A 57,671-nucleotide genomic window follows, 5' to 3' on the forward strand; every position below is an offset into this window, starting at 1 on the left:
TTGGCGTATTTTAAACTGGCAGAAATTGCACCATCAAAGCAGGCTGGTGGTGGCTCAGCGGCTAATACGATGTATACCTTTGCCAGTTTAGGCGGCAAGCCATTTTATGCCTGCCGCGTCGGTGACGATCAACAAGGCGAGTTTTACCTAAAAGACTTACATGAAGCAGGCGTTGCAACTTCAGAAAAGTCTATCCATGCAGGCGGAGTAACGGGTTCATGTGTGGTCGCAGTCACCGAAGATGGCGAGCGCACCATGCAAACTTATCTCGGCACTTCAAGCGAAATCACCGCAGAAAATGTCGATTTTGATGCGCTGACACAAGCTGACTGGTTATATATAGAAGGCTACTTGGCCATGACTGAGAGTATTCAGCCTGCCATGACTCAGTTGCGTCACCAAGCAGGGATTCATTCTGCAAAAATTGCCGTAAGTTTTGCTGATCCTGCCGTGGTGAAATTTGCTAAAGACGGTTTACTCAATATGCTGGGCAATAAAGTGGCAGTGATATTCTGTAATAGTGAGGAAGCCAAACTCTTTACGGACAAAAAACAAGTCAAGGCAGCCGCACGCGCACTGCTTGAGTATTGCCAGACGGCAGTCGTCACTGATGGTGCCAATGGTGCAACGATCGCCCATAAAGCTGATGATAAATCAGAGATTGAGATTTATGAAGTTGCTACACCAATCGTTACTAATGTCATTGATACCAACGGTGCCGGTGATAATTATGCAGGAGCATTTTTATACGCGTTGTCGCAGCACTATAGCTTGCCTGAATGTGGTCGTCTTGCCAGCGAAGTGGCGGCGCAGGTGATTCAACAGTTTGGACCACGGTTAGCCTCACAAGATTATAGAGATATTGCAAAGCGTGTACTATCTGCTTAGCTTATAAAAATCTGTCATTGCCGATAATAAAAAAGCCCATATCAATCGATATGGGCTTTTTTTATTGTTAATCATGAGACAAATTATTCAGTTCACATTGCTCAGTTCAATAGAAAGCGTTTAATACTAAGCCGAGGCTAATGCTTGCGCAAGATCCGCTTTGATATCTTCGATGTGCTCGATACCAATTGATAGACGTACCATATCAGTACTGACGCCTGCATTTTCGAGCTCTTGCTCATTGAGCTGGCGATGCGTGGTCGTCGCTGGATGACAGGCTAGTGATTTGGCATCACCGATATTGACCAAACGAGTAATCAATTGCAGCGCATCGATAAAGCGAGCGCCAGCTTCCAAGCCACCTTTTACCCCAAAGGTCAAAATAGCAGATGGCGTACCTTTCATGTACTTCTTAGCAAGCTCATGCTCAGGATGATCTGGCAAACCCGCATACTTTACCCAAGCAACCTTGTCATGGTCACGCAGATATTCCGCAACGGCTTGCGCGTTCTGTACATGGCGCTCCATACGTAGACTCAATGTCTCCATACCCTGCAAAATACCAAAAGCATTGAGCGGGCTAAGTGCCGCGCCAGTATTACGCAGCGGTGCCACACGAGCACGAGCGATAAAGGCTGCTGCACCGACATCTTTGACAAAGTTCACACCGTGATAACTATGATCTGGCGTGTTCAATAAGGGAAAACGCTCAGGATAGTCGCCCCATGCGAATTTACCACTATCGACAATCGCCCCACCAATCGACGTACCCGTACCACTCATATATTTGGTCAATGAATGAATCACGATATCCGCACCAAACTCAAACGGACGACATAACGCCGGCGTGGCAACCGTACTATCAATCACCACTGGCACACCATATTCATGTGCGATATCACTCAGCGCTTGAATATCAACGATGTTACCCAATGGATTACCGATACTTTCGGCAAAGACCATTTTGGTTTTGTCATCAATCAAATCACGAATCGCCTCAGGGTTTTTGTGGTCAAAGAAGCGGACTTCGATACCTTGACGCGGCAATGCATGGGCAAACAAATTATAAGTACCGCCATACAAGGTCGACACAGCAACGATATTATCGCCCGCTTCACAGATGGTTTGAATCGCATAAGTGATGGCAGCCATGCCAGATGCTACGGCAAGGGCACCGATACCACCTTCGAGCGCCGCGACGCGCTCCTCCAATACGGCATTGGTCGGGTTCATGATACGGGTATAAATATTGCCTGCAACTTTTAGATCAAACAAATCAGCACCATGCTGAGTGTTATCAAAAGCATACGAGCTGGTGTGATAAATCGGCACTGCGACCGCTTTAGTCGTTGGCTCAACGCTATAACCAGCGTGAATCGCCAAGGTCTCAAGACGTTGAGGAGTCGCTGATTTTTGGGCTGTTTGCTGGGCTGCTTGTTCGTCACTCATCATATATTCCTTTATTTCGATAAAAGTTATTAATCAATACATGACTAATCAACAAATTATTAATCAACAATATGTCACTGAAAATTCAGCTAAAAAACAATCTACCAAATCATAGCAATAAAAAAAGCCAAGTTCATCAAAACTTGGCTTTTTAATTAAAATAACTCTTCAGACATTACTTAACGCTTTGGCTTTTACTGAGATTTCTATTTATAGTAAGCGTTTTCGGTACGGGTATGATCGGTTTCATCAATGACTTGGGTCAGCTCTGGAATTTGTTGTTTCAGCTGCACTTCAACGCCTTGACGTAAGGTCATGTCAACGGCTGAACAGCCTTGGCAACCACCACCAAACTTCAATACCGCAGTCAGCCCAACGCCTTCTTCATCAATCAGTTCAAGCAACTGTACGTCGCCACCATGCGCCGCCAAGCCGGGATTAATCTCTGACTGCAATACGTAGTTGATACGCTCTTCGACACTGGCATCCGCACCCACTTTAGGCACTTTAGAATTTGGTGCACGGAAGGTCAGCTGACCACCAAAACGGTCTTTATTATAGTCAATCACCGCATCCTCTAAATAAGGAACAGACGCCGCTTCGATAAAGGCAGAAAAACTGTCATACGTAAAACGCAGGTCAGCGCTATCCTCTTCGCCCGGTTGGTTATAAGCCATACAGCACTCTGCACGCGGCGTACCTGGATGCTCAACGAAAATACGCACGCCGATACCATCGGTATCCTGCTTGGATAACAAGTCTGCTAAGTAGCTTTGGGCTGACTCAGTAATAGTAATATTGCTCTTTGCTACAGTTTGCTCAGTATCTAGCGCTGATTCATAGTCTGCTGACTGGTCTAGTTGGCTCTCAGCTTGGTTGTGCTCACTCATAATATGTCCTATGCGTTATGACACAAACGCTATATCTGTCATGGCTACTGTGTCGTGAATTTAAAATTAGGTAGCGGGTATAAGTTATGCGGGTTATCAATCATTACGGTCTGTTGTCTTAAAATACGGACTGCCGTTGTTATAACATTTTGCTCAATTTATAGCAGCTATTATAACGTACTCAGACGACAATTCCGACTGCGCTACTGTGAATTAAACCAAAATGCTCACAAATGACTGCTATCGGTTTTATCAATGCGTTATTAACAATGACGAAATAGACACGACAAATAGCGCTTATCTAATGATTGCTATATCCCCTACTATATAAAGACAGCTACTGTGATTATCAAGCACCTAGAACACTAACTAACCACCTACTTTTTTCCGAATGCTACGGCATGTCTAACACTGTGTGAGACCATACAACCAAAGCACTTATCATGCTTGCTATTTTCTAGCGCTAGTTTTAGATCTATTTACAAGGTAAAGTGTATTGTCCTAAATATCTTCTTATAGGTTTACTTATTGATTATTATATTAGGCATTCTTGTTGCCCTTATTATAGTCGTCGTGCTTTTAGTACCGGAGGGTGTTGACTATACCAAAGCTGTAAAAGAAATTATGTCTCGCTATATCAAAATTCATGTAGCGTTGGTATTTTTCGTAATCCATTACTCCAGTTGATATTCTTTTATATTGACTATAGAGATCGTTTAGATATCGAAGAAAAGAGGATGTTCAAACGTTATTTTATAACGCAATTTTTTAGCATCTTCATATTTATTACTATAATTTTCATTGTTAAACGTTACATTTAAGCTAGCAGAAATTTCATATTTTAGTTGAATCAATCTTATGATGACACAAACACTGAATCTAGTAACGACCAAAGACGACGAACAAGTAGCCGTTTGGAAGATTGTGGATAATACAAAAAATAAAACAAAGAGCGATACTCCTACCACCAATACCTTTGTCATAAAATCGCAAAACATATTTTTGACGCACGGCACGTTTTCGGACAAACAAACCTGTTTGAAAATCGCTGAGTATCTAGCCCGCCTCGGTCATCATTGCTACATCATGGAATGGCGCGGTCATGGCGCAAGCTCAATACCCAAAGAAAAATTCAACTTCGAAACGGTTGCAACCTATGACTATGAAGCGACTTTTCGCTATCTTTTTGAGGAATTAAAACTCGACAATCTACATTGCGTCACCCATAGCGGCGGCGGAGTTGGTTTAACGATGTTTTTGATCCAGCATCCCTGCTATATCGATAAGATTAATAGTGCCAGCATGTTTGCTTGCCAAGCTTATGGCGCTGCAATAAATCCGATAAATCATACTAAAATTCTTGTAGCAAAATTATTCACGCGGCTGGTTGGCTATATCCCTGCTAAAAAAATCAAGCTAGGGCCTTTTAATGAAAGCTATCATATGATGAACCAGTGGTACGACTGGAATCTACAAAAGAACTTTAACAGCAGTTTTCTTAAGCAACGTACATTTAATACAGCCAGCATGGATACATTCGCCGCTGATGATGCACCTTTAGACTACCGGCAACAGATGCCAAAAATCACGATACCTATCTATGCTATCAGCGCAAAAGGCGACAATTTCATCTCCCCTACTCGTGGTTGTCAGCTATTTTTTGAACCCTTTAAAAACCCTGCCAATATTTTTCGAGAATACTCGCTCAGCCATGGGGATTTGGACGATTATACGCACAGCCGCATTATGATCAGTCGTAACGCTGCCCACGAAATTTGGCCAACAGTTACCGCGTGGATTGAGCAGCATGCCCGTTAAAATAGCGGTGCGGTTGTAGCCTAACTACAGCATGGTACGGACTATAATCAGAAACCGCACACCTCTAAACATCTTTATACTTGTCAGCGAGTGATAGGCTGTGTCAGTATTGGCGTCATTACTTTTTACTCAATAAATTTTAACCAATGAAATATCCGTAGTAGGAAAGTGGCGTATATGAGCGAATCATCAGAGCAAAGTTCAGCTAAAGATAATAAACACTATCGTTATTTGGTTTTTATCGGGCGTTTCCAGCCCTTCCATCGTGGACATAAAGCGGTCATTGACGAAGCATTGAAGCGTGCTGATAATGTCATTATGTTGATCGGCTCTGCTAACTTACCGCGTAGTTTACGCAATCCATTCAGCGTCGCTGAGCGTGCTGCCATGATTAAAGGCGCATATTCAGCAGCAGAAGCAGCACGTATTCACTGCGTTGCTCTAGATGATGCACTCTACAACGACACACGCTGGCTACAGTACGTGCAAGCAGGCGTGAAGTCTATCACTGGTGATTTGCAAACTGATATCGGCTTGATTGGTCATTCCAAAGACAGCTCCTCATATTATTTATCACTATTCCCCAACTGGGCGTCCGTCTCAGTACCGAGCTATCACAATCTATCCGCCACCCCAATTCGTGATAGCTATCTAATGGGTGCGACCCCGACTCCTGAACGCACGCCTGAATCGACGCGCAAGGTTTTGAATGACTTCAAAAAAACAGACGAATATCAAAATCTGCACGAAGAAGCGGACTTTATTGATAAATATAAAAGACAGTGGGAATCAGCGCCTTATCCACCAACCTTTATGACAGCAGATGCCCTGATTGTCCAGTCAGGACATATTCTATTGGTTGAGCGCCGCAGCATGCCAGGGCGCGGACTGTGGGCATTACCAGGCGGCTTTTTAAATCCAAAAGAGACCTTATTCGATGCCTGTATCCGTGAGCTACGTGAGGAGACTCGCCTAAAAGTCCCTGAGCCAGTATTGCGCGGCTCTTGTCATAGTCAGCATACCTTTGATGACCCATATCGCTCAGCACGTGGTCGTACAATTACTCAAGCCTTTTATTTTCAACTTAAAAATGACCCAAAAGGCTTGCCAAAAGTAAAAGGCGGCGATGATGCAGCCACAGCTTTTTGGCTACCACTCGCTGAGCTTGACGCCACCATGATGTTTGAAGACCATTATGCAATTATCACTAAAATGGTTGGTTTATAGAATTTTATCAGGCGATTATCCGATTTTTCATTAACAATTTTCCACGCCCAAGCTGATAGACAGCAAGGGCTAACCGCCGTAACTGTTCTTTCATTAACGCAGCTACGGCACCTCAAAGCAGAGGAGTTCTGTGATGTATACCAGCAATTTAAACAATTTAATTCTAAATAGCGACAGCTACAAAACCTCACATTGGGTGCAATATCCAAAAGGTAGTGAGTATCTGTCCAGCTACATTGAGGCGCGTAAAGGTGACTACGATGTGGTGTTCTTTGGCTTGCAAGCCTTTATTAAAGAATATCTAAGCACGCCAATCACTCATCAAGACATTGATGAAGCCGAAATGGTCATTCAAGCACATGGTTTGACCTTTAACCGTGCTGGCTGGGAGCGTTTGGTTGATAAACATGGTGGTTATTTACCACTACGTATCGAAGCCATCCCTGAAGGTAGCATCGTGCCAGTATCCAATGTGGTCTGCCAAATTATCAACACTGATCCTGAGTTTTATTGGCTGCCAAGCTATATCGAAACGGCGCTACTCCGTGCCATTTGGTATCCATCAACCGTCGCTAGTGTCTCGCATTATTGCAAAGGCATTATTCGTCAGGCGTTAGAAAAATCTGCGGACAATACCGAATCGCTCACTTTTCGTTTGCACGATTTCGGCTCGCGCGGGGCATCTAGTCAAGAGTCTGTCGCGCTCGGCAGCTTAGCGCATTTAGTGAACTTTGCTGGAACCGATTCGATGACAGCGTTGGTGGCTGCCAGCCGCTGGTATCACATGGATAAGGACATGCCCGCGTTTTCTATTCCTGCCGCTGAGCATAGCACCATGACCGCGTGGGGTCGTGATGGCGAAACCGCTGCTTTTACCAATATGATTGAGCAGTTTGGCGGCGCTGGTAAAAGCTTCTCAGTGGTCTCTGACAGCTATGACTTATGGAACGCCATTGATAATATTTGGGGCGGCAGCCTAAAAGACGACGTCAAAAATATGGGCGGGACTTTGGTTATCCGACCCGATAGTGGTGAGCCTGCCAAAGTGGTTCGCGAAGCCTTAGAGCGCTTGGCAGTAAAATTTGGAACGACAATTAATAGTAAAGGCTATAAAGTGCTGCCTGATTATGTACGTGTCATCCAAGGGGATGGCATCAGCCCACAAAGCTTAACTAAGATCATTGATGTGGTCATGAAAGCAGGCTTTAGCGCAGATAATGTGACCTTTGGTATGGGCGGTGGTCTATTACAACAAGTCAACCGCGATACCATGAGCTGGGCGATGAAAGCCAGTGCTATCTCTATCGATGGCACATGGACAGACATCTATAAAGACCCGATTACCAGCCGCTCAAAACGCTCAAAGAAGGGACGTTTGGCGCTGGTCAAAAACAGCAATGGACAGCTAAAAACCATCAAGGCTGAAGACCTATCTGCAGACGCAGATAACCTACTGCGTGATATTTATGTCGATGGTAAATTATTAATTGAAGACAATCTCACCACTATTCGGGAGCGTGCAGGATGGTAGCAATATGATAAATAGCAATAAAATCGCCTCGGTGGCAAGAGATGTACTGCTTGCACCTATTTATCTTTATCAAGGGCGCAAAATTAAGCGTGATACGGTACGGCTACCTGAGCCAAATGGTGAAAGGCACGGGCAAGTTCAATTAAATGACGCGATTGAGTCGCCAAAAGATGCGCACAAGCGAACATTAAACCTAATGGTCGTTGGCGATTCGGCGGCGGCTGGCGTCGGTAGTGAGACGCAGCAAGAGGCGCTTGTCGGTAACTTAATTCCTGTTTTGACGCAGCAGTCTGCTATCCAAAACCAGTTTGATATACTGAACTGGTCATTGCAAGCGACGACGGGGCATACCAGCTTTGATATCTTGCGTAGGCTTTATGTTCTACCCGCGCCTAGCCAGCCTGTTGATGTGATGGTGCTGAGTGTCGGCGTCAACGACACCACCTCTAAAGTCTCTGTGGATAAATGGCAACAGCAAATTGAAAGTATTATCGCTATCGCTCAGCGTAAATTTGGCGTGCGAGAGTTGATTTTTTTAAGCCTACCGCCGATGGCACAAATGCCTGCGATACCTGCCCCGCTAAGTAACTTTGTGGGTGCTAAAGCCTCTATCCTTGATAACACGTTGCAGCAAGTTTGCGCCGCTTATGATAGTGTCACCTACATGGCCACTGACTTTCCACGAATGATAGCAGAGCATTCGAACGGTACTCCAATCGATATCAAAGTGATGTTTGCCAGTGACGGTTTTCATCCTAGCAGCCTCATGTATGGCTATTGGGCGCAGCAATTGTCAGAGTTGATTATACAGTTACTGAACCCTTCCCCTTCCGATGCTGAGTTGACTGATTAAGAACCATTGAGCCGTTACTTCTAAAAATTTAAACAAAAAAAACCGCTGAATAGTCAGCGGTTTTTTTTGTTCTTAATACTATAGCTGTGCATGTTTGAAAAAACACATGCTCAAAATAATATCACGCAATAGGTGTGAATTATTCTGCAGCGTCAGTATCAGCAGCTTTCTTACGGCCACCAAATGCACCAAAGCGTTTGTTGAAGCTAGCAACACGACCTTCAGTAGAAGTTTTGCGTTGTTCGCCAGTATAGAATGGATGCGACGCACTTGAGATATCAAGTGGGTAGTATGGATATTCTGACCCTTCGTATTCACGAGTGGTTTTGGTTTTAACGGTTGAACGAGTTAAGAAAAACACGTCAGCGTTAGTGTCATGGAATAAAACTTCTTGGTAATTAGGATGGATATCTTTACGCATAATAAACTCTCTATGTCCGATGTATGTATAGCACTCTTGAACACCATCTTAGACGATGTGTCAAACAAGTCATGACATACGTAACTGAGGCACTAAGGGACATTGATAAGTATGGCAGCTGCGTCACTGGCTTATTCCAGCACCCAACACCATTCCTCTGCTCACTTAGCCTTTCCCCAGCGGGAAAATCAAAACGCGATTTTAACGGTTTTTACCGCTAGACGCAAGCAGCAGTTGTGAGTGATATATGTGATAAGTTATCACCAAAATCTCTATTTTGTTGAGAGGTACACGCTATATTAGTATAATATTAAATTAATTAAAATAACCAATAGACATTTTATATTTAGATTTAGTTAATAATTTGTTTTTGATATTCATCATTTGTTAATGATGATGGATACCGTCTTATTTCGCCTCATTAATCAAGCACCCACTATTTATAAACACTCAATAAGGACAATATAATGATAAATACTGTTATGAAAAATAGCGCAAAAGCCCTGCTTATCAGTTCAGCACTGGCACTCACTACTGTTGCAGGTGCGGCATTGCCTAGTCAATGGCAATTAGACGACTCGCACACCCGTGTGGGGTTTTCTGTCAATCACTTAGGATTTTCGACCACCATGGGTCATTTTAACGACGTCAAAGGGGTCGTTAATTACGATGTTAAAGCACCCAATAAAACCAATATGAGCTTCACCATTGCAACCGATAGCATTGACACCAATTGGGATGCACGTGATGAGCATTTAAAAAAGGCTGAATTTTTTAACGTCGCCAAATATCCAACCATGACCTTTAAATCAACCAGCGTAAAATTTATAAATCCGCAACAAGCCAAGGTCACAAGTGACTTTACTATGTTAGGTCAAACCAAACCATTAACTCTGGATGTGACTTTGAATAAAATCGCCAACAGCCCTCTTACCAAAGAACCAGTTATTGGCTTCCGTGCAACGGGTAATATTGATCGCGCAGCCTATGGTATGACAGCTTTCGCAGATGGCATTACCACCAATGTCCCGATCCAAATCGATGGTGAGTTGATAGAGAAAAAAGCGCAAACCAACAAAAAATCTAAATAAGTCTAATTTTTAGCCAAGCACAAATCGCTACCTCCTCTACATACCCTAAAAAAAGCAGCCATCATAGTGGCTGCTTTTTTGACAATAATGAATCAACTCACTCGACATTTATATATATTCAATAAATCGCATAAATACTTTCCATTTACTTGTTAACCACAGTTTTTATTGTTATATTCATATATACGGATTTACGAATATAAAACATAACGCTGAGGGAGCAGAAAGATGGATACAGTACAGGTAGACTTTACCGAGATAAATAAAGACTGGGATAAAAACATCGCTGATTATCACTTTGATATTTATCACTTATCTGGTTGGATTGCTGCGTCAGCTATTGTCGATAAAGGCACTCCTCAAGGAGTGATTGCCACTTATAACAATAAAAAGATCTTTTTGCCTCTCATTATAAGAGAACTCGACTCAGAGCATTGGGATGCGACTTCTACTTATGGTTACGGCGGTCCTGTCATGGATAAGTCTCTCACTGATGCCGAATTAGACATAATATTGGCAGAAGTAAGGGGTTTTCTCTTAGCAAAAGGCTGTGTGTCTTTATTCATGCGACTGCATCCAATCATCAATAAAGAATGGCTACCAACGGTCGGCAAAGCACTCACTCATGGATTGACATTGATGTCTGACTTGAGTAAATCTGAAGAGGAGCACTGGAGCGAGACTCAAAATCGTCATCGTAGAGGCATTAAAAAAGCCTTAAAAATGGATGTCGTGACAAAAATTGAGCGTTTAACCAGAGAGAATGCAGTGATGTTTTCCAATATTTACAAAGAAACGATGGCGCAGGTGAAGGCAGATCAGTACTACTTCTTTGATGATGATTACTTTTTTAATTTGCTCGAAAATCTGCAAGACAGAATACTACTGATAACTGCCTATCAGGATAATAAAGCCATTGGTTCCTCTATCTACACAATCTGCAAAGAATCGGGCATTATGCAGTTTCATCTCGGAGGCACGCTCAACGCCTATACCCATCTACAACCTTCCAAACTCATTACCCATGTGGCTCGTGATTGGGGCAGAACCAATCATTATAAATTACTGCATCTTGGCGGCGGCGTAGGCTCTAATCTAGATTCTTTATACGAGTATAAAAAAGGGTTTAGCTCACAAGAGTTGTTATTCAAAACCTATAGACTCGTCGTTAATCCAGCAAAATACGAAGCATTAGTCGCTGATAGCTGGTTCACCGAAAATGATTTACGCTCCGACTTTTTCCCTTTATATAGAAAAGAGCCTACTAAAGAAAGTATCTTGGAGACTGAACAAGCGGAAGCTTTGGCAGATATTTGATCGCGTTATTTTACGATTCTAATCATTCAAACCAATAAAAAAGCAGCCATTACAATGGCTGCTTTTTTAATGCTAATTGTCTTTCATTTCGGTAGACAATGGGCTTACTTTACTTGGTTTTGACGATATGCCAAACGCCCAGTTTATTGTCGCCATCTTTATCGCCCACCTTTGTATCATTGGCATAGAAATATAACGGTTTACCATTTACCGCCCATTGATACTTGCCATCTTCGCGCTGAAACGCTGCAAACTGCCCTGACGCTTTGGCATTACTCGGTGCCATAAATGCGGGCCAAGCAATTAGACAGGCACTACCACACTCTGATTTGTTCATCCCATCTTTGTCAAAGGTATATAAGGTCATGTGATTGCTTGCATCGACTAACATGCCGTTTTTACTCGCGACTGGCGCGGTATTTTTATTGGTGGCTTGTACATCATGCATGCCAGAATCATCATTGCCGAATACATTGTTTAACGTAGTACAACCAGTAAGCGTTAAAACACCGGTGAGAGCCGATAATATAAGCATACGTTTCATAATAACTTCCTTGTCATTTTGATTGTGATTGTCATCATAAGTTTTTATTTGGATTTTTCTCATCGCCAGACGATTTAAACGGCAAAAAAACCCTACTGCTGACTTTGAGCAGTTTTAATATAGCATATGCAACAGCACAGTCGTTTCTATCCATATATAAATTTACAAAAGCTTATATATTTGCAAATTGGTTAAACTGGCATAGCCATTCATTGACAAAACTCACGTATCTACTTACGTATTTGCCGTCATATTGGTTGTCATTTTTCGTAGAATACTCTATACACATTAAGAATTACTACACAATGACAAATATGACCCTTGCGGCTTCATATGCATATTGAACTTGACGTCCTTTGCACGCATATCGATAGTTATAAACGGCTTAGAACAACATCCATTAGGACAAAAATTTTAAAATAAGATTTTAGAATAAAACATTTAACAAATACACCGAGCATGACCTGCTGTAACTGCTATTAAGGATATAACAACGACAATGACTCACTCTTTCATTAAAAACCCAGTGAAAAACCAAGCGCACTCTGCCAAACGTGTCGGTATTCTTGGTGGCGGTACGGCAGGAGCAACCATTGCTATCCGCCTTGCGGCATTGGGGCTTGAAACTTATGTATTTGAAAAAAACAAATCGCTGATTGATGGTCCACCGATGTGTCACTTGCATGCTGGCGGCAATCTATACCGCGAGATTCCTGATGAAGATTGTGTGGCTCTCCTCAAACAATGTATCGATATATTGCGCCTTTATCCTTATACCATCGATGTTCGCCCAACAGTATTTGCCGTACCAACTCGCGATGAGGGCTTGCCAGAAGACTTGCTACCACGTCTTGATATCTTGACTGATGCGTATCGTAAGCTTATCGCCGAAGATGCTAATAACAAAGTGTTGGGCGAACCTGAAAACTACTATCAGCTTTATAGTCATGAGCAACTCATTGCGCTGTCAGAACGTGAACAAGTCACTGTGCCTCGCTCGGTTGATGAATGGATGATACCAGTCGCTAAGTATTTGGACTTAAATAAAGTCAAGTTTCCACTGATTGTCGTGCAAGAGTACGGCTGGAATATTTTCCGTTTAGCAGCCTCTGCGCAATTGGCATTAGCAGATTATGAGCATGCTCACGTCTTTACCGATACACAGGTTAAGCAAGTCATGCCTGTTGATTGTGAAAACTGCTCAAACGCAGACCATCATGTCACTAAATGGCGTATTGATTATCAGCGAGCTGCCAGCTCTGAAACTAAGCTTACAACCGAATCTGAGACCAAAAATACAATTGAATCTATCGAAGTGGATTATTTAATCAACGCGTGCGGTTTTCGTACGGGCGTCATCGACGACATGGTCGGGGTCAAAGTCACGCGTATGGTCGAGTTTAAATCTTCTTATATCACCCAATGGGATGATACTGGCGGACAGATACCAGAGATTATCGTTTATGGCAGTCGCGGCACACCTGAAGGCATGGCACAACTCACGCCTTACCCCGGTGGTTATTTTCAAATACATGGCATGAGCAAATTTATCACGCTATTCGATGATGGCTTAGTGGCCTCTAGCAAAGACAGCGCCCAACCTAATCTGCCGCCGCAGTATGTGCACTATATCGAAGATGGCTGGGATAAAGCACCGTTACAAGCGCGTAGTCAGCAAGCGATTGATTATGTGGCAGAATTTGTACCGACCTTCCATAGCGCACGTACGGTCGGTAACGCGCTATATGGTGGGCAGCAAATACCCGGTCAAGACGATACGCTGCGAGTGGCTGATGTAAGCTTGTATTCTAATATTCGCTATGCTCGAGCGGAAAACGTCAAAGCATCATCAACTTTGATTGCTGCCGACCAAATCGTTGATGAATTGACTGAACTTGGTTTAATCGATCATGACACGCCAGCCAACCGCAATCGTTATGCTCATAATTGGGCGTATTTGACAAAACACGATAGCATGGCGATTGATAAAGTCGCGCGTACATTGGCTGAGCAACGAGGCTTTCCATTAGCAATGGCTGATGTGAATCACGGTATTGGCGAGACAACTTTAAAGGGTTTCAACACGGCTAATGATGCAAGTGCTACTGAGATATAAAAAGCGTTCTATTAAAAATTGAACAAAAAAAGGAGAGAAGGGCTAATGATCAGCCCTTCTCTCCTTTTTTATAGATGAAAACATTTATATATAAAAGTATTCATCTATAGAAATACGTACTCTTAATTACCAGCCATTTTTTCAGTATCGACTGCATCGTCTATTTTTACGACTGTTTTTAATAGCTCAATAGCTTCATTAATCGTGTTACATACCACCAAACGCTCCAGATCTTCTTGCTTCATAAAACCTTGGTCAGCCGTATATTTTAAGTGCTCGATCATACGATCATAGAAACCATTGATATTCAAAATAATCATCGGTTTTTCATGTTGATAGAGCTGACGCCACGTGGCGATTTCCATAATTTCCTCTAAAGTACCAAGCCCGCCCGGCAAGGTAATAAAAGCATCTGCATACTCCGCCATCACGGTTTTGCGAGTGTGCATGGTATCTGTCAGATGCAGGCGAGTCAGCTGCTCATGAGCAATCTCATGTTTGAGCATAAAGGTTGGAATCACACCGACCGCTTGTGCGCCGCCTTGAATCACTTCATCTGCAACGGCACCCATCAGCCCGATGCTCGCGCCGCCGTAGACCAAACCCATGCCATTGTCAGCAAGCGCACTACCCAACTCGCGGGCTGCCTGCTCGTAGACTTCATTATTGCCCAAACGCGAACCACAATAAACCGCTACCAACGGCATCGTTAACGTTGATTTATCCACTGCTTTTTCAATATTGGTAATATCTTGACTGGTAATGACTTCATAAGTGTCATTGTTAATTTTCATTTGCATATAGCTTCCTTAATTTTTATATCGATTGTTTTTGTTAAATACTCGTTAAAACCCTAATGGATAATACCACCCCAGATAAATAGCATAGAACTTGAAAGTCACAATTGAACGCCTTGCTTGCCAGCATTTATCTTAACATAAGCGATGCTATCAGGTGGCTATCAGCTAATTTAAGCGGTTTATCACTACGTCATGACTACATTTTAAGAGCAGATTATTGATAAATAATTGCAAATAAATAACCACTCCACACCGCATAGAACCCTAACAATATGAAGGTTACAGCATGGAAAATAAACAGTATCAGACGGATATTTATTCACTGAGTATCATGACTGAGCGCAATCAGGCATTGGCAGCGACTGTCTATCACCCTAAAAATGAGGTAAAAAAAGCGGTTATGATCGCGCCAGCAACGGGTATCAAGCGCCAGTTTTATCACAATTTTGCCACTCACTTAGCAGAAAATGGCTTTGGTGTACTAACCTTTGACAATGAAGGCATTGGTGAATCGCTGTCGTCTGCATTGGCTAAATGCGATGCATCGCTGATTAGCTGGGGTCGCCATGATATGCCAGCCGTCCTTGATGCGTTGCAAGATGAATTTGCCGACGCCACTTATCATTTAATTGGTCATAGTGCAGGCGGTCAGCTGATAGGTTTGATGCCAAATTATAGTGCGCTCGCTTCAGTGTTCAATGTCGCCTGCTCATCAGGTCGTATTAAAAATATGAGCATGCCCTATAAATTCAAAGCGATGGGTTTTATGGATGCCTTTATTCCACTCGCCAACTTGGCGTTAGGGTACACGCCGTCAGATAAAATTGGTATGGGCGAACCGCTACCACGGGGCGTGTCTCGGCAGTGGCGCGAATGGTGTAATGGCGCAGGCTATATCAAAACAGCCTTTGGCAAAAGTATACAAAAGCACTTTTACAATGACATTACTATGCCCTCATTATGGCTGGGGTTTAGTGATGATGACATTGCCAATAGCAAAAATATGGATGATATGATTCGTGTTTTTACTAAAATGCCAGTCGAAAAGCACTTTTTAGATCCCAAAGACTTTGGTCTAAAAAGCATCGGTCATATGCGCTATTTTAGTAGCAGAACCAACGCTAAAGCACCGCAGCTTTGGCAAATGGCGGTTGATTGGATAAATAATCAGCCATAAATCCAATCTTTTTTAAGCCATCTAAGCATCAATAAAGGTATTTATTCTGGTGTATTTTTTGCTACCTGCTCTGCTTTGACACGCTTGGTCAATGCAGAATAAAGCGACGGCTGCATATTATGGATATTACCCAGCATCCATTTTACGTAGCTGATGGGCACGTCTTTAATCAGCGTGCCTTTATGTTTGCCAAAGGGCATTTTGCTCACTGGATTGGCTTTATTAGCGATAGCATGGACAGCAGCAAAATCCATCGGTGCAATGGCTAGGCGCTCACAACACGCCTGATAAAGCAGATAACACATACGTGCATCACCCAGCGCATCATGAGCGGCAATCGTCATCCTACTTGCTTCCTCTTTGCCTAATAATTGCTCGATACATTTGGACTGACCATAAGCACTCCACTCTGGAAAAGCCACACGCGCCAACCGAACCGTACATATCAACTTAGTAGACGGACTGCCAATAACCCGCCAATCAAAGCGGACATTATGACCAATCAAATACTGCGGTAACTCAAACGCCTCTAAATCAAAGCGCTCAAGACCAGCGACATCATCATCAGTAATGCCATGAATTCTAATGACAACTGGTGATATAGAACGACCACTATTAAAGTACTTCATCCACTCAAAACCCGTCATCGCATTAATAGTCGCCACTTGAATCGGACGCGGATCACGACCTTGGTCGGTTTCGGTATCGATAATCAGCGCAGTGTCAGTCATAAAGATTCAGCCATAGATAACAACAATAGATAGCAACATTGGTATTTTATGTAACGTTTTAAAAATACGTAAACTTTAAAAGAAACGTTATATTTATGGGGATAAAAACCTGAGATAACAATGGCATACAAAGAATAGATAACTTCACTTATATAATATCAATTGAAGTCCATTTAAAAAACTGAAGAGAGATAGATGCCAGCAGATGACAGTAATCCACAATTAAAACAAAAGAAAAGGCCAACCTTTTTAAGCCGTGTACTCAGTGTACTCATGAAAGCGGTCGTATTGTTGATGCTATTATTTGTATTTGATAGGCTCTTACCCAGTATCAGCCAACAAACTCAGTCATTTGTGATGGCAAAATGGCAACAGCTCAGTTTGTTACAGCAAGAACTACCGACGGAAAACAGCTTACCCAGTCCACTTCCAGAACAACATCTAACAGATACATGGGGCGCTGCACGCAGTCAAGGTCGCAGTCATGAAGGTATCGATATCTTTGCCGCACGAGGCACACCAATACGAGCCACGACACAAGGCATCGTCAGCAAAGTTGGTGAAAATACGTTAGGCGGTCGTGTGGTGGTCGTGGTTGGACCAGGCGGCGCAGGGCATTATTATGCGCATTTAGAAGATTATGCAGATATTAGTCCAAACGACTGGGTTAATGCCGGCGATATCATCGGCTGCGTCGGCGACAGTGGCAATGCAAAAGGTACGCCGCCACATGTGCATTGCGGTATTTATATCAGCGGCAGTGCAGTGAACCCCTATCCACTTTTACAAAAAAATTAGGGTATCGCAGCTGATCTAATGTGGGCAGCTGGAAATACCATGCTGAACGTCGAGCCCAGCCCTTCTACTGATTCAATTTGTAAATTGGCTTCATGCTGATATAAAACGTGTTTAACGATTGCCAAACCTAGCCCTGTGCCGCCAGTCGCCCGACTACGACCTTTATCAATACGATAAAAGCGCTCCGTCAACCGTGCGATATGCTCAGGTGCAATACCAATACCGTTGTCTTCGACGGCAAATCGGCAACCTTCTGACGTTTTTGTCCAACTAATGGCGATATTACCGCCCTTGGGCGTGTATTTGATGGCATTAATCACCAGATTAGAAAGCGCGCTATTTAGATACATCTCTGAGCCATACAGTCCGTCATAAGTATCTATCTGCAAGTGAATGGTATGCCCATACTCTTGATTGTACGCTTGCGCATCATCATAAACATGGGTCAGCAGCTTGGTCATATCAATATAACTGAGCTCATGGGTTTCTTCGATTTCGATGCGAGATAACAGCAATAAGTCATTTACAATTCTATTCATACGCGCAGTCTGTTGGCTCATCAGCTCAAACCCGCGCTTCCAATGCGGCGGCATATCTGGCTGATCCGAAAAATTTTCTAGATAGCCCATCATGACGGTCAACGGTGTGCGTAACTCATGCGAGACATTCGCCACAAAATCGCGGCGCATCTCCTCCAAATGATGCAAGCGCGTCACATCATAAATAATGAGCAGCTTCTCATCGCCAAAAGGCGTGAGCTCACACTTTAGATAACGCTTGGGCGCGCGCCACGAGACAATGTGCACACCATCCTGAGCACCATCGTTAGGGTTGGTCGTCGCCTGATAATACTGACGAAATTCAGGCGCACTAATAAAGTCAAAAATGCACTTACCTTTATCTGACAACTGTAACAACATTAAATCTTCGGCGGCCTGATTCCACCATTCGAGCCCATCATCGTCATTGAGCAAAACCACCGCATCACGCAATGCGCGTAGTGCGCTTCTAATTTTTTTGAGTTGATCCGTTGTATTCTGCTGAGTCGCTAGCAGTGACTTATTTTGTTGGTCGCCTTGAGCCGATATTAGGGTGTTCATCCATCATCCTTATCACTATTCGCCGTTTCTCACTGTGCTACGATTGACATACTGCTTTTATAGCGAATAAAAAACCGTCCGTTAAATTGGTTCAATAAAGCTAGAAAATCGATAGCCTGTCCCGCGTACTGTCTGTATCAACGTATCACATTGATGCGGTCGTAATAATGTCCGCAAACGTTTGATATGCACATCAATGGTTCTATCTTCGATATATACATTACCGCCCCATACTTGGTCTAGCAGCTGCGTCCGCGTATAGGCACGCTCTGGGTGACTCATAAAAAATGCCAATAATCGATATTCCGTAGGACCAACATCAACCACTTTACCAGCCGCTGTCACTCGCTGACTTTTGGGATCAAGGCTCAAATTGCCGATTTCGATAGGTTTATCACTACTGAGCGCGTTACTACGACGCAATACTGCTTTGATTCTGGATATTAACTCACGTGTCGAAAAAGGCTTGGTCATATAATCATCAGCCCCAGCGTCAAGGCCATGCACCTTGCTGTCCTCTTCACTTTTAGCCGTCAACATAATGACTGGTATCTCAGCGAGTAGCTCATCGTTTTTGAGCAATCGGCAAAAATCAATGCCACTTTTATCACCAGGCAGCATCCAATCTAGCAAAATCAGCGCAGGGCGGTGATCGACCACTTGTTGGTGCGCCTCAGATACATCCGCTGCCTGCAGACTATCAAATCCCGCCATCTCTAGCGTCATGACGATCATTTCACGAATCGCAGGTTCATCTTCAACAATCAAAATTTGCTCATTATACATACGGCATTCTCAGTGTTAGAGGACAACATTTAGCTGACAAAAAAGGCGATAAATGCTCGCCTGCTACTCCCTATTAAACGGGGTAATTATGACAGTTTAATGACATTCAACTTTTAAGCACTTCATAAGTCTCGTGACGGCTAATGCTTAGTTTACTCAATTCACTTCTAACAAGAAATTCAATGGCCCATCATTGACGCTCGACACTTGCATATTAGCGCCAAACTGACCAGTTGCCACGTTTGAATGTTGCGTGTTGGCATAAGCGACCAATTGCGCAAACAACGCTTGCGCCGCATCAGGTGCCATCGCACCACCAAAGTCAGGGCGACGACCCTTGTCTGTTTTTGCCATTAGCGTAAACTGTGATACCAATAACAGTCCGCCACCAACTTGCTGGACATTTTTATCCAGTTTGCCGTACTTGGCAGGATCATCATCATTGTCAAAAATACGATAGGTGAGGATTTTATCCACCATTCGCTGGGCGCTTGTTAGGTCGTCATCAGGCCCTAAACCAATATAAGCCAATATGCCTTGCTCAATCGTACCAACACACTGCGCATCGACGGTAACACTAGCACGGCGTACGCGCTGTATAAGTGCTTTCATTTACGGACTCCTTACCAATTATGCCCATACAATAATACGCCGTCCATGATAAAATACGGCCATTCTCTTGCTTATTAATTATTACATCACACCCTATTTTGGTAGCCTCATTATGAATGTATTCACTACTTTACAACAGCTTGTCCCGCAGCAGCAACTGAGTAAAGTTGCTGGGCGTCTAGCCGCTAGCCGCCATCCTTATGTTAAACGCACGTTTATCCGTAGCTTTGCTAAAGCCTACAATGTCAGCTTGGACGAGTATGAGCGCCAAAGTCTCAACGCCTATGAGAGCTTTAATGACTTTTTTACCCGTGAGCTAAAAGAAGACGCGCGCCCTATCGACATGACGCCTCATGGTATCGTCAGTCCTGCCGATGGTATTATCTCGCAGTTGGGTCAAATTGACGACCATAAATTGCTCCAAGCAAAAGGGCGCTATTATGATGTTGGTCAACTGCTTGCTGACAGTGAAGATGGGCGCTATTTTGCGGATGGCAGTTTTGCGACGGTTTATCTTGCGCCCAGTAACTATCACCGTGTACATATGCCCTTCGCCGGCACTCTGACCAAAACCCGTTATGTACCGGGCACGCTATTTTCGGTCAACAATACTACGGCGGCAAATGTGCCAGACTTATTTGCGCGTAATGAACGCTTGGTTTGTCTGTTTGATACAGCATATGGTAAAGCAGCGGTGGTGATGGTTGGGGCAATGATTGTCGCTGGTATCGAAACGGTGGCGACTGGTAAAATTGCCCGCACTGATGATATTCAAGAAGCTGAGCACAATATGAGCTTTGAAAAAGGCGATGAGCTGGGTCGTTTTTATTTAGGCTCAACCGCAATTGTCATTCTACCAAGAGGCGCAAAAGCAGATTGGCAAGACAGTATGCAAGCCGATAGTGTGGTAAAAATGGGACAACTACTGGGTGTCGCTAACACTCAATAGACAAGCGATTTAACGACTCAAAAAAGCTCAGTTCAGCATCCTAATTTATGCTGAACTGAGCTTTTTATTGTGGGTAATTATCTTATCGCAACATACTAGCTTAATAATGAAAGTAGTTAATAAAAAAAGTAGTTAATAACGAAAGTGCTTGAGAATAGGATAAGCAAATAAGATGTTTTCTTCTTGCGTACCGCGTCCGATATTGTGAATAATCAGCGGTGTACCATCCGCAGCGACTTTATCAGAGACGATACCTGTATGCGGCAAATTACCATTCGGTAGCCGCCACGTCACCACATCGCCTGCTTGAAAACTGGCTTTATCAGTCGTCGATAATGTCTTTGCGTGACGCGCAAAAAACACTTCAAGATTGGGCACTCGGCGATGGTCGATATTCTTATCGGTTGATTTCAGCCCCCAAGTCTTTGGATAAGCCGACCAATTTGACTTCATATCATGGTTGACTAATTGCTGTAGATCTATATTTTGCAAGCGATAAGCACGGACGATAACATCGGTACAGACGCCAGTTTCTATCGGTACATCGCCACGCGGAAAATCCAACTTGCGGTAAGCAGGATCATAGCTGGTGGTAATGCCGATCTGTTTTTTGGCATCGTGCGCCAACTTGTCACCATTACTAATAGGTGCGGCAGCCTGAGTTAGTTGCGCCAAAGTTAATAGGCTAACAAAGACGAGCGATTTAGCAAAAACCTTATAAGTGCCAGTGATTCTCATTTAATACTCTCTCTCTCTATAATGTACTTAATCGCTCATTTAGCTAATTCTAAATGCTTTACTAGTTGAAAAAGATGAATATTTGCAAACATGTAAACGGCAAAATAATGGCTCTATTTAAGCATCAATCAACCACCCTTGCTGGGTCGCATAGTCGATATTTTTTGATAGCCAATCATGAATGGGAGGAAAGCTGTCTTTGATAAAAGCAAGTGCTGTAGTCACTTGCGAGCACGTGACGTTAGCATCAATCCATGTTTCCCCATTGGTATTTAAATTCAATAAAAACGGCAATAAGCGATCAACCACTCTAAGCAGCTGACTTTCATTGCTGCTACCCGTCTCCTGCTCTTCCCAAATCTCATTTAAATCCATGATGCCATTGCCACGCTCAGCTTGCAATCGAGCAATGCCTGCACGTTCTTCAATGTGCGCCTCGCTACGACTATTTGCGAATAAAAACGTATCGCCTGCGTCAATCTCACCCAAGTCATGTACCAATGCCATCTTGAGTAGTTTTTCATGATTGACATCTAGCTCAAACTGTTCAGCAATAGACCAGCACGCCATCGCTAAATGCCATGAATGTTCGGCAGAGTTTTCTTTGCGTGTGGTATGCGTCACATAGCTACGACGATTGATACGTTTAAGCGCATCAAGCTCTAATAAGAAATGAGTGACATGATCTATATCAATGTTTGAGGCAAGCGTTGGGTTGGTTAATAAAAGGGGTTTGGTTGATGGCATAAATTTTCTCTTAATTTTTCTACGAAGATATAGCGCTTCATTTTACCTTTACGCATAAGCAAGTATTATACATTTTATGAGCGCTATAAAAGAGCATGCCAACCTATAGCTAATGAACACCACTATAAAAAATAGCGCTTATGTGAGTAAGCGCTATTTTTTATATCTTGAATAAAAGAACTATTTAATCAAGTTACTAATGGTTTTAAACGCAGGGTCTTGACTACTACGGCAAAGCTCAAACAGAATGGTTTCAACCGTGGTAATCACGCCCCCAGCACGGCGAATACGGCGAATTGCTTGCTTTTTATCATATGGAAAACGCGAACCGACTGCATCACCAATGATGACGGGCTGCATACCATTATCTAGCAAATCAAGCGCTGTTTGTAGTACGCAGACATGTGTCTCTACGCCAAATAGCAAAACAATGCTTCGATTTTGCTGCGCTAAATAATGCCACGAATCATCATTATCACAAGCGCTAAAAGTGACCTTTTCAAAGCTTTTGGCGTTATCGCCTTCTAATACCTCGCGTATTTCAGGTAGCGTATCGCCGAGCCCTTTTTTATACTGTTCATTGAGCATAATAGGGATATTCAGTGCTTGTAGACCTTTAATAAGCGTCACTGTTTTTTTGACGATGTTTTCATGGTCATAAATATGCGGTGTTAAGCGTTCTTGAACATCGATTATCATCGCTTGGGTATTTTCGCGAGCGATTCGATAGGTACGATCGGTAATCATAGTAGACATGGCACACTCCTTGTACGGCTGACTTTATTGTTAAAGGCTATGTTAATTTTATCATTGATATTGTCTTTATTAGCCTTACTCTTATTTAGTCATAGTTTGCTGAGGGCGTCAATGGAGATAGTCTCTAATAATGATTAATAACAATTCATCACGTTTGATTCATACTGCTTAGCGTAGGTTTTTGATTATGAATAGCCAATAACTATATATTATGACGCCTAGCATTACGTAATAAAGACTGTTTTTGAGTCATGACCATGCCCACACCGAAAGCAACGCCAAAACATAAGGTTAAAAGATAATACACCATATAAATGAGCGTGTTTATAAATGCAAAGAACATGCTGGTTAAAGTAATGATTAATATCGCAGCGATAGTACCGCCGAATAGCTCTCGATATTTTTTATTAAAAACCTTAAAGGCCACCAACGGTATCGCGATACCAAACAAGCCAAATGTAGCACCCCAAACACCTGCCATATCCATATCAAAATATAGTACCCCTAAAACATTAGCGAAAATACCACATATAAAAAACGCAATCGCAAAACGTATAGGACCCAATACTTTTTCCAAAATATAACCTGTCGCAAAAAGCATGCCCAGACTCATTACTAAATGCATAATTCCTGCATGTACAAAAAGTGCTGTGACCACCCGCCAATATTGACCAGCTTGCAGCGCGTCCATCGTCAACCCACCTACACCATTTACCTGTCTAGATAAAGGGTCAATGATATCCATACCCATGAATACGGTTAGTATAAATGTACCTATACAGGTCAGTATTAACACCAACGTTGCAGGTCGTTCTTTATTATTTTTAAACCAAACTACTAGGCTCTTTGATACATCACTTACTGGTGCTCGTTTTTTTACGGGCTTTTGTTTTTGTATATGTTTTCGCTTTTGTATATGTTTTTGCGTACTTTTCTTTTCTTGACTATCAAACTCTGCTGCGAGAACGAGCAACAAGCACAGCACCATACCAATAAAAAACGAACCAAATCCCCAAACAAAATCACGATCTAAGCTATCAGCAAGTAATCCTGTTTCTGGCTTCAATATCAAGGGTGGCAAATTAGATTGCCTATTAGCCGTAGAAATCGTGTGTAAGTAAGCATTTCTGCTATTTGATGATTTAAGTTTCTTAAAGTAGCTGATAGTAGAGAGGTCGTTGGCTTCGTACTTATGGTGCGAGTCGTTAATAAACGCTGAGTATTGACTGTCTTTAATACTTTGGTCTGCGCGATTATCGTATTTCGTGTGGTAGCTAGAACCTAGCCAAATATTATCAGCGGCTATAAATGGCGTCGCAATGTAATAATCAATATGCAATGTTGAGTCAAAATATCGTCCACTGACTACTTGTGTTTCTATATAAGAAACGCTCTCTAATTTGAGGGGCTCAAAATCATTTACTCTGAAATACTTTTGCTTTGGATAATGACGAATATCATTCAAGCTATTTACTTCAATGACCTCGTAAGCCGCTTTGGATAAATAGTTTTGGCTGAGAACGAGCGGTATCACTAATGCTAGAACCATCGTTATAAAAAAGTAGCCTGAACTACTGCGCTTAACCCACTTTAAGGTTAAAAGCTCATACCTCGGCCACATCCAAATACTAACGACTAAAACAGATAACAGAAAAGGAATACCAAAATCCCAATAGCCTTCCTTTAAAGGTAGAATATCTAGATAAATATCAAGCAACCAGCGTAAAGCCCCAAAAAGCAGAATGGTCAGGACACTAAGACCTAAATATGGCAAGAATACTTGCTTTAGTTTTATTATGATCGATTCTTTAGCGCTTAGGTTTTGTGTTCGCTTCTTTTTATCCCTTTTGCTTACTCTTTTTTGTTTCTGCTTCTATTTTTATCTTTATACCTATACTGGCTTTGCTTATTATTATCCATGCCCTATCACCACAAATCTAGCGTAACTTAAACTGTTGAAATGCTTTTTTATCAATCGTTGCTTTTAAGACTAATAGTAAGCAAATAAACATGCCAATGATAAAAAATCTAAAGAATTTTGCTAACTCTTTATCTGCTTTTTCGTTAAGTGTGCTCAACTGAGATACAAGTATTATTGGGTCATTAATATGTTGCTGACCTGACAATCTAATCGCTTCTAAATAACCATACTTAGTATCTGAGTTTTGCAATTTTTCAAAATAATCAGCAGTAGATATCTCTTCATTTGCATATTGTTGTCTAGAAATCCTTTTAAAATTTTCTATTTGTTGAACTTTCTCTTTTTCTTCAAGATCATTATCAATAACCTTAGTAAAAGCCTGTCCCCACCAGATATCTTTATCTCCATAAAAAGGAGTAGCAAAATATAAGTATATTTTTAACTCTTGTCTAGATTTCCCCATCTCCCTAGTATTGAAGTAAGAAACAACCCCTTGTTTCTCAATACTTTTATTATCAAATTGGAAGTATTTTTGTTTTGGATATAATTTAATATCACTTATATTACTTATATCAATAATGTCATATGCTGCTTCATATAAGTAAGCTTGACTGATTGATATAGGTGGAAATAAAGCAAGTATCATCACCAAGTAAAATACATTAGCGCTATTATCATCAAATAATTCAAATCGTAGCAGTCTAATCCTTGATCGCATTATGACAAGCACTAAAATAACACTGATAATTATTGGGATAATTAAGTTCCAGACCGTATCTTTTAGAGGCCATATCCCTAGATAGATGTCCAACATCCATCTTATGATGTTGTAGAATAAAATGGCGCCAATACTAAAACCTAAAAAAGGAAGAAAGATATAACGCATTTTTAACTTAAACGCCTCTAAATCTAAGCGCCTCTTATCTAATGATTTCTGATGTGCCATTTATACTCTACCTTTCATTACTATGATTTAAACAAAAAAAAGCGCCTCCAACATTAAGTTAGAGGCGCTCATCTTACAAGATATTAAAGCATATTAATCAACAAATATCAGCTAAGTTAATATCTACTGCTATCAATAATAAAAAAATTGATACTCTTATGAGGTTTACACACGCTCAATAATAGTTGCAATACCTTGACCAAGACCAATACACATAGTGGCTAGACCGATTTCAGTATCCGACTGCTCCATAGCGTTAAGCAAAGTAACCGTGATACGAGCGCCAGAACACCCTAGTGGATGACCTAGGGCAATTGCGCCGCCGTTGATGTTGACGATGTCTTGCTTGTCAGTCAAGTTCAAGGCTTTCAGTACTGACAAGCCCTGCGCTGCAAACGCTTCGTTTAGCTCAATCGTTTGCATATCATCGATGCTCATGCCAGCACGTTTCAATGCTTTTTGCGTCGCAGGTACTGGACCATAACCCATGATAGCGGCATCACAACCAGCAACAGACATGCTACGAATACGAGCACGTGGCTTTAGACCTAACTCTTTGGCTTTTTGCGCGCTCATGATTAGCATCGCTGATGCACCATCAGATAATGCTGATGAGGTGGCAGCAGTCACCGTACCGCCTACTGGATCAAAGGCTGGGCGTAGCTTTTGCATTTGCTCCATCGTGGCATCAGGACGAATCACTTCATCAACAGTACATAGTTGCAAGCGACCCGCTTCGTCATGACCTTCGATACCGATGATTTCATTGTCAAAACGACCTTCAGTGGTCGCAGCCCATGCGCGGCGATGCGACTCAAGACCAAAGGCATCTTGCTCTTCGCGGCTGATGTTGTTCATGCGACCTAACATTTCAGCGGTCAAGCCCATCATGTTTGAGGCTTTAGCATAATGCTTTGACGCTTCAGGGTTCAAATCGACACCATGCATCATGCCGACGTGACCCATATGCTCAACACCACCGATGATGAACACATCACCTTGGTTGGTCATGATCTGAGCCGCAGCAGTATGTAGCGCCTGCATAGAAGAACCACACAGACGGTTGACTGTTTGGCCACCAGCAGTTTTTGGAATACCAGCTAGCAGACCGATGTTACGACCGATGTTCAAGCCTTGCTCTAAGGTCTGATTGACACAGCCCCAAATGATGTCTTCGACGTCACGTGGGTCAAAGTCATTACGTTCAACCAATGCACGAACCAATTCAGCAGACATGCTATCAGCGCGGACATGACGGAACATACCGTTTTTGGTTTTACCCATCGCTGAGCGTACGCCATCTACGATGACCACGTCTTTTGGACTTAAAATTGTCATACTATACTTCCTTTTCAATTTTTATTGTCAGTGTAGTCAGCCCATTTCAATGCTATTACTTCGTCAATCTCACTTGAAGTACAATACGTACCTCTGCGCTCGATTTCCTTGTACTAGCATTAAATAAAACTAACTATAATCGTACGTCTACTATTAAAGAACCTTGCTACTAAAGAGTAGTGATAAATTAATTTTTCTCAGCCTAAACAGTAAACATACGGCACTTCATCCTAGTAATGACTACCCGTTACGCTGTGGCATAAAAGGTCTCGCCTGCTGCTGCCATATCGCGAATCTTTTGCGGGGCTTCATAGGCTTTGCCAAGGTGTGCGTACTTTTCACACAGTGCCAAGTAGTTATCTAGACCCATTTGGTCGATATAACGGCAAGGACCACCGCGGAATGGCGGGAAACCAACACCCATAATCATCGCCATATCAGCTTCTGACGGCGTGCTGACGATGTTGTCTTCTAGGCAACGAACAGTTTCATTACAGAAAGCCAGCATGGTACGGTCGATAATCGCTTGATCTTCAAACGTTTGCTTGTCACTATCAGTCGTGGTTTTCAATAGCTCATAAGTGGCTTCATCGGCAACTTTCTTTGGCTTGCCGCGCTTGTCCATTTCATACTTATAGAAACCAACGCCGTTTTTCTGACCTAAGCGTTTGTTTTCATATAAAAGCTCAATAGCGCCTTTATAATCAGGCTTCATGCGGTCAGGGAAACCTTCTGCCATGACTTCTGCGCCATGAACACCCGTATCCAAACCAACAACGTCGATTAGATAAGCAGGACCCATCGGCCAGCCGAATTTTTCCATGACTTTATCGACATGAGCAAAATCAGCACCTTGCTTGAGGAGCAAATCAAATGCACCAAAGTATGGGAACAACACACGGTTCACTAAGAAACCTGGGCAGTCATTAACCACAACTGGCACTTTGCCCATTTTAGACGCTAGCGCAACAGTGGTCGCAATCGCTTCTTCAGAGGATTTCTCACCGCGGATAACTTCAACCAATGGCATACGGTGTACTGGGTTAAAGAAATGCATACCAACGAAGTTTTCTGGACGCTCAAGTGCTTCAGCCAAGAAAGTAATAGAAATCGTTGACGTATTTGAGGCTAAGATACAATCATCTTTTACTAAGCCTTCAACTTCTTTTAGTACCGCACGCTTCACGTTTGGATTTTCTACAACGGCTTCGATAACGATGTCAGTTTCAGCAAAGTCCCCATAGTTCAAGGTAGGACGGATACGGCTTAAGGTTTCGCCCATTTTTGCTGGGGTCATTTTGCCGCGATCGACCATTTTTCCAAGTAACTTGCTGGCTTCGCCCATACCAAGGTCTAATTGCTCAGACTTGATGTCTTTCATGATGATTGGCAAGCCTTTGCTGGCTGCTTGATAAGCGATACCGCCGCCCATGATGCCTGCGCCTAGTACGGCCGCTTCATTGATTTCATGTGCTTTTTTGCTATGCTGCTTGGCTAATTTTTTAACCAACTGATCGCTTAAGAACAGACCAACCAAGCTTTCTGCTTGTGGCGTTTTAGCTGCTTTTGCAAAACCTGCGGCTTCTACTTCGATCGCTTTATCACGTGGTAAGTTAACGTGTTTTTCCATCGCAGCGATAGCAAGTGCTGGCGCAGGATATTGTTTAGGATTGGCTTTGGCAAAGATCATACCTTTGGCACTGTTAAATGCCATCGCTTGCTCAAGCTGATTTAATTTAACAGGAACGAGTTTCTCTTCACGCTTCGCTTGCCAATCAAGCTCACCTGAGATACATTTTTTGACTAGATCAATCGCAGCATCTTGCAAGTCATCTGCAGCAACAGTCGCATCAACCAAGCCTAGTTTCAGGGCATCAAGTGGTTTTTTTGGTGTACCAGTCGCAATCAGCTCAAGCGCATTATCGATACCAATCACACGCGTAGTACGAACCGTACCACCAAAACCTGGGAAGATACCCAGTTGGGTTTCTGGTAGACCGATGATGGCTTTGTCGCTCATGACACGATATTCACAAACCAAGGTCATCTCACAACCACCGCCAAGCGCCGCGCCATTGATAGCCGCTACTTTCGGGAAAGGCAGATCTTCAAAGCGGTTAAAGGCGTCATTGATACCTACGACCCAATCTTTAATCTCGCTTTCTGGCTTTTTAAAAGAGCCAACGAATTCTGTGATATCAGCGCCAGCGATAAAGACGCCTTTGCCTGAGGTCACGATTAAACCTTTGACGTCGTCGGCTTTTTCTAAAGCAGTAACCGCTTCACCAAATTGCTTATTGGTTTCAGCATCAAACTTATTCACGCTCTCATTTTCGGCGTTGTACTGCATATTGGCGATGCCATCCTCTAGCATTGTCACTGTGATGCGATTTCCTTGGTATACCATTTGGAACTCCTTGCTATATAACGAAAGCTACGTTTTAAAATTAAAAGTTTTAAAATTAAAGTACATAGCCAGTTATTGTTAGAAAAACGAGTAATAACACTGCCAAGATACTGTGTTATAAAGTCAGTATAGAGTAAGCAGTGAAGATGTCTTTATTATCCAGCGCTCATGGTTATATATTCATTTTTTATGCTTAATATTACCGCGTTAGCACAAGTGAATACGGCGCTTCATTTATATATATTGTGACCAGTACTGATATTGAACATACTAACATTAAAAATATGGACTGAGAGTTGAGCAAATTTTTCGCTGAAATAAGCACGCAAACCTCTAGCCCTGAATCATCAGATCATTTTTACGCCAATTAGTGTAGGGGATTATGCCCCTAACTGTCACAAGCTAATACCATACTCGCAAGTCACTCTTAAATCAGCAGCAGCCCTTTACCTGACTAGTAATGTGCTTTAAGTGACGGTTTGTATACTGAAATTGTATACTAAAAATTCGTCTTTTAAAGATTATAATGACAGATGCCTATCGTCACACGCCGTCACACGCCGTCACACGCTTAACTTGGTTCTTTATCAAAACATATCCACTGATTAAGTTAAATCACCAATACGTAACGAGGGCTTGTTGCATTATTTCGGTGTACTTAATCGAATTTTTAACAGTAAGCTGCCAAAAATATGGCATTGATGATGCTCAGCCCATAAGCTATATAATCTATCATGCTACACTAGCGATATTTTTATTATTCACCTGATAAATGGTTGGGTTATGACTGTTTCTTCTACGCCAAGCTTTATACCTGAAAGCCTTATACCTTCAAGACTTGTATCTTTTACTAGCTTTAATAACAACACCGAGCAATTTCACAGTGCCGTGCGCGCGCAACTTAGCCAAGATATCGACGTGTTATTTGCTTATGCTGAGCTACCAAGCCCGTTGATTGATGCCTGCCGTTATGTGATGACCGGTCAAGGTAAATTGGTGCGTCCACTATTGGTTGCCAGTGCCTTTGACAGTGTTAATCAAAGCAATGCTAATGCCAATGAAAATACAGATAAAAGCACTGATAATAGAAACAGTATGGCTAACGCTGATGGTTTGGAAGCTCTATTAGAAAACGACTCCGATTATGATATGGCGCGCCGTGCAGCATTGGCGGTAGAGCTGCTACATACTTATTCGTTGGTGCATGATGATCTGCCCTGTATGGACGATGATGACTTGCGCCGTGGTCAGCCAACGGCGCATATCGTCTTTGAAGAATCAACCGCCCTACTCGCTGGCGACGTATTGCAAACATTAGCCTTTGAAGTATTGACCGCAGAGCTGCCCACTTTTGCACCCTTTGATTCAGCCATCTCAAGCCAGCTTATCGCAATATTTGCACCACGTGCACGGCGTATGGTTTCTGGTCAAATGCTTGACCTGAATGCTGAGGCTAGTACTAATATTTCACAAGGCGATCTAGAAGCTATTCACCGTGATAAAACCGGCGCATTGATTGAAGCCGCTATGCTTATGGGCGGCATCTGTGCTGGTGCGACCGCTCCACAGCGTATGGCATTACAAGAGTGCGCCCAGCATATTGGTCTCGCCTTTCAAGTACAAGACGATATCTTAGATGTGACGACTAGCACCGATACGCTTGGCAAACCTGCTGGCAGCGATGAAAAATTAGACAAATCCACCTATGTGAAATTGATGGGTGTCGAAGACGCGACCAGCTATGCGCAATCGCTATTTAATGACGGACGCACAGCCATCATTCGTGAACTGAGTCGTCATGAATCAAGCAGTAGCGAGCTTGGCAATGACGCAAACAATGATGCTTTACTGGCATTAATAGAATGGCTATGGGCACGTAAAAAATAGCCAAAAATTAAATAGGCGTGTAAAAATAGCCCTATATACAACATGCTAAATCTTTTAATCAGCAAAAATAGCAAAGGGTGGTAAACATGGATAGTGCCCCTACTCCGCGTATTTATCTAGGCACTGGCGGTTATAGCGATACCGACCTACTCGGCACGCTATATCCAACTGGCACCAAAAAAACAGACTTTTTACGGGAGTACGCCAAGCAATACGGCGCGGTCGAGATTAATAGCACCTTCTACGCGCCCATCGGACAAAAAGCCTTTGCAGGTATGGTTAATAAAGCCTATGCCGAAGCAGATAGTGAATTGAAGTTCGCGGTTAAACTGCATCAAGACTTTACTCATGCACGTAAAGGCACTAGCGATCACGCGCAAGCATTTCTTACTGCCCTCACCCCACTTATCGAAGCCAACGCTCTCGCGCCACTACTGCTGCAATTCCCACACGGCTTTGATCGTACCCGCGAGCATCGTCTATATCTGGCCAATCTCGTCAGCTGGTTTAAGGATTATCCACTCGCTATTGAATTTCGTCATAATGGTTGGCATACCCCGCAAGTGGTCGATAGTTTTGTCAAACAAGGTCTGATTTGGTGTAGCGTCGATTATCCCAAAGTCAGCGGTCTACCGCCATCACGATTGATATTTACCGAACGCACTGGCTATCTACGACTACATGGTAATAATCTAAATTGGTGGGATGCGATGAGCGCTGCTGACCGTCATGATTATCGCTATAGCGAAGCTGAGATGAACGATTGGGCACAAGCGATTGCCAATCAGCGTCAGCACTTTGATACGCTATATATCTTCTCTCAAAATACCGTCAATGCGCATGCGTATTATAATATATCGATGTTAAGAGAGGCATTGGGTAAGTTTAGATTTGAGGTTTTGTAGAACAGAGTATAATTTTCTATAGAATATGAATTTATGTATAAATGAGCTATGGAGTTGTAAATGATACCTAAGTACGAAAGTAATAAGTTTCAATGTCCACATTGCAATACTGTCGCTGTTCAAGAATGGTTTGATGCCCATAAAGCAGGCAGCATAACAAATAGAGTTATTAATAACCTATACCTAGACTATCGAAGTCGAGTACGCGATTATACTCAAGCAGCTATCTTAGAGTTTCTAAGCGAAATCAAAAACCCTTTCCAGTTTAGGATTTATCAATTTGTGCCAAAAGACTTTTCAGTAGCAACCTGCTCTTCATGTAATAATTTTACATTATGGGTGAACGAAGAAATTATTTATCCTAAGAAAACTACAATTCCACTACCTAATGAAGATTTAGATGAGGATATAAAATCTCTTTACTTTGAAGCTTCGACTATCTTACTGGATTCGCCTAAAGGTTCTACCGCCCTTTTGCGGCTCGCACTTCAAAAGCTATTAAAGCAAGTAGGTAAGAGTGGAAAGAATATTAATAATGATATAAAAGATTTAGTAGCAGAAGGTTTGAGTCCTAAAATACAACAAGCTTTAGACCTACTTAGAGTGATAGGTAACAATGCTGTGCATCCTGGGCAGATAAACTTAGATGATAATATTGAAGTTGCCGAAAAATTATTTAGTATTTTAAATTTCATTGCTGATGAGTTGATTACGAAACCAAAAGAGCTAAACAACTTATATGCAGGTTTGATTCCTTTAGATACACAAGACCATATTAAACAAAGAGATAAGTAAGGAATAAATAATTAATCAAACCAAAAAAAGGACGCCTCTCAGCGTCCTTTTTTATCAATCCAAATACTTAGTGGTTAAAGATTACTCTTCAACGCCAGCATCTTGACCTTTATATTTAGCATTTGCGTAGTCCCAGTTCACTAGCTTGTCTAGGAAGGTGTCAACATAGTCAGGACGACGGTTACGATAATCGATGTAGTACGCATGTTCCCACACATCACAAGTCAATACTGCGATTTGGTCATGTGCAAGTGGTGTATCAGCATTTGCTGTTTTAGCAATTGACAGTTTGCCACCGACTTTATCAGCCACTAGCCACGCCCAACCTGAGCCGAACTGAGTCAATGCTGCGTTTTTGAACTCTTCACGGAATTTATCATAGCTACCGAAGTCTTCTTCGATTTTAGCTTTTAGATCACCAGTAGGTTCGCCGCCGCCATTGGTTGGCGTCATGCAGTTCCAGTAGAACGTGTGGTTCCATACTTGGGCTGCTTGGTTGAACATACCTTGCTTGCTGTCATCTTTAGCAGTCGCTACGATGATTTCTGGCAATGTTTTGTTTTCTAGACCAGAACCTGGTAGCAATTCGTTGAGCTTAGTCACGTAAGCATTGTGATGCTTGTCATGATGGTATTCTAGCGTCTCGGCACTGATATGTGGCTCTAGTGCGTCTTTTGCGTATGGTAGCTCTGGTAAAGTAATGTTTGACATAGTTATTTTATCCTTGCTGTTTTTAGCCGTCATTTGATAAAAACTCATTATAGAAACTGAATTTTACGCTATTTTTACATGATAAAAAACACGATAAAATAACGGACTAAATTGGCTGAGTTTATTGTTTGAAATGAATGTTATTGCTTAATACCATTTATTGTTTAACACAGTATCACGTATTATTATGAATCCAAAATTAACTTACTTTTGTTACTGTTTGCTCAAAAGCCAAGTGCTTGACTTCATAAGCATTTATTAACTTAATATTCACAAGCCATAAGATATCATTCACGGTAGCTTGGCGGCTATTATAGCAACAGTGGCGACAAATATCAGTTACCAAATGTTATGGATAACACTGTTAGTATAGCCTTTGGTTGTCTATAGACTAAGCGCAGAATGCCTTGCCATGCCAATCGTGCTAGGCACTTAGCTGACTGATAAACTGATGAAACTGGCATTAAGATACCGCTATAATTTAAAAACTGATCATACTTTCAATAATGATACTTTCACTAACCATATTCTTAATAATGACATAACGGAATAACCCTATGAGCACCACGAATACCTCACGATCCTCTACCCAATCGACCCCTGATAATCAATGGGTGCTCGCCAGTAATAATAAAGGCAAACTGGCTGAGTTTAAAAGGCTGTTTGCCGAGGCAGATTTGGATGTGACGATCATCCCGCAGGGTCAGCTCAATATTGACGACGCCATCGAAGACGGGCTAAGCTTCGTAGAAAACGCTATTATTAAAGCGCGTCATGCCAGCCGTATCAGCGGAATGCCTGCGATTGCTGATGATTCAGGACTATGTGTGCCAGTATTAGGTAATGCACCGGGGATTTACTCCGCTCGCTATGCTGGTGAGCATGGTAACGATAGTAAAAACAACGCCAAGCTCATCGCTGACTTGCAGCCTGTCCGTGATGCGCAAGCTAACGAGCCTATTAAAGGGTTATTTGTTTGCGTACTAGCGATGGTGCGCCATGCTGATGATCCGCTACCGATTATCGCGCAAGGTCTATGGCAGGGTGAGATATTAGAGACAACGCATGGTGACGGCGGTTTTGGTTATGACCCGCTGTTTTGGTTGCCAGAGTTACAAGCTAGCGCAGCGAGCTTAAGTGCTGCCGATAAAAACCGCATCAGTCATCGTGGTCAAGCGATTCAGCAATTATTGGCGCAGTTACCGTTGTAGATAACCTTAAAACCTATAGTCGATTCAATTTAACCCTTTAGCTATTAATGCTGATACAAGAAAGTCTAGCGCAGAGGTACAAATCGTACTTTAAGCGAGATTGACGATGTGGCAGATTCAAAGGGAATTGACGATAAAGAGATAATTTTTACTTTAATAAACAGATAGATTATACTGTTCTACTTTTAAAATTTTGTTGAAAGCCGTTATTTGTCTGTATAATTCACCAAAAAGCGTTATTATGCGGTGCATTAACGGTTTATGATTGATATCTGATAGCGCCTATTACTAAGATATCCGTTTCACATTTTAGTATCAGTCAGCGCCAGTGGTGACCAAAGGCGATTGCTCAAGGTACTGACTTTGACATTGCGCGCTATCGCTATCCCCTATTTATTCCAACGGCAACCCATGGTACACGCCCGTAATTTGAGGCACGGTTTGTCTATTACCATTTAACCCTAAGTACTATTTAATCAAACGTACTATTTAATCCTAAAGGTGTAATTAACATGGCTACAGATTTACAAGTCACAACCAACAAGTTATCTAATAAAGAAACCCAATTGACAGTTAAAGTACCTGTCGAAAAAATTCAAAACAAAGTCGAAGGTCGTATTCGCCAAGTTGCGAAAACTGCCAAGATTGACGGTTTCCGTAAAGGTAACGTCCCTATGTCACACATCCGCTCTCAGTACGGTGCTGGCATTCAACAAGAAGTTATCAACGATGTGATCCGTGATACCGTTTTTGAAGCGATCAAATCGGAAGACATCCGCGCGGTTGGCATGCCTAACATCGACGACGTAAAACTTGAAGATGATTTCTTGGTTTATCAAGCCACTGTTGAAATCTTCCCAGAAGTAGACGTACAAGGTATCAATGAGATCGAAGTTGAGCGTCACACGGCTAAAGTAAGCGAAGAAGACGTCGACACTATGATCGAAAACCTTCAAAAGCAACGTGAAGAATTCGTTGAGAAAAAAGGTAAAGCGGACAAAGGCAATCAAGTAACTTTTGACTTTGAAGGCTCTATCGATGGCGAAAAATTCGAAGGCGGTTCTGCTGAAGATTTCAAACTGGTTATCGGTAGCAACCAGATGATTCCTGGTTTTGAAGCGGGTATCAAAGGCATGAAAGCTGGCGAAGAAAAAGTTATCGACGTGACTTTCCCAGAAGATTACCAAGCTGAAAACTTAGCTGGTAAAGAAGCTCAGTTCAAAATCAATGTAAAATTGGTTGAAAAATCTAAGCTACCAGAAATCAACGAAGAGTTCCTTGAGCTATTCGGTGTGAAAGAAGGCGGCATTGAGAAGTTAAAAGAAGACGTTCGCAAAAACATGGAACGCGAAATCAAAAACGCTGCGCGTAGCCAAGTTAAGCAAGCGACTTTTGACGCATTGCTAGAAAAGAACGAATTTGACGTACCAAACGCCATGCTAGAGCAAGAAATTGAGCGTCAGCGCAACATGATGATGCAACGTTTTTCTCAGCAGTTCGGTGCCAATGCTGATAGCTTCGATAAAGACATGCTACCAAATGAGCTATTTGAAGAGCAAGCGCTACGTGCTGCCCGTCTTGGCATCATCGTTGCTCGCGTTATCGATACCAAAGGCTTAGAAGTCGATCAAGAACGCGTTGAAACGTTCATCAAAGAAGCGGCTGAAAACTACGAAGATCCAAGCGAAGTCATCGAGTATTACACCAATGACAAGCAGCAGCGCGCGAACATTGAGTCTGTGGTACTAGAAGATCAAGTGGTTGATTATCTAATCGAGCAAGGTAAAGTAACTGACAAAGAAGTTAGCTACCAAGACTTGCTAGCTGCACAGCAACAACAGCAGCAAGGCATGTAATTTAGTGAGATAACTTAGCAAGTTGCCATTCAATGGCACTCATTGCTAATTTCAATCTAAACATGCTCTAACATAATGCTCTAACGCAATGCTCTAACATATGTGTTAGGGCATTTTTATTGGGGATTTATATGCTATCTTTATGGACAGTTTATCACCAAGCCCCTTGATAAATGGTTACAGACGCCTTATTAATAGTGAGTCAATCATTTTATTAATAGCACTCATGTTATAAATAGAAAATTATTTTTCACATGAAAAAGTTACTATTGCCTCAATAAAAAAGTTACCATTAGCTCAATTATTTTTAGCGATATCTGGCGCTTATTATTTCAGCCAGCGAATATTATTAAAAAGCGGCAACATCTAGCATGATGAGCAGCCATACAAGCGTAGCCGCTCGCTCGCTTCAATCCCTTTATTTTATGTACTTATAAACAGGACATCTTTATGACAGATTATGATCGCATCACTGCCAACCCACATTTTGATATGCTGATGAGTGCGCATAATGACGCACAAGGCATGCAATATACCCAAAGCGCCCCTCAAGCTGCATTGGTGCCAATGGTCGTTGAACAATCCTCTCGCGGTGAACGCTCGTTTGATATTTTCTCGCGTCTATTGCGTGAGCGCGTTATCTTTTTGACCGGTCAAGTCGAAGACCATATGGCCAATCTGATTGTTGCACAGTTGCTATTTTTAGAAGCAGAAAACCCAGACAAAGACATTCACTTGTATATCAATTCACCAGGCGGATCAGTGAGTGCAGGTTTGGCAATCTTTGATACCATGAACTTCATCAAACCTGAAGTATCGACCATCTGTATGGGCGGTGCTTATAGCATGGGCTCGTTCTTGCTCGCGGCTGGTCAAAAAGGCAAGCGTTACTCTCTTGCCAATGCTCGTGTCATGATTCATCAGCCTTCAGGCGGCGCGCAAGGTCAAGCAACCGATATCGAAATTAATGCGCGTGAAATTCTAAAAACGCGTGCCCGTTTAAATGAGATTTTGGCAGAACGTACTGGTCAACCATTAGAGAAAATCGAAAAAGACGTTGAGCGTGACTTTTGGTTAGATGCGAAAGAAGCCAAAGAATACGGTCTGGTCGATGAAGTATTAGAGCGCCGCCCTACTTCTTTATAATTACCGCATAAGAGCAAAAGCTTTGATGGGCATCAAAAGCCTGAGCGTTATACGTTTTGGCTTTGATGTAAAAAATCAAAATATTTGTCAGTTTTAAATTTTAGGAGCGCCTTTTATGGCAGAAGATAATACCCCGCATTGCTCGTTTTGCGGCAAAGCCAAAAGCGATGTACAGCAGCTGATTGCCGCTGACGATGCCAATATCTGTAATGAATGTATTGAGCTATGTACCGATTTAATCGCTGATAGCGCTGAAGATGGCGATGATGACAGCGACATTGATACTTCTTGGGTCAATAAAAAGCTACCAACGCCAAAAGAGCTGCGTGCCAAGCTTGACGAATACGTCATTGGACAAGACGCTGCTAAAAAAGCCTTAGCAGTTGCCGTCTATAACCATTATAAGCGTCTAAAAGTTAGCCAAACCTTAGCCAATGACAGCAAAAAAGCGAAGATTGGCGCTGACGATGCCATGGTTGAATTGGCTAAGAGCAATATCTTGCTGATTGGCCCGACGGGTTCTGGTAAGACCTTACTGGCGCAAACCTTGGCTCGTCTACTGGATGTGCCTTTTGCGATGGCCGATGCGACGACCCTGACCGAAGCAGGTTATGTCGGTGAAGATGTCGAAAACATCGTGCAAAAACTACTACAAGCATCAGATTATGATGTGAGTAAAGCGGAACAAGGCATCATCTATATCGATGAGATTGATAAAATCAGTAAGAAAGGCGACAACCCGTCTATCACGCGTGATGTGTCAGGTGAAGGCGTACAGCAAGCGTTGCTAAAGCTTATTGAAGGTACGGTCGCTGCTATTCCGCCACATGGTGGTCGCAAGCATCCTCAACAGGAGCTGATCCAAGTTGATACGAGTAACATCTTAATCATCGTCGGCGGGGCGTTTGCCGGTCTTGATGCGGTTATTCAGCAGCGTACAGAAAAAGGCGGTATTGGCTTCAATGCTGATGTCAGCTCAAAAGATGATAGTAAACGCAGCTCAGAATTACTGCAACAAGTAGAGCCTGAAGATTTGATCAAGTTTGGTCTTATCCCTGAGCTCATCGGTCGTCTTCCTGTTCTCGCTGCGCTCACAGAGCTGGACGAGGATGCATTAGTTCAGATATTGACGGAACCAAAAAACGCCTTGGTTAAGCAATATAAGTACCTATTCGATATGGAAGGCGCTGACATTAGCTTTACCAAAGAAGCGCTCGATGCGATTGCTAAAAAAGCCATGGCGCGTAAGACTGGTGCTCGCGGACTGCGCTCTATCGTTGAAAATGCGCTCCTTGAGACTATGTATGAGTTGCCTTCGATGAAAAACGCCAAGACTGTCATCGTCGACGAGCAAGTGATTAATGAAGGTAAAACACCTGAAATCATCTTTTCTACCGACGACTCAGAGCAAATAGCGATAGATGCTTAGCGGTTGTTATCAGTTTTATTAAAACTGTCATTGAAGTAAAGGCGTCTAGCATATCTTATGTTAGACGTTTTTTTATGGCTGCTCACTTATGATCGTTTTATGACAGCCAATGTATGGGTAAAGTGACAGCGGCGTCTATCAATCGTTCATAGCTAAAACCACAAAGCATGCTAAGGTAAATGTGCTACCAACACCTATCACTGATGAAACAAAGGACTGTTTATCATGCTTAACAATATTACTTCTATCGCAACCTCATTACGTCAACACTTGCCTTTTCATACCACGATAGACCAAGATATTACTCCTTATTATCATAATCATGTCGCGGCTATTACGGGTGCTGGCTCTGGTATGGGTCGCGAGCTGGCTATTCATTTGGCAAAGATGGGCTGCCACGTGGCGCTCTCTGATATCAACGCGGTGCAACTGGCACAGACCAAAGAATTGCTGGTCGGTTATAATATAAAAGCGACTATGACGGTGCTTGATGTCTCAGACAATAAAGCCGTGGAAGCGTGGGCAGATAGCGTGATGGTAGACCATGGCAAAGTGAACTTTATCTTTAATAATGCAGGCGTGGCGCTATATTCGACCGTAGAAGGCAGTAGTATTAGCGAGCTTGAATGGGTCATGGACATCAATTTTTGGGGTGTGGTCTATGGCACCAAGGCATTTTTGCCATTGATTAAGAACAGTGTCAAACAAAGCGAATCGACGAATGGCAGCAAAAAAAATAGATCGCACCAATTTAATGAGCATGGTCACATCATTAATATCTCAAGCCTGTTTGGCTTGACCGCTCAGCCGTCACAATCTGCGTATAACGCCAGTAAATTTGCTGTACGCGGCTTTACTGAAAGCTTGCGTCAAGAGCTAGATATTCAGCGCTGCGGTGTGTCAGCGACCTGCATTCATCCCGGCGGGATTAAAACCAATATTGCCAATAGTGCCCGTGGCAATGATAGTATCAATGATATTGGCATGCGTACTGGCCCCAAAGCCATTCAGAGCTTTAATAAATTCCTAAAATTTGATGCAAGCGATGCCGCTTTGATTATTTTGCAGGCTGCCGCGACCAATCAACCGCGCTGTCTGATTGGCAACGATGCCAAGATAATCGACGCGGTACAGCGTGTCTTTCCAGCGACATACAGTCAAATATTGAACGATGTCCATAAGCTCTCTCGTAAGCTCAAACCACGCCGCCATAGAAAATCAAGCACGCCAAAATAATATGTTTTAAAAATCACTACCCATAAAAAAGCGCTTAAATATTATCAATATTTAAGCGCTTTTTTGTGGGGAGTATTTCAACACTGTCTTTCAATATGGTTCTTCATACGGTATGAAATTGATTCATGTCCCTCTAAAGCCAAAACACTTTATCTATTTATATACTTTAATTATTTAATATTTGGTACAATTATGTTTCTAGCAACTTACAGATTGATGACTCATTCAGATTTTTTGCACAAAAATTAAGATTACTTCTGTCATTTTGACAGTTAAATTATCATAAAAATATATTATTACATATTATTTTTGATAATAAGGATATTCCAATGAAAATACTTTTAAGGGTCAAACCCTCTTCCTCCGTTTTACTGGCTGCTATCTTTGCTATTGGTGCAGTTAGCCTGTCAGGCTGTAGTGAATCAGATACCAAGGCTGTCGACCGTGTCGAAGAAGCTGAAGCATTAGCCCGCGTTAAGTCACTTGAGGCACGTGCCGCAGAAATTAAAGACGAGATGGCTGCAAATCCAAGCGCCAAACTGAGCGTTAGCATGCCAGATGAGTCCACTATTCCAGATGATGAGTTCGGCGCAGCAGTACGTCGCGGCTTACAAATCGCCAATCATACTTATAAAGAGATGCCTGACAATGTCGGCAACCAGTTGAACTGTACCAGCTGTCACTTGGGTAACGGCTCAGAGGCCTACGCGGCGCCTTGGAATGGCATGCCGGGCATTTATCCTATTTATCGTTCACGTGCTGGTCGCGTGAATTCAATACAAGAGCGCATCAATGGCTGTTTTGAACGCTCAATGAATGGCAAAGCGCTTGACCTAGGTTCAGATGATATGAATGCGATGGTGTCTTATATGAGCTGGCTATCACAGGGCTTGCCTTATGGTGTCTCGCCTGAAGGTCGCGGTTTTGTTAAGGTAGACAAAACTTTAGAGCCAAATACGGACAATGGCAAAAAGCTGTTTGCTGAAAAATGTAGCGTTTGCCATGGTGAAAATGGCGAAGGTCAATATAACGACGATGGCACTTATATCTATCCAGCAGTAGCTGGAGACAAGTCCTTCAACGATGGCGCAGGTATGGCACGAACTTATACAGCAGCGGCCTTTATCAAAGGCAAAATGCCCTTTGGTCAAGGTAACTCGCTTAGTGACCAAGAAGCGGTCGACATTGCCGCTTACTTTACCCATCTGCCGCGACCTATCAAAGCCAATAAAGACAAAGACTGGCCAAATGGTGATGCCCCTAAAGATGTACGCCGCTAGTTTTAAGCACCTTTAAAAGTTACCATAAAAAAGCCCAGCTACTTAAATAGCTGGGCTTTTTTATTATGGATAGTTAGGACAGTTTGCGTCCTTTATCTTTAATTTAAGGCAATTTCATATCACCATCAACCAGCCAGCCCACGCGGCGCATCACATGAGCGACCACCCCTGCAATTAGGGCAGGTAATACAAACATCAACAGGATAATCGCTGTCCATAATTGACCCGTACTCATGATGTCTTGTGACGCTTCAATCACTCCAAATACGCCGACCAATCCAGCGGTACCCATACCCGCACCCGTTGCCGTACATGCCAGTCCAAAACCTACTGTCGCAATAGGACCAACGATGGCGCTGGCAATCACAGCAGGCAACAACACCAGCGGTTTTTTTAACACATTAGGAATCTGTAGCATACTGGTGCCCAGACCTTGAGATATTACGCCACTGACGCCGTTGTCTTTAAAGCTTGCAACGGCAAAGCCAATCATGTGTGCCGCACAGCCTACTACTGCTGCCCCGCCTGCTACGCCGCCAAGCCCAATTGCGATACAAATAGCAGCGCTGGACGTTGGCAATGTCAATAAAATACCCACCACCACTGCAATCACAATACCCATTAACAGAGGCTGTAACTCAGTGGCCGCTTGAATACCTTGACCAATGACAGCGACCGCAGCGACGATAGGTGGATTCAATAGGGCGCAAACTGCTAATGCTACCGCGCATACCAATAAAGTATGCGCGGTAGCATTAGCAGTTTGCGCCCTATTGAATCCACCTATCGTCGCTGCGGTCGATAAGCAAATACCGAGGTCAAATACGCCCCTATCGGATTGCCCGGTAAGGCGGCAAAGGTCGCAGGTCCGCCTACTTGGGGCGTAAATAACGTCCCTGCCATTAATGCTTCAGAGTGTGCGCCAAGCATACCCGCCACCAAGCAGCTGAGCATGACGAGCGTCGGTGCTTTAAGGTAATAGGCGATACCTACTCCGATACCCGCACCCATTAGTACTGAGGCAAGCTTGCCCACCGCAACCAATGCGGGCAAATCTAACCAGCCACCGATTTGCGAGATGATTAGACCAGCAATCAATGTGACAAATAGCCCTAAAGCCATACCAGTAAACGCATCAATAAAATACTTTTGGAAAAATGCTTTAATAAAGCCAATAAGCGGTGTTGCTAAATGAGAGACTGTCATAGCCATGCTCTTTATAAAATTTTTGATGAAAGGTAATAAACCAACAGAAAAATAACTTTGCTAAAAATCAGAGATAAAAAAAACGTCATTGCGACGCTTTTTTTATTATTCATAAAGAACTATAACTGTCATTAAACAGCATAACTTAACGACGCTGTTCAACAATAATGGAGTCAATACCGTTATTCTGTAGGCGCTGCTGAGCAGTGGTTACTGCTTGGCGGTTATTCATCGGGCGAGAAATAACTTGATAGATTGGCAAACCATTACCCGTCGTATTCTTGACCACGCGAGCGTCTACACCTGCCATCAACACTTGAGCACGGCGGCGATCTGCTTCATCCGCATCACCGAAGCTGTTGATCTGCAAAATGTAAGTTGCCGCAGGTTTTGCAGCCTGAACGCTAGCAGTACCTGCGCCCGTATTATTGGACGTATTATTGCTACTAGCAGGCGTCGATCCATCATAGGTCGCGTCTTCTTCAACGATCACAATGTCATCGCCGCTATTACTGGTAGCAGCGCTATTGCCACGACTGGGCGCAATGACCGTGTTTTCAGAGATACCAAAGTTACCAGTATCATCATTGCGACTGGCTGAACCATCTTCAGGTTGAGTCACCACGACATCAGGCTCAAAGGCACTGATATCCCCTATGCGATCATTGCCTGTCTCAGCAATATCTTCATCAGGAATAGTCGCCATCTCTTGATTGGGCAAAATATCATAGAACTCATAATCACCATTATCAGTATCAGTGTCGACACGTGGCTGTACCTGACGATCAGGATCATTACCAGCGGTGCTGTCAGCAGGACTGAAATCAAATAATGGTGACAAGTATATAAACACCCCTATCATAAGGGTCAATACCGCCCCGACAAACATCCACAATAAGCCTGATACGCTACTTGTTTTGCGTTTTTCAGTCGCACCTTTAGGTTTTTTGGCTAGCATGGATCTGGTTCTCCCTACTGAATCTAACTATCATCAAATTATGGCTGGCAGTCATCTATACTCATACTACATGTTAGAAAGTTACTATATACTAGAAAAAAACTACATGCTAGATGGTGCCGACAACCCTAACAAACTAAGACCATTGGCCAATACTTGACGTACGGCTTTAGACAAACGCAAACGGGCTTGCATCAATTCCATCTCATCCGAGCTTGGTGTCTCACCTGACGTCAAACTCACTGGCAAAATGCGATTGCTGTCATACCAACCATGAAATAGTGCTGCCAACTCTTTAAGATAGTTGGTCAAGACATGTGGCTCATAACCCGTCGCAGCGCGTAATAATGTCGCTGGATATCCTGCTAATAATTTAATCAGCTCGTCTTCGTTTGGTGCACTAAGTAAGTTTTGATGTTCTAAACCAATCGCATCATCTACCACAAGACCACTGTTTTGTAGCTTTTCTAATACTCGGCAAACACGAGCATGCGCGTATTGAATGTAATACACTTGATTGTCTTTGCTTTGTGATTTAGCCAGCTCCAAATCAAAATCAATATGCACTTCAGGCTTACGGGCGACATAATAAAAACGCGCGGCGTCGTTACCAACTTCGGTACGTAAATCACGCAGGGTGACAAATTGACCTGAGCGCGAGGACATTTGTACTTTTTCACTGCCACGCCATAATGCAACAAATTGCACAAGCACCACATCTAAACGCTCAGCATCAATACCAAGCGCCAATAAAGCGGCTTTTACGCGTGGCACATAACCATGGTGATCGGCACCCCAAACATTGACCACTTTATCAAAACCGCGATCAAATTTATTTTTGTGATAGGCAATATCAGAGGCAAAATAAGTAGATTGACCATTGGCACGGCGCACAACACGGTCTTTTTCATCACCAAAATCGGTTGATTTGAACCAAATATTACCGTCTTTTTCGTATAGGTAGCCTTTTTCATCTAAGGTCTGTAAGACTGGCTCAATATCGCTATCAATAGACCGTTCGCTAAACCAGCACTCGTAGCGCACACCAAAGTCATTTAAGTCATCTTTGATATCGGCTAAAATACTGCTCAATGCCGCATTTAAAAACAGCTCATAACCTTCACCAAGCAAGGCTTTACTGTTGGCAATCAAGCCATCAATATGCGCTTCTTTGTCACCTGATAGCAGTGTTTTTTCGCCGTCCGCATTGATCTCAAACTCAGCATCTGCTGGCACATCTTTGGCGATTGCTGCAAAGCTATGAACGTAATGATCACCGTGTTGCGCTTTTAACGTTTGGGCGATATCACTGACATAATCACCTTGATAGCCATTGACTGGGAAGATTATTTCCTCACCGTTGCTTTCTAGATAACGTAAATAGGTACTGGTCGCCAAGATATCCATCTGCCGACCCGCATCGTTGACATAATACTCACGCGTGACGTCATAACCAATCGCTTCCAGCAGGTTTGCCACGCTCATACCGAACGCTGCACCGCGACCGTGCCCAACGTGCAAACTTGACGTTGGATTGGCAGAGACAAACTCAACCTGAATTTTTTGCCCGTCAAACTGATCGCTTAAACCAAAGCGATCTTGCAAGGCAAAGATATCATCTAATACCGCAAATTTGGCTTCCGCATTTAAGAACACGTTAATAAAGCCTGGACCTGCGATTTCTACTTGGCGAATGTCTTGGTTTTTAGGCAGCGCATTGACGATTTTTTCGGCAAGCTGTCGTGGATTGACCTTGGCAGCTTTGGCCGCTGTCAGCGCGATATTACTGGCAAAATCACCATGGCTTAAATCTTTAGTACGGGTGATTTGGCTATTATTTTGCCAATCGCTTGGTAACGTGCCATCTGCTTGTAGGGTTCGAATCGCATCATTAAATAGTGATGCAAGTGTATCAATTTGGGCTTGTGACATAAGGATTTGAACTCAGTTAAATAAACAACAAAAACGGTATAAAAATGTGGCGAATGCGAGCAGCCAATAACTGCCTATTATAATAGCGACCGACATTGCAGGGGATAAAATAATACAAAAAAGATAAGTAACCTGCAAATATAACAATCTTTGCCCTGCATTGCACCATTTGCACCAAAATTAGCACTAAAATCTTACGGTTATGACAGTTAACACTGATAATTTAGGTGACTAGGGCGTGCCCTCATTGTAAAAATGGTGATAAAAAGGAGATAAGTTGCCGCTAATCAAGGAAAATAGCGCAAATAATATCGAGATATTGATAAGCTATTTGACGATGTTTGGCAAAATTTAGCCATTTTTAGCTCATTTAGATAGTAATCGCTTGAATTGCAGACACGCTCTAACAGACGCGTTGCCTGTGCTTTCATTCACGATAAGTCAGATTAAAATATTTTAAATAGATCAGCATTTAGCGCTGTTACCGATCAGTCAGCCCTGCAAATTGTAGCGTTACTGTTGTCTCATACTTAGCAGCAGTTTATACCTGCTCGCTTCCGCGTTATAATAACGGTTTGTATTGCTGCCTGCTTTTTTCTGACTTATTTTATGGATTACTGCTTATATCATGAATGGTGATACTTCATTTTGAAGGCAATTATTATCAAAAGATCCATAAAATAATAGAAATAAATAAAGACGGCGTTACTACTTTATAGGATTATGCCATGTTTGCTATTGCTGCCAGTACAGTTACCAGTTGGGGATTGTATGTTTTACTACCCATATTCATCGCCTTCTTATTTTTTATTATGTGGGATATCTCTAAAGAATCTCAAGCTGGGCGCGCGGGCACATTTTGGATTTTCTTAGCACTAGGCGCAGGGTTTGTGGGCTTCTTACTCAAGCTATTGTTGGAAGTCGCTTTTAAAAGGTGGTTGATATAATTTTTATATAATTAAGCCGTGTCTTCACTGTCAATGATAGGTAATAAATAACTCGCCTATCACTGTAAATAGACGGTTAAATAATCAATTAAAAAATGCATGGCTCATGACGGCTTCACTTTATAGTGTGTCAATCATTCCTATCAAAATATCACTCACTGAGCCTTGCTATCATTTTTTACGACTTCACTCACGTAAGTTGGTAAATCCCACGCACCACCAGCAAAACCGCGACACATTCCTGAGCTGGAATCTTCCGATTTGGCAAATGTTTGACCATTCCAAACCCATATCGCATGATTCCAGCAATCACCCAAGCCTCGATCTTTATGTGTTGCCCAAATCTCGCCATCAGAATAGTCATTGCCTGCGGTGGTGATCAGTTTTGGCTTGCTTGGTTTGTCATGATTAATAAGCCAATAACCCGAACTCTCATTATATGCGCCTTGCCAGCACAGATGGCTAGCAAGCGTATGGGTGGCATCTACGGGTGTAAATGTCCAATTCAGTCTATCAGAACCATACTCTTGCATTCGTTGGTACACTTCGGTTTTTGGATTAATCAGCTCACAGTCTCCCATATCATCTTCAGAGCCTATAAGCTCCTTGGCATCAATATCGATCCACTTGTTTATATTGACCTGAAAGTACGCCTGTTTTGATGCAGATAGTGTCTTATTTTCTTTTTCTGAATACGAGAATGCCTTTTTGATGATTGGCTTTGGCTTAGCGGATTTCGGTATTTGCTTACTTGTGTGGTTTTGACTTACCAATGCTATTGGCGTGCCCACTCTGCCTTGTACCTCATCAAGTTTTAGCAGCACGGCACTCATACCTTTGTCGCTAATAGACCAATTTTTACCACCCGCTCTTATCTCTATCTTAGTATTTTGACGCGAATGACTCAGAAGTTGCTGAGTTTGCTTGGTGGTTAAATCATAGGCGTAACCGTCCGCATCTGCCTGTATCTCGCCATAGTTCTTACCATTTAACCAAAGCTCAGCCTCGGTATTATTCTGCTTTGGAACCTCTGGTAAAAACTGTACTGTGGCACTTGGTAAAGAAACTTTAGGTAATACTGTGAGCAATATTGAGGCAGAAGTATCTAACTGATCCTCCTCTGCATAACCTGCTGCGCGACAAGTCAATGTATTATCACAAACCACCTGCCAATCATCCTGCACAAAGCCCCACCCTTCAAATGGCGTACCATAGGTAGCATGAGCTGGTAGGGACGTCAATGGCAGCAAGCCCATCATAGCGCTGAGCAAAATCGTTAATTTTTTCACTGTCCATATTCCTTATGAGTGATACAGTACGCACGCGCTACTTTTTGGCAATCAAAGTTGCACGCATCGGCGCAGGATAGCCTTCAAGCGTTTTGCTAGTATCATTAGGATCTAAGAAGTCGGCCAGCGAATGATAAGTCATCCATTCCGTTTTACGCTGCTCATCGATAGAAGTCGTTGCCACATCGACACAACGTACCTCTGAGAATCCAGCTTTTTCTAGCCAGCCTGTCAATGCCGCGACTGATGGTAAAAAATACACATTATTCATCTGGGCATAGCGGTCATGTGGCACCAGTACGGTATTGGCATCACCTTCGATAACCAAGGTTTCAAGCACCAGCTCACCGCCTTTGACCAACTGCCCTTTAAGCTGTTGTAAATGCTCAAACGGCGATTGGCGATGATAGAGCACACCCATGCTAAATACGGTATCAAATAATTGGCTATGCTCGGGCAAGGCTTCAAGTGGTACGGGGATATAATGCGTTCTATAGCTATCAGCAGCCCCGACAAAATGCCGAATCGCCATAAACTGATGATAAAACAAGCAAGACGGATCAATGATAATGACTGTATCCGCGCCAGCGCCAGCCATACGCCAGCCGTGATAGCCAGAGCCACCGCCCACATCCAATACGCGACGACCTTTTAAATCCCCCAAATGCGGTGTGACCCGTTGCCACTTCCAATCACTGTGCCATTCGGTATCAATCAATATTGGCGCGGCTTGTTGGTCTTCATTCTGACCACTATCAATTTGATTTTCGAGCTGACCACCAATTTGAAAAGGCCCTTTACGCCACGGCATGAGCTGCTTTAATAATGCCATTGTTTGTTTGCGCTGAGACTCACTAAGATTTGCCTCAATCGTCAGGACATCACTGTTTAGATCGACATTATTGACGGTTAATGTTGGCAAACGAGCGACTGACGCTTGATAAGCAGGTGCATGCGCGTAGTTGGCTTTGTCCTTGATATCATTTAACCATGTTGGCAAGCGCGTAAGCCATTCATAAGCACTCGGCTGCTGCTGGGCTAATTCTAGCAAGGTTAAATATAATGCGCGTTCGGCGTAGGTGATAGTGTTGTTAAGCATAAAAGCAGGTTACCGTATTGATCAAAAAACAACTGTGTTAAAAATATTATTTAAATGCCACAATAGAGACGAAGTTTAAAAACTGAAACCACGTCAGATGACGCTGAAAACCAACTTGATCTAACCGTGCATGATGCTCGTCTAAAGTATCAGTAATAAGCACGTTCTCTAGTGCATTACGCTTGCCGCTGATTTCCATTTCGGTATAACCATTGGCACGTTTAAAATCATAATAACGCTCAACTAACCATGCATCATATTGCTCATCAAAGGCATGGGTTTTTTCAGTTAATACCAGTATGCCGCCTTCGCTCAATGCTGCATAAATCTTCTCTAAGACTGCGACTCTATCGGCGGCGGGTAAAAACTGTAGCGTTAAATTCAAAATCACCATATCGCATGGCTCAAGCTCGACATCGCGAATATCAGCGGTAATGACTTCGATGTCATGCTCAGGATAATTTTCACTCAGTAGCGTGGTCGCTTCGGTCGTCATCGCTGGTGAGATATCAATCGCTTTAATCTGCAAATCTTGCGGCTCAAACTCACCCGCCAAGGTCATGCTTGCTGCGCCAAGTGAACAGCCCAAATCATAAATGCGACTGACACGCTGACCACTATCGCTCTGTTGACGATACTTACAATGACGACGGGCAAATATGGGCAGCATCGCCAGCACCTGACCATAACCGGGCACACTGCGACGAATCATATCGGGAAAGCAAGCCACCACTTGCTCATCAAAGGAAAAACGTGCCGCTTTATCAAGTGGCGTGGTAAACGGTTTGTCAAATAGGGTGTCGTGTTTAACAATAGCAGGCTTAGACTGACTCATGGTGCGACTCATTTTGTGATAATAGAACTTAAATTAGGAGATAAGTGATGGTCTTGCTTGTCATTATTAGCTGAAAGGGGCACGACGTAGCAAAAGCCCATTATAACATTACTGTTTGTTACTTATCGCGGTCAGATGCCCTGCTAAGCTAAATACGTATTGCTAAGTAAGTAACACTTGGCTCATATTTTATATTTATAAAAATAGGAAAAATTATGCAAACCATTATTTTGGGCGGTGGCTGTTTTTGGTGCACCGAATCGGTATTTTTATCCGTAAAAGGTGTGCAATCTGTCGTTTCAGGCTACATGGGCGGTGACGCTGTTTCTGCCAACTACGAAGCGGTCTGTAGTGGCAATACAGGGCACGTTGAAGTCATTAAAATCGAGTTCGATGACTCTATCGTCCCGTTAGAAGTGATACTTGATGTTTTCTTTGCCACCCATGATCCCACCACAATGGATCGTCAAGGCAATGACGTCGGTAGCCAGTACCGCAGCGTGGTTTTTTATACCGAAGAAAACCAGAAACCAACGATTGACCGCACTATCAACAAACTGCGCGATATGGGCGTCAATGTGGTCACCGAAGTACACCCTGCCGTTGAGTTTTATCAAGCAGAAGAGACCCATCAGGATTTCTTTAATAAGAATCCAGGACAAGGGTATTGCAACTTTGCCATACCGCCAAAGCTTGCCAAATTGCGTAAAGAGTTTAGTCAATATATGGTGAGCTAAACCACAAATGAAGATATTTTTTATTTAGAATAAAAAAATATCTTAGCATTTCATTATAGCCAAACGCTTATTGTATGAGCGTTTGGCTTTTTAACATCTTTAGCATTCTCACTCAAACAGTTATGATAGAAACAACTCAAATATAACCCTCAACGAATAAAGGCGAAGGTATGAACGCTGAATTTTGGCACAGCCGCTGGCAAGAGAAACGCATTGGCTTTAATCAGTCTGCGGTGAATCTATTATTAATAAATTACTTTAAGCAGTTAAACCTGCCAGCTGGTAGCCGTGTCTTTGTCCCTCTTTGCGGTAAATCGATTGATATGGCTTGGCTGGCAGCGCAAAGCTACGACGTCGTAGGCGTTGAATTGGTGGAAACAGCTGTACAAGCATTCTTTACTGAGCAAAATATCTCCCCTACTGTGCACCAGCATGTAGACAATTCAGCGATTAAATACTATCAAGGTCAGTTGTCAGGACAAACCATTACCTTATGGGTTGCTGATATTTTTGCACTGTCATCTGAGGATATCGGATCTGTAAAGGCGGTGTATGATAAAGCCGCATTGATTGCGCTGCCAGAAAATATGCGTACGAAGTATAGCGAGCATATACGTAAAATAAGTGGTCATGCACCACAATTTATCATCACTCTCACTTATGACCAAAGCAAAAAAGCGGGACCGCCGTTCTCTATCAGTAGCGAGCAAATACAGCAATATTATGGCGATAACTATCATATCAGCGAACTGACGAGTGAACTTACTTCTATAGGATCGGCACCTGAGCTAACAGCCTCTGAGCATGTTTGGCTATTGAAATGAGTGGTTAAAAAATGAAATAAGTCGTTAATAAAGCCGTTTGCGTAGCGATTAATCAGTACTAAATTATGATGGAGAAATTGAATGAAAATATTAGTTGGGCTGATAAGTTTAATCTCTATTTTACTAGCCACGCTCGCAGGTCCGCTGTACAAGTTTGGCTTAATCGATTTAGCGACTGCGTTTGCAGGGTTTAAGTTTGGTGTATTTACTGGTATCGCAGCATTGGTACTATTAGTCATACAGCTTTTATTTAAACGAGACACGGCTAGCATTGGTAGCGTATTAACATCAGCAGCGCTTGCTATCATTGCCATTGCTATTCCACTAAGCATGATGAATAGCGCTAAAAATGTACCGCCCATTCACGATATTTCAACCGACCTAGTGAATCCACCTGAATTTGTGGCCATTGCCCCACTGCGCGCTGACGCACCAAACCCAGTTGAGTATGCAGGTGTAGAGACTGCAACGCAGCAGCGTGCCGCCTACCCTGAATTACAAACATTACGCTATAGCCAGTCAAAATCTGAGTTGGTTGGGGCAACCAAACAAGCCATCGATAATTTAGGTTGGGAGCTTGTCAATATCGATGCGGATAAAGGCATCATTGAAGCGACAGATACGACTGCTTGGTTCGGTTTTAAAGATGATGTCGTCGTGCGTATCACGGATAACAGTAGTGAACGTCTAGTAGATATTCGTAGCAAGTCACGGGTTGGTGGGAGCGATTTGGGCAAAAATTCTGAGCGTATTCATGACTTTATTAATGAGTTGGATGGGGTTTTGGGCGAGTGATTAGATTAGGTTTTAAATGAAGTAGAAATGATTAATTGGATATTTTTAGCACTTTATCCATTTTAGCCTATCTATCCTAAATCTTAAACCCTCTCTCAACCTCACGCCATCGTCAATTTATAGTAACAGCTTACTTCGATACCTTTTCTTTACCCATGAGATTGGTTACTCTAAGTCCATACTGCACCAATCCGCTTTGCTTTCTCTTTTAATAACTATTTCAACGTTTATAGGATATTTTCATGCGTTTGACTCCAGTTTCTACTTTATCGTTACTCAGCCTTGCTGTTGGGCTGAGTTTTGCTAGCACTGCTCAAGCAGCCAAACCTCCAGCGCCAAACTTATCTAATGCCGAGTTTCAACAATGCTTAGACGGTTTGAAAAACTCTAGCAAATTTCGAGGGGTTGATAGCTCTACTTTTAATAACTATCGCCCTAGCCAGCCGGATCCTAGCGTGATTCAGTCATTGAATTATCAGCCAGAATTTCAAAAAGACGTTTGGGATTATTTATCTTCATTGGTCGATAAAGAGCGTGTAGAAGATGGCATCCGTGCCAAGCGCCAATGGGCGGATACGCTACGTCAAATTGAATCACGCTATGGCGTCAAAGCCGAGCACGTACTAGGTGTATGGGGTGTTGAGTCAAATTTTGGGCAGACATTGGGCAAAAAACCTTTGTTTGAGTCTCTAGCGACGCTGTCTTGTTTTGATCGCCGTCAGAGCTATTTCCAAGGTGAATACGCTAATGCGCTAAAAATCGTCCAAAACGGTGATATCGCGCCAAGTGATATGACTGGCTCATGGGCAGGCGCTTTTGGTCAAACGCAATTTATGCCAAGTACTTTTTTAGAGCTGGCAGTCGATTTTGATGGCGATGGTCGCCGTGATTTGGTCAATAGTGTGCCTGACGCGCTAGCCTCTACCGCAAACTTCTTAGATAAGCGCGGCTATCGCACGGGCGAGCCTTGGGGTTACGAAGTCAAGCTGCCCAGTGGATTTTGGGCAGCGTCTGACCGTAAAAACAAGAAGTCTATCAGCCACTGGCGCAATCAAGGTATCACGCTCGCCAATGGCAGTCCATTGCCAAACGATTTGAGTAGCGCTGGGTTATTATTACCCGCTAGCAAAGATGGTCCTGCTTTCTTAGTCGGTAAAAACTTTGATACGTTTTATTCTTATAATGCGTCAGAAAATTATGCATTGGCAATCGCCCATTTATCAGACTTAATCACTAAAGAGGACAGCAGCAAAACTGACTTTGTCACGGCATGGCCTACCGATGACCCTGGTATCAGTCGCCAGCAAGCCAAAGATATCCAGCAAGCGTTATTGAACGCGGGTTACGATATTGGTGGTGTTGATGGCATTATTGGCGACAATACCCGTATCGCGATTCAGCAATACCAATCTAGTCGGGGTATCTTGCCAGCGGATGGCCGCGCAGGACAGAAATTCTACCGCGCAATCATTGGAGATGCTGGAAACACAGTCCCGAAAAGCACGCAATACGGCAATCAATACGGACAGCCGTCGAATAGCCAGCCTTTAAACCCTGCCTCTGCTGATCGCATGGGACAGCTGATTCAGCAGCAAACGAGTACTCCTAATACTTACTCGACGCAGCCTTCTACACAATCACCTACCTCTGGTAACACACGCTATCGCCGTGTCATCGGTAGCGACGGTGTGGTGAAGCTCGTTCGTGTTGACGAAGGTTCTTAGTATTCCGCGGATGTATCTTAGGTTAAGCACATACTAGACTAAGTACGCCCTAGATTAAGCACATAAAAAAAGCCACGTTAATAATAACGTGGCTTTTTTCATAGGGTTTACTTTTTACTTTTTAGTCAATTTTTAACTTAAACGATCGGTGGTGGGTTCGGTTTACCATTATCACCATCCCAGTTCTCACGTGCTTTTTCATCTAGATCAGCAGGCGTTTTTGGTTCCCACTTGCCGTTTTCTTTCCAAGTAGCATCACCCCAATCAGCATCTTCTTCTTTTCTGTCCAAGTCTTTGTAAGCTTGGCTAGGGTCGATACCGCGACGTTTCATGTCCGCTACTTGCTCTTCTAATGTATGAAACTGCTCGGCAGCATGCATAGATTCTTCTAAGCCATCAAGCTCTTTTTTTAATGCATCGTTTTTAGCGTTACTCATCAGGTGCTCTCCTTAGTCAGTATTATTATGCGATTTATATGTATACAATATATACGTCAGTAATTTTAATATAAATAATGTATTTATTATCAATCTCTGATTAGTCTCAATATTACCAGTCTTAAATGGATTCACAACCGTTGACGCGTATGCTTTGTATTACAAAACGTAGTCACAGCCACACGTGTGCTCATTACAGCAGATAGGCTATGACTACTTTTAAATGAGGAAGGCAGGTTTTAAATGAGGAAGGCAGGAATATTATTAGTGCAAAATACGAATCATTGGGAGTTATGATGGACTTCGTTCAATAGATTTTTTGCATGAAAGGTCAGCTTCCAAAGTTCTTGCGAGACACGAGTGCCATAGGTTGTGAGCTGGATCCAGTTTGCACCCACTAGCTGACGTTGTAGCTGGTTCAAATCATCTTGAGAAATTTGGCAGCGCGAGACGGCATGGACATTCGGCATCTCTTTTTTGATGTCTTGCTCAGCTTTTGACGCTATCAAGCGATTCACAGCATTTTGCAAGCCATAGCTCGAAAAGGTCGCTGGTATTTTCATCAAGGCGATCAATATCTCTTGCCATGTCAAGGTCATGGGTCTGGTAACATCAGTCAGGTTGCCACCTGCATAAGCTTGAGCGCTATATTGAATATCAAAAGCTTCTAACAATACAATTGGCTTACTCACATCATCAGAGACGAATTCATCAGCAGGTGGGCTATTGTCCTTTAGCGTTTTGTCAGTAGACAATAGATCTGCAAACCGTTCCGCCACGGTTTGCTTGCTAAATTTAATCATTTCCTCATTGGCTCTCAGCCATCCACCAACGACCTGATGATTGGTCACTGTGTTATAGTAAGCTTGTACAAGTAATGGCTCAATATCCGTTTCTGTATCATAATAATATATCGTATTGTCCTGCCGAGTTACCGACTTAATAAATTCTTGCAGTTGACGACTGATACTCGCATCTGGATGATGATTTTTGATTAAGATGAGTAACGGTTTGAGCTTGGCTTTGGCATTCAAATAGCTCAAATGCATTTGGCTAACGCCATTCCTTTGCACGGTGCCATAACTGTCTCCAATGAGCATCAGTGCATAATCGCAGGAGTCAATACATTGTCGACCATATAGCGATGCTTTTGGCAATTGGCTCGACACATCGTAGGTCAAGAAAGCCCGCGACTGAAAAAATATCGCCAAGCTGTCCAAGACCAACAATTGATCATTGTCAGCGCATATGATGTGAATATGATAGCGACGGTTTGGCACAATCACCTCTAAGCTTAGGTCATGACATAGAATAATATGACATAGAATAATATGATATAAAATAGAGCACAAATATCTTGTGTTGCACAGCCTAGCATAATCTTATAAAAATAAGCTCAATTTATTTTTAATATATCAATATTATGGTTATGGGTTTGATATAAACACCTTTAGCGGCGCCTATTCAGAACAGTATTGCAAGATGGCGTCTTTGCCAAGCAAACGCGCTATTAAAGTACCCAGTTTATCATCGAACTTAGTCGCATAAAAAATCAATGGCGGTCGAATGACAACTTTTGTTTTGTCAGTTGTTTCTAAACAATGATTATCTGGGGTATTGTCAACCAATGCAGACAGCTGGTTTGCAGCCAATAGCTGCTTAACTCGCTCAGCAATGGCTTGTCCAGAATCAACGACCTGCATCGCCAATTGCTGCTGAGCAATCTCATCTAACAAAAACGTTTTGAAAAATGGATAGTGCGTACAGCCTAGTACCAATTGATCAACGCCATCATGAGCAAATAATGTGAGCTGCTGACGTAATCTTAAAGCAGTATCATCCTGCTCTGGCATTCCCGCCTCTACCCAAGGTACCAATTGCGGATCAAAATATTTGGTCACTACCGTATTGTTGGGTTTAGCAAAGTGATCGATGACCTCATTAAGCAATGTGCCATTCAAGGTAGCCTTAGTCGCTAAAACGACCACGCGACCAGTTTTGCTCGCCGATATGGCGGGCTTTAGCGCCGGGACTAATCCGACGATAGGCAGCTGCGGATAACGCCGTCTGGCTGTTTCCAAAGCATAGGCTGAGGCGCTATTACAAGCAATAACAATGAGCTTGCAGCCCTGCTCATACAACCAATCAACGGCTGTTAAAGTCAACGCTTCAATATCGGCGCTATCACGATTACCATAAGGCACATTTAAGGTGTCTGCATAATAGACATAACGCTCAGCAGGCAACTGCTGTGCCAAATGTAGATAAACTGACAGTCCACCGACACCAGAGTCAAACAATCCGATTGGCGCATTGCGCTTTTTATTATTTATAACTGTGCCAATATTCGTTTTATGGATGTCAGCTTTAGCATTAGTTGCACTCTCGACATGCTCAACATGTTTACCATCAAAGCTATCTGAGCGCATTTTCACCCTATTTAAGCTATTACCTGTAGTAATATCCATCACTACTCTACTG

General features: G+C 42.8%; 52 protein-coding genes (1 of these 52 only partly in view). 25 read left to right on the plus strand and 27 right to left on the minus strand.

The genetic code is table 11. The annotated features are described in order from the left end of the window. Positions 1–888: the 3' portion of an adenosine kinase gene (locus tag JMW85_RS13365; protein WP_198330257.1), read on the plus strand. The gene continues 132 nt to the left of window position 1, outside the view; 888 of the gene's 1,020 nt are visible here — the last part of the coding sequence; the start codon falls outside the window, past its left edge; the stop codon is at positions 886–888. 126 nt (positions 889–1,014) lie between these two features. Here the strand turns inward: JMW85_RS13365 and JMW85_RS13370 are convergent, their stop codons facing one another. Together JMW85_RS13370 and nfuA are read right to left on the minus strand one after the other, a co-directional pair. Beyond that, the gene (locus JMW85_RS13370) at positions 1,015–2,337 is read right to left on the minus strand and encodes an O-acetylhomoserine aminocarboxypropyltransferase/cysteine synthase family protein (RefSeq protein WP_060491886.1); all 1,323 of its coding nucleotides are present in this window, start codon (positions 2,335–2,337) and stop codon (positions 1,015–1,017) included. Positions 2,338–2,543: 206 nt separating this feature from the next. Next, positions 2,544–3,227 carry a Fe-S biogenesis protein NfuA gene (gene nfuA, locus JMW85_RS13375; protein WP_045455268.1) on the minus strand — a complete coding sequence of 228 codons (684 nt, stop codon included), beginning with the start codon at positions 3,225–3,227 and terminating at the stop codon, positions 2,544–2,546. Between the two features lie 858 nt (positions 3,228–4,085). Between nfuA and JMW85_RS13380 the strand changes: the two genes are divergently transcribed. From JMW85_RS13380 to JMW85_RS13395, 4 genes are all read left to right on the plus strand, one after another. After that, entirely contained in the window at positions 4,086–5,045 is a 960-nt protein-coding gene (locus JMW85_RS13380) for an alpha/beta fold hydrolase (RefSeq protein WP_201582090.1), read from the plus strand. Positions 5,046–5,222: 177 nt separating this feature from the next. Then, on the plus strand, positions 5,223–6,272 hold the full coding sequence (locus JMW85_RS13385) for a bifunctional nicotinamide-nucleotide adenylyltransferase/Nudix hydroxylase (RefSeq protein ID WP_193008924.1): 1,050 nt from the start codon (positions 5,223–5,225) through the stop codon (positions 6,270–6,272). A gap of 133 nt (positions 6,273–6,405) precedes the next feature. Continuing rightward, on the plus strand, positions 6,406–7,803 hold the full coding sequence (locus JMW85_RS13390; RefSeq protein WP_201582091.1) for a nicotinate phosphoribosyltransferase: 1,398 nt from the start codon (positions 6,406–6,408) through the stop codon (positions 7,801–7,803). 4 nt (positions 7,804–7,807) lie between these two features. Continuing rightward, positions 7,808–8,656, plus strand: a complete 849-nt coding sequence (locus tag JMW85_RS13395) for an SGNH/GDSL hydrolase family protein (RefSeq protein WP_201582092.1) — start codon at positions 7,808–7,810, stop codon at positions 8,654–8,656. 139 nt (positions 8,657–8,795) lie between these two features. Here the strand turns inward: JMW85_RS13395 and JMW85_RS13400 are convergent, their stop codons facing one another. After that, entirely contained in the window at positions 8,796–9,077 is a 282-nt protein-coding gene (locus JMW85_RS13400; protein WP_011281173.1) for a type B 50S ribosomal protein L31, read from the minus strand. A gap of 467 nt (positions 9,078–9,544) precedes the next feature. On the opposite strand from JMW85_RS13400, the gene JMW85_RS13405 reads away from it, so the two are divergent. Both JMW85_RS13405 and JMW85_RS13410 read left to right on the plus strand, forming a co-directional pair. Beyond that, positions 9,545–10,168: a YceI family protein gene (locus JMW85_RS13405; protein ID WP_201582093.1), complete on the plus strand. Its 624-nt coding sequence runs from the start codon at positions 9,545–9,547 to the stop codon at positions 10,166–10,168. A gap of 228 nt (positions 10,169–10,396) precedes the next feature. After that, a complete protein-coding gene (locus tag JMW85_RS13410) occupies positions 10,397–11,485 on the plus strand; it encodes a peptidoglycan bridge formation glycyltransferase FemA/FemB family protein (protein WP_201582094.1) in 1,089 nt (362 codons plus the stop codon). 109 nt (positions 11,486–11,594) lie between these two features. On the opposite strand, the gene JMW85_RS13415 is transcribed toward JMW85_RS13410, so the two are convergent. Next, positions 11,595–12,029, minus strand: a complete 435-nt coding sequence (locus tag JMW85_RS13415; RefSeq protein ID WP_045447953.1) for a COG4315 family predicted lipoprotein — start codon at positions 12,027–12,029, stop codon at positions 11,595–11,597. A gap of 499 nt (positions 12,030–12,528) precedes the next feature. On the opposite strand from JMW85_RS13415, the gene JMW85_RS13420 reads away from it, so the two are divergent. After that, a complete protein-coding gene (locus JMW85_RS13420; protein WP_201582095.1) occupies positions 12,529–14,145 on the plus strand; it encodes an FAD-dependent oxidoreductase in 1,617 nt (538 codons plus the stop codon). Positions 14,146–14,267: 122 nt separating this feature from the next. Here the strand turns inward: JMW85_RS13420 and JMW85_RS13425 are convergent, their stop codons facing one another. Next, positions 14,268–14,945 (minus strand): LOG family protein, encoded by a 678-nt coding sequence (locus JMW85_RS13425; RefSeq protein WP_045455284.1) that lies wholly within the window; start codon positions 14,943–14,945, stop codon positions 14,268–14,270. Between the two features lie 286 nt (positions 14,946–15,231). Here JMW85_RS13425 and JMW85_RS13430 point away from each other — a divergent pair, with 286 nt between their 5' ends. Further along, positions 15,232–16,122 (plus strand): alpha/beta hydrolase family protein, encoded by an 891-nt coding sequence (locus JMW85_RS13430; protein WP_201582096.1) that lies wholly within the window; start codon positions 15,232–15,234, stop codon positions 16,120–16,122. 41 nt (positions 16,123–16,163) lie between these two features. Here JMW85_RS13430 and JMW85_RS13435 read toward each other — a convergent pair whose 3' ends face one another. Beyond that, positions 16,164–16,853 (minus strand): putative quorum-sensing-regulated virulence factor, encoded by a 690-nt coding sequence (locus JMW85_RS13435; protein ID WP_201582097.1) that lies wholly within the window; start codon positions 16,851–16,853, stop codon positions 16,164–16,166. 195 nt (positions 16,854–17,048) lie between these two features. Here JMW85_RS13435 and JMW85_RS13440 point away from each other — a divergent pair, with 195 nt between their 5' ends. Continuing rightward, complete coding sequence (locus JMW85_RS13440; RefSeq protein WP_227681889.1) at positions 17,049–17,651, plus strand: M23 family metallopeptidase; 603 nt, start codon at positions 17,049–17,051, stop codon at positions 17,649–17,651. Here the strand turns inward: JMW85_RS13440 and phoR are convergent. From phoR to dtd, 3 genes are all read right to left on the minus strand, one after another. Continuing rightward, on the minus strand, positions 17,648–18,751 hold the full coding sequence (phoR, locus tag JMW85_RS13445; protein ID WP_060491897.1) for a phosphate regulon sensor histidine kinase PhoR: 1,104 nt from the start codon (positions 18,749–18,751) through the stop codon (positions 17,648–17,650). The genes JMW85_RS13440 and phoR overlap by 4 nt on opposite strands. Before the next feature lie 81 nt (positions 18,752–18,832). Next, complete coding sequence (gene phoB, locus JMW85_RS13450) at positions 18,833–19,537, minus strand: phosphate regulon transcriptional regulator PhoB (protein ID WP_055125876.1); 705 nt, start codon at positions 19,535–19,537, stop codon at positions 18,833–18,835. A 156-nt stretch (positions 19,538–19,693) separates the two neighbouring features. After that, on the minus strand, positions 19,694–20,149 hold the full coding sequence (gene dtd / locus JMW85_RS13455; RefSeq protein ID WP_045447945.1) for a D-aminoacyl-tRNA deacylase: 456 nt from the start codon (positions 20,147–20,149) through the stop codon (positions 19,694–19,696). Between the two features lie 112 nt (positions 20,150–20,261). Here dtd and asd point away from each other — a divergent pair, with 112 nt between their 5' ends. After that, on the plus strand, positions 20,262–21,098 hold the full coding sequence (asd, locus tag JMW85_RS13460; protein WP_055125875.1) for an archaetidylserine decarboxylase: 837 nt from the start codon (positions 20,262–20,264) through the stop codon (positions 21,096–21,098). A gap of 132 nt (positions 21,099–21,230) precedes the next feature. On the opposite strand, the gene JMW85_RS13465 is transcribed toward asd, so the two are convergent. From JMW85_RS13465 to fadB, 7 genes are all read right to left on the minus strand, one after another. Beyond that, complete coding sequence (locus tag JMW85_RS13465; RefSeq protein ID WP_055125874.1) at positions 21,231–21,836, minus strand: DUF1287 domain-containing protein; 606 nt, start codon at positions 21,834–21,836, stop codon at positions 21,231–21,233. 117 nt (positions 21,837–21,953) lie between these two features. Continuing rightward, the gene (locus tag JMW85_RS13470) at positions 21,954–22,583 is read right to left on the minus strand and encodes an HD domain-containing protein (protein WP_055125873.1); all 630 of its coding nucleotides are present in this window, start codon (positions 22,581–22,583) and stop codon (positions 21,954–21,956) included. Between the two features lie 180 nt (positions 22,584–22,763). Further along, positions 22,764–23,339, minus strand: coding sequence for an isochorismatase family protein (locus JMW85_RS13475; RefSeq protein WP_045447933.1), 576 nt, complete (start codon positions 23,337–23,339; stop codon positions 22,764–22,766). A gap of 202 nt (positions 23,340–23,541) precedes the next feature. Beyond that, entirely contained in the window at positions 23,542–25,113 is a 1,572-nt protein-coding gene (locus JMW85_RS13480) for a rhomboid family intramembrane serine protease (protein WP_201582098.1), read from the minus strand. Positions 25,114–25,276: 163 nt separating this feature from the next. Beyond that, positions 25,277–26,206 (minus strand): hypothetical protein, encoded by a 930-nt coding sequence (locus tag JMW85_RS13485; protein ID WP_201582099.1) that lies wholly within the window; start codon positions 26,204–26,206, stop codon positions 25,277–25,279. A gap of 165 nt (positions 26,207–26,371) precedes the next feature. After that, the gene (gene fadA, locus JMW85_RS13490) at positions 26,372–27,544 is read right to left on the minus strand and encodes an acetyl-CoA C-acyltransferase FadA (RefSeq protein ID WP_201582100.1); all 1,173 of its coding nucleotides are present in this window, start codon (positions 27,542–27,544) and stop codon (positions 26,372–26,374) included. Between the two features lie 247 nt (positions 27,545–27,791). Then, a complete protein-coding gene (fadB, locus tag JMW85_RS13495) occupies positions 27,792–29,951 on the minus strand; it encodes a fatty acid oxidation complex subunit alpha FadB (protein ID WP_201582101.1) in 2,160 nt (719 codons plus the stop codon). A gap of 783 nt (positions 29,952–30,734) precedes the next feature. On the opposite strand from fadB, the gene JMW85_RS13500 reads away from it, so the two are divergent. The 3 genes from JMW85_RS13500 to JMW85_RS13510 all read left to right on the plus strand — a co-directional run bounded on the left by JMW85_RS13500 (position 30,735) and on the right by JMW85_RS13510 (position 33,538). Next, positions 30,735–31,838, plus strand: a complete 1,104-nt coding sequence (locus JMW85_RS13500; protein ID WP_201582102.1) for a polyprenyl synthetase family protein — start codon at positions 30,735–30,737, stop codon at positions 31,836–31,838. Between the two features lie 86 nt (positions 31,839–31,924). Then, entirely contained in the window at positions 31,925–32,743 is an 819-nt protein-coding gene (locus JMW85_RS13505) for a DUF72 domain-containing protein (protein ID WP_201582103.1), read from the plus strand. Positions 32,744–32,803: 60 nt separating this feature from the next. After that, the gene (locus JMW85_RS13510) at positions 32,804–33,538 is read left to right on the plus strand and encodes a DUF4145 domain-containing protein (protein WP_201582104.1); all 735 of its coding nucleotides are present in this window, start codon (positions 32,804–32,806) and stop codon (positions 33,536–33,538) included. 81 nt (positions 33,539–33,619) lie between these two features. On the opposite strand, the gene JMW85_RS13515 is transcribed toward JMW85_RS13510, so the two are convergent. After that, positions 33,620–34,249: a superoxide dismutase gene (locus JMW85_RS13515; RefSeq protein WP_201582105.1), complete on the minus strand. Its 630-nt coding sequence runs from the start codon at positions 34,247–34,249 to the stop codon at positions 33,620–33,622. Between the two features lie 557 nt (positions 34,250–34,806). On the opposite strand from JMW85_RS13515, the gene rdgB reads away from it, so the two are divergent. From rdgB to JMW85_RS13545, 6 genes are all read left to right on the plus strand, one after another. Beyond that, complete coding sequence (gene rdgB, locus JMW85_RS13520) at positions 34,807–35,460, plus strand: RdgB/HAM1 family non-canonical purine NTP pyrophosphatase (protein WP_201582106.1); 654 nt, start codon at positions 34,807–34,809, stop codon at positions 35,458–35,460. 512 nt (positions 35,461–35,972) lie between these two features. Beyond that, entirely contained in the window at positions 35,973–37,316 is a 1,344-nt protein-coding gene (tig, locus tag JMW85_RS13525; protein WP_055125866.1) for a trigger factor, read from the plus strand. A 498-nt stretch (positions 37,317–37,814) separates the two neighbouring features. After that, positions 37,815–38,462, plus strand: a complete 648-nt coding sequence (gene clpP / locus JMW85_RS13530; RefSeq protein WP_276529647.1) for an ATP-dependent Clp endopeptidase proteolytic subunit ClpP — start codon at positions 37,815–37,817, stop codon at positions 38,460–38,462. A gap of 115 nt (positions 38,463–38,577) precedes the next feature. After that, positions 38,578–39,891: an ATP-dependent protease ATP-binding subunit ClpX gene (gene clpX / locus JMW85_RS13535; RefSeq protein ID WP_087814795.1), complete on the plus strand. Its 1,314-nt coding sequence runs from the start codon at positions 38,578–38,580 to the stop codon at positions 39,889–39,891. Positions 39,892–40,116: 225 nt separating this feature from the next. Continuing rightward, the gene (locus JMW85_RS13540) at positions 40,117–41,127 is read left to right on the plus strand and encodes an SDR family NAD(P)-dependent oxidoreductase (protein ID WP_201582107.1); all 1,011 of its coding nucleotides are present in this window, start codon (positions 40,117–40,119) and stop codon (positions 41,125–41,127) included. Positions 41,128–41,456: 329 nt separating this feature from the next. Next, positions 41,457–42,407 (plus strand): c-type cytochrome, encoded by a 951-nt coding sequence (locus JMW85_RS13545; protein ID WP_201582108.1) that lies wholly within the window; start codon positions 41,457–41,459, stop codon positions 42,405–42,407. 103 nt (positions 42,408–42,510) lie between these two features. Here JMW85_RS13545 and JMW85_RS14485 read toward each other — a convergent pair whose 3' ends face one another. From JMW85_RS14485 to argS, 4 genes are all read right to left on the minus strand, one after another. Next, entirely contained in the window at positions 42,511–43,107 is a 597-nt protein-coding gene (locus tag JMW85_RS14485; RefSeq protein ID WP_265090759.1) for a PTS sugar transporter subunit IIC, read from the minus strand. Between the two features lie 83 nt (positions 43,108–43,190). Beyond that, entirely contained in the window at positions 43,191–43,613 is a 423-nt protein-coding gene (locus JMW85_RS14490) for a PTS sugar transporter subunit IIC (protein ID WP_265090760.1), read from the minus strand. Positions 43,614–43,758: 145 nt separating this feature from the next. Continuing rightward, positions 43,759–44,571 (minus strand): SPOR domain-containing protein, encoded by an 813-nt coding sequence (locus JMW85_RS13555; RefSeq protein WP_201582109.1) that lies wholly within the window; start codon positions 44,569–44,571, stop codon positions 43,759–43,761. Positions 44,572–44,673: 102 nt separating this feature from the next. Further along, positions 44,674–46,503 carry an arginine--tRNA ligase gene (gene argS / locus JMW85_RS13560; RefSeq protein ID WP_201582110.1) on the minus strand — a complete coding sequence of 610 codons (1,830 nt, stop codon included), beginning with the start codon at positions 46,501–46,503 and terminating at the stop codon, positions 44,674–44,676. Between the two features lie 728 nt (positions 46,504–47,231). Between argS and JMW85_RS13565 the strand changes: the two genes are divergently transcribed. Next, complete coding sequence (locus JMW85_RS13565) at positions 47,232–47,450, plus strand: DUF2788 domain-containing protein (protein WP_045448016.1); 219 nt, start codon at positions 47,232–47,234, stop codon at positions 47,448–47,450. A gap of 155 nt (positions 47,451–47,605) precedes the next feature. On the opposite strand, the gene JMW85_RS13570 is transcribed toward JMW85_RS13565, so the two are convergent. From JMW85_RS13570 to cmoA, 3 genes are read right to left on the minus strand one after another with little or no spacing between them, the layout of a single operon-like run. Further along, positions 47,606–48,739, minus strand: a complete 1,134-nt coding sequence (locus JMW85_RS13570) for a DUF1176 domain-containing protein (protein WP_045455542.1) — start codon at positions 48,737–48,739, stop codon at positions 47,606–47,608. 37 nt (positions 48,740–48,776) lie between these two features. Continuing rightward, complete coding sequence (cmoB, locus tag JMW85_RS13575; protein ID WP_201582111.1) at positions 48,777–49,838, minus strand: tRNA 5-methoxyuridine(34)/uridine 5-oxyacetic acid(34) synthase CmoB; 1,062 nt, start codon at positions 49,836–49,838, stop codon at positions 48,777–48,779. A gap of 46 nt (positions 49,839–49,884) precedes the next feature. Further along, on the minus strand, positions 49,885–50,685 hold the full coding sequence (gene cmoA, locus JMW85_RS13580; RefSeq protein ID WP_201582112.1) for a carboxy-S-adenosyl-L-methionine synthase CmoA: 801 nt from the start codon (positions 50,683–50,685) through the stop codon (positions 49,885–49,887). Positions 50,686–50,888: 203 nt separating this feature from the next. On the opposite strand from cmoA, the gene msrA reads away from it, so the two are divergent. The 4 genes from msrA (at position 50,889) to JMW85_RS13600 (ending at position 54,753) form a co-directional block, all read left to right on the plus strand. Further along, positions 50,889–51,410 carry a peptide-methionine (S)-S-oxide reductase MsrA gene (gene msrA / locus JMW85_RS13585; protein ID WP_045448022.1) on the plus strand — a complete coding sequence of 174 codons (522 nt, stop codon included), beginning with the start codon at positions 50,889–50,891 and terminating at the stop codon, positions 51,408–51,410. A 170-nt stretch (positions 51,411–51,580) separates the two neighbouring features. Further along, on the plus strand, positions 51,581–52,234 hold the full coding sequence (tmpT, locus tag JMW85_RS13590) for a thiopurine S-methyltransferase (RefSeq protein WP_201582113.1): 654 nt from the start codon (positions 51,581–51,583) through the stop codon (positions 52,232–52,234). A gap of 81 nt (positions 52,235–52,315) precedes the next feature. After that, positions 52,316–53,029, plus strand: coding sequence for a DUF1499 domain-containing protein (locus tag JMW85_RS13595; RefSeq protein WP_201582114.1), 714 nt, complete (start codon positions 52,316–52,318; stop codon positions 53,027–53,029). Between the two features lie 242 nt (positions 53,030–53,271). Further along, positions 53,272–54,753, plus strand: coding sequence for a lytic murein transglycosylase (locus JMW85_RS13600; protein ID WP_201582115.1), 1,482 nt, complete (start codon positions 53,272–53,274; stop codon positions 54,751–54,753). A gap of 137 nt (positions 54,754–54,890) precedes the next feature. Here the strand turns inward: JMW85_RS13600 and JMW85_RS13605 are convergent, their stop codons facing one another. The 3 genes from JMW85_RS13605 to murI form a co-directional block, all read right to left on the minus strand. Beyond that, entirely contained in the window at positions 54,891–55,190 is a 300-nt protein-coding gene (locus JMW85_RS13605; protein ID WP_045455583.1) for a hypothetical protein, read from the minus strand. 281 nt (positions 55,191–55,471) lie between these two features. Next, entirely contained in the window at positions 55,472–56,470 is a 999-nt protein-coding gene (locus JMW85_RS13610) for a DUF4062 domain-containing protein (RefSeq protein ID WP_201582116.1), read from the minus strand. A gap of 180 nt (positions 56,471–56,650) precedes the next feature. Beyond that, positions 56,651–57,658: a glutamate racemase gene (gene murI / locus JMW85_RS13615; protein ID WP_201582117.1), complete on the minus strand. Its 1,008-nt coding sequence runs from the start codon at positions 57,656–57,658 to the stop codon at positions 56,651–56,653. Positions 57,659–57,671: the final 13 nt, after the last annotated feature.

This window comes from Psychrobacter glacincola (assembly GCF_904846075.1).
Classification (GTDB): domain Bacteria; phylum Pseudomonadota; class Gammaproteobacteria; order Pseudomonadales; family Moraxellaceae; genus Psychrobacter; species Psychrobacter glacincola_C.

Coding starts and splice junctions, on each gene's coding strand:
- JMW85_RS13370 (WP_060491886.1), bottom strand. CDS start 2,337: ATGAGTGACGAACAAGCAGCCCAGCAAACAGCCCAAAAATCAGCGACT.
- nfuA (WP_045455268.1), bottom strand. CDS start 3,227: ATGAGTGAGCACAACCAAGCTGAGAGCCAACTAGACCAGTCAGCAGAC.
- JMW85_RS13380 (WP_201582090.1), top strand. CDS start 4,086: ATGATGACACAAACACTGAATCTAGTAACGACCAAAGACGACGAACAA.
- JMW85_RS13385 (WP_193008924.1), top strand. CDS start 5,223: ATGAGCGAATCATCAGAGCAAAGTTCAGCTAAAGATAATAAACACTAT.
- JMW85_RS13390 (WP_201582091.1), top strand. CDS start 6,406: ATGTATACCAGCAATTTAAACAATTTAATTCTAAATAGCGACAGCTAC.
- JMW85_RS13395 (WP_201582092.1), top strand. CDS start 7,808: ATGATAAATAGCAATAAAATCGCCTCGGTGGCAAGAGATGTACTGCTT.
- JMW85_RS13400 (WP_011281173.1), bottom strand. CDS start 9,077: ATGCGTAAAGATATCCATCCTAATTACCAAGAAGTTTTATTCCATGAC.
- JMW85_RS13405 (WP_201582093.1), top strand. CDS start 9,545: ATGATAAATACTGTTATGAAAAATAGCGCAAAAGCCCTGCTTATCAGT.
- JMW85_RS13410 (WP_201582094.1), top strand. CDS start 10,397: ATGGATACAGTACAGGTAGACTTTACCGAGATAAATAAAGACTGGGAT.
- JMW85_RS13415 (WP_045447953.1), bottom strand. CDS start 12,029: ATGAAACGTATGCTTATATTATCGGCTCTCACCGGTGTTTTAACGCTT.
- JMW85_RS13420 (WP_201582095.1), top strand. CDS start 12,529: ATGACTCACTCTTTCATTAAAAACCCAGTGAAAAACCAAGCGCACTCT.
- JMW85_RS13425 (WP_045455284.1), bottom strand. CDS start 14,945: ATGCAAATGAAAATTAACAATGACACTTATGAAGTCATTACCAGTCAA.
- JMW85_RS13430 (WP_201582096.1), top strand. CDS start 15,232: ATGGAAAATAAACAGTATCAGACGGATATTTATTCACTGAGTATCATG.
- JMW85_RS13435 (WP_201582097.1), bottom strand. CDS start 16,853: ATGACTGACACTGCGCTGATTATCGATACCGAAACCGACCAAGGTCGT.
- JMW85_RS13440 (WP_227681889.1), top strand. CDS start 17,049: ATGCCAGCAGATGACAGTAATCCACAATTAAAACAAAAGAAAAGGCCA.
- phoR (WP_060491897.1), bottom strand. CDS start 18,751: ATGAACACCCTAATATCGGCTCAAGGCGACCAACAAAATAAGTCACTG.
- phoB (WP_055125876.1), bottom strand. CDS start 19,537: ATGTATAATGAGCAAATTTTGATTGTTGAAGATGAACCTGCGATTCGT.
- dtd (WP_045447945.1), bottom strand. CDS start 20,149: ATGAAAGCACTTATACAGCGCGTACGCCGTGCTAGTGTTACCGTCGAT.
- asd (WP_055125875.1), top strand. CDS start 20,262: ATGAATGTATTCACTACTTTACAACAGCTTGTCCCGCAGCAGCAACTG.
- JMW85_RS13465 (WP_055125874.1), bottom strand. CDS start 21,836: ATGAGAATCACTGGCACTTATAAGGTTTTTGCTAAATCGCTCGTCTTT.
- JMW85_RS13470 (WP_055125873.1), bottom strand. CDS start 22,583: ATGCCATCAACCAAACCCCTTTTATTAACCAACCCAACGCTTGCCTCA.
- JMW85_RS13475 (WP_045447933.1), bottom strand. CDS start 23,339: ATGTCTACTATGATTACCGATCGTACCTATCGAATCGCTCGCGAAAAT.
- JMW85_RS13485 (WP_201582099.1), bottom strand. CDS start 26,206: ATGGCACATCAGAAATCATTAGATAAGAGGCGCTTAGATTTAGAGGCG.
- fadA (WP_201582100.1), bottom strand. CDS start 27,544: ATGACAATTTTAAGTCCAAAAGACGTGGTCATCGTAGATGGCGTACGC.
- fadB (WP_201582101.1), bottom strand. CDS start 29,951: ATGGTATACCAAGGAAATCGCATCACAGTGACAATGCTAGAGGATGGC.
- JMW85_RS13500 (WP_201582102.1), top strand. CDS start 30,735: ATGACTGTTTCTTCTACGCCAAGCTTTATACCTGAAAGCCTTATACCT.
- JMW85_RS13505 (WP_201582103.1), top strand. CDS start 31,925: ATGGATAGTGCCCCTACTCCGCGTATTTATCTAGGCACTGGCGGTTAT.
- JMW85_RS13510 (WP_201582104.1), top strand. CDS start 32,804: ATGATACCTAAGTACGAAAGTAATAAGTTTCAATGTCCACATTGCAAT.
- JMW85_RS13515 (WP_201582105.1), bottom strand. CDS start 34,249: ATGTCAAACATTACTTTACCAGAGCTACCATACGCAAAAGACGCACTA.
- rdgB (WP_201582106.1), top strand. CDS start 34,807: ATGAGCACCACGAATACCTCACGATCCTCTACCCAATCGACCCCTGAT.
- tig (WP_055125866.1), top strand. CDS start 35,973: ATGGCTACAGATTTACAAGTCACAACCAACAAGTTATCTAATAAAGAA.
- clpP (WP_276529647.1), top strand. CDS start 37,815: ATGAGTGCGCATAATGACGCACAAGGCATGCAATATACCCAAAGCGCC.
- clpX (WP_087814795.1), top strand. CDS start 38,578: ATGGCAGAAGATAATACCCCGCATTGCTCGTTTTGCGGCAAAGCCAAA.
- JMW85_RS13540 (WP_201582107.1), top strand. CDS start 40,117: ATGCTTAACAATATTACTTCTATCGCAACCTCATTACGTCAACACTTG.
- JMW85_RS13545 (WP_201582108.1), top strand. CDS start 41,457: ATGAAAATACTTTTAAGGGTCAAACCCTCTTCCTCCGTTTTACTGGCT.
- JMW85_RS14490 (WP_265090760.1), bottom strand. CDS start 43,613: ATGACAGTCTCTCATTTAGCAACACCGCTTATTGGCTTTATTAAAGCA.
- JMW85_RS13555 (WP_201582109.1), bottom strand. CDS start 44,571: ATGCTAGCCAAAAAACCTAAAGGTGCGACTGAAAAACGCAAAACAAGT.
- argS (WP_201582110.1), bottom strand. CDS start 46,503: ATGTCACAAGCCCAAATTGATACACTTGCATCACTATTTAATGATGCG.
- JMW85_RS13565 (WP_045448016.1), top strand. CDS start 47,232: ATGTTTGCTATTGCTGCCAGTACAGTTACCAGTTGGGGATTGTATGTT.
- cmoB (WP_201582111.1), bottom strand. CDS start 49,838: ATGCTTAACAACACTATCACCTACGCCGAACGCGCATTATATTTAACC.
- cmoA (WP_201582112.1), bottom strand. CDS start 50,685: ATGAGTCGCACCATGAGTCAGTCTAAGCCTGCTATTGTTAAACACGAC.
- msrA (WP_045448022.1), top strand. CDS start 50,889: ATGCAAACCATTATTTTGGGCGGTGGCTGTTTTTGGTGCACCGAATCG.
- tmpT (WP_201582113.1), top strand. CDS start 51,581: ATGAACGCTGAATTTTGGCACAGCCGCTGGCAAGAGAAACGCATTGGC.
- JMW85_RS13595 (WP_201582114.1), top strand. CDS start 52,316: ATGAAAATATTAGTTGGGCTGATAAGTTTAATCTCTATTTTACTAGCC.
- JMW85_RS13600 (WP_201582115.1), top strand. CDS start 53,272: ATGCGTTTGACTCCAGTTTCTACTTTATCGTTACTCAGCCTTGCTGTT.
- JMW85_RS13605 (WP_045455583.1), bottom strand. CDS start 55,190: ATGAGTAACGCTAAAAACGATGCATTAAAAAAAGAGCTTGATGGCTTA.
- murI (WP_201582117.1), bottom strand. CDS start 57,658: ATGGATATTACTACAGGTAATAGCTTAAATAGGGTGAAAATGCGCTCA.